Source organism: Lysinibacillus composti (assembly GCF_016908465.1).
Taxonomy (GTDB): domain Bacteria; phylum Bacillota; class Bacilli; order Bacillales_A; family Planococcaceae; genus Ureibacillus; species Ureibacillus composti_A.
Map to the genome: position 1 here is coordinate 1 of NZ_JAFBDY010000027.1, position 45,526 is coordinate 45,526.

Here is a 45,526-nt window from a genome sequence, read left to right on the forward strand (position 1 = left end):
CTTTTCTAATGTTTATCGTCGTTGAAAACATTGTATCCAAGAGGGCATAAAATGACTCTTTTCTTTTTACACAATTATATGGACTTAATCGTTAATCCCCTCAAAATAAGATGAAATCCAATGGTTTGGATGAGATAAGGGAAAAATTTTCCGCTATTGATAAAAAGGAAGCATCAAAAAGCCGAGATAAGGGAAAAATATTCCGTTAATCCCCTCAAAATAAGATGAAATCCAATGGTTTGGATGAGATAAGGGAAAAAACTTCCCTTATTTTAAAGAAATTAAGGGTATTTTCCAATTTAACGGAAATTTATTCCTTTATTTTTAAAGCCCCAAGGATATCAGCATTCAAAATCACTTAAAGAAAGCAGTTACACTAATCACACACTTTCATCAAACAGAGCTTTTACAAAAATGACCTCCAAATGACGATAATTGATGTATTAAGTAATAATAAGACGTTTGTTAAAAGTATACTTAGTATATATTAGTTTTAAATTATTTTAGATTCAGTGATTAATAACGCTATAGGTATTCATCCAATTTACTTTGCTCCAGATTTAACTTAGCTTCACCTGAGGATGATTCCACTTTCAACCTATAATACTCACTACAAAAGTAATGTCTGCATACAATATTTGATGTTCGGCTTTTTCGCCAGTTATGTTCAATAAAAGAGTTTTGTTCATAGCACCAAGTCGCAACACCTACCACAATTCCATTCACAGCCCAACCCCCACACTAACCAACAAATATTCCCACAAACTTAACCATCGCACTAGCTTACCACTATCAATACAAATAACCCACATCGTTCATTAATCCTGGATGTTTATGTTAAATAAAAATTAAGAGCTGCGGATCCGTAATGCAACGCTGCCCACTAGCATCACCACGTTTCACCCAAAAGTCTCAATTTACTTTGAGGAATTAAACTTTTGAAACATGATGGGCACCGATAATTATTGGGTTGCATATAGTATCAGTAAGCTCATGGAGGAGGGAAAATATGCTGCTGTCGGAGCTTGCAGAGAAAGAGTTAATTGAAATGGAAAATGGGGTTAGATACGGTTTTTTGGCTGAGACGGAATGTGTGTTTGATCCGAGAACGGGAAGAATTATCGGGTTTGAACTAGCGGATTTAGCTGCCAAAAAGCCATTCGCCAAAAAGAAATCTTCTACCCCACAGTTTGTGCCGTGGGAAGAGATTCAATTAATTGGGGAAGACCGTATTTTATTCCGCAAAACTACTGCGACAAGAAGGCATTTCGACTCATGAAAGAAGAAAAATGGTTAGTAGTTGGTACAGATGCTCGTCTAAAAATGCTCGCGAAAAAATTGAGCAAAGAAAACACACGTACGGTTTATTACAAAAATGAGAGCGTATGGGATGAAGATTTAAACAGAATGGTTTATGAATTTAAACCGAATTTTATTGTCCTTCCTATACATCCTCTGCCAGTAGAAGTTCCATTAGTGATGGGAGTTTCTGGAGCGAAAATATTTGCCGGGAAATTAAATGATGAATGGAAAAGTATTTTAAAAAACAACGAGATTTCTTACTACTTAGAAGATGAAGGATTTATTTGGCAAAATGCTGCGTTAACTGCAGAAGCATTTGTTTCAAGCTTCTATAATACAAAACAAGCAATTCAAGGGAAAAAATTTATTGTAACTGGTTTTGGCCGAGTTGCGAAAATGGTTGCCCATATATTGAGAAGCATTGGCGGGGATGTTTGTATCGCTGTTCGCTCCAATGTGCAATTAAGCGAAGCAAAGGCATTACGATATGAAGTGGTTCAATTAGATGATGTCGGATATGTGGATGGGGATGTCTTCATCAATACCATTCCAGCAAAATGGTTGGATCAAGAGTTCAATGAAAAAATAGCAATGCCAATTTATGATTTAGCCTCCTACCCTGGGTGTTTAAATGATGATGTAAGTCGCAAGGATTATGAATTATTACCAGCATTACCTGGAAAGTTTTTCCCAAACGATGCTGCTCATGTATTATATGAATCAATTGTTGGACAATTAAGGAGGTAAAAACGTGCTCGAGGGTAAACGAATAGGACTCGGGATCACAGCATCACACTGTACGTATGAAGATGTTGTTCCGAAGATTGAAAACTTTATTAAAGCTGGTGCATCGGTTGTACCGATTATTACACATTCCGTGTTAACAGCAGCAACGCGTTTTGGAACAGGTGAAGAATGGATTAAAAAAATTGAATCCATTACGGGTGAAAAAGTGGTTTCTTCGATCGCGGGAGCAGAACCATTTGGACCAAGTAATCCACTAGATTGTATGGTGATTGCGCCAATGACGGGGAACTCGATTAGTAAATTTGCCAATGCGTCTACAGATAGTCCAGTGTTAATGGCTGCAAAAGCGACATTACGTAATGGTTCACCTGTCGTTTTAGGTATTTCAACAAATGATGCGCTTGGCTTAAACGGCGTCAACATTATGAGATTATTAAACTCTAAAAATATTTACTTTATCCCATTCGGTCAAGATGATCCGTACAATAAACCGAATTCTCTTATTTCTGATTTCACAAAAATGGTCGAAACGGTTGAACATGCAATCAACCACAAAAAACAATTACAGCCATTATTTATACAATATTTGAAATAGTCGAATTTTCTAACACAACTATAGTTTTTTATGATACAATTTCTAACATTACTTAACTAGTATTATTTGAGGAGAGATGAATAGATGTCTAAGCAATTAACAGTTGCAATTGTTGGAGCAACAGGAGCAGTAGGTTCTAAAATGAAGGAACAACTTATTAAAAGAAATTTTCCTATTAAACATATAAAATTCCTAGCATCTGCTCGTTCAGCAGGAAAAGAGATCGAATTTAACGGTCAAACTTACACTATCGAAGAAGCGACGCCAGAAGCGTTTGAAGGTGTAGATGTTGCATTATTCTCAGCAGGTGGTTCGGTGTCTGCAAAATTAGCACCAGAAGCTGCAAAACGTGGCGCAGTGGTAATTGACAATACAAGTCATTTCCGTATGCACCCAGATGTACCTCTAGTAGTACCAGAAGTTAACCGTGAAGCTTTAGCAAAACATAACGGCATTATTGCCAACCCAAACTGCTCAACTATTCAAATGGTGGCAGCGTTACAACCAATTCGTGAAAAATTTGGTTTAACAAAAGTGATTGTTTCAACGTATCAAGCTGTTTCTGGTTCAGGTATTTCAGCGATTGAAGAATTACGCGAACAAAGCGCACAATGGGAAGCTGGAAAAAATGTAGAAGCAAACATTTTACCAGCAAAATCAGACAAAAGACATTTCCCAATCGCACGTAACGTCATTCCGCAAATTGACGTATTTACGGATAATGGCTTTACTTACGAAGAAATGAAAATGATCAACGAAACGAAAAAAATCCTGAGCATGCCTGAACTTTCAGTAGCAGCAACATGCGTACGTGTTCCAGTCGTTTCTGGACATTCTGAGTCTGTTTATATCGAAGTAGAACAAGATGCAAGTGTTCAAGATCTATTCGAAGTATTTAAAAATGCACCAGGTGTTGTGTTACAAGATGATATTTCAAATCAAGAGTACCCAATGCCAATTTACGTAGAAGGGGAAGACCCAGTATACGTAGGACGCATTCGACAAGACCTTTCAAACAAAAAAGGCTTCCACTTATGGGTTGTATCAGACAACTTATTAAAAGGAGCAGCATTAAACTCAATTCAGATTGCAGAAGCGATGTTAGAGGACAACTTACTTTAGGATTTCCTTAAGGGGTGTTTATATAGTGGATCTAGGTCGTGTTGCTACAGCGATGATTACTCCATTTAACGACGATGGATCAATTAATTATGAAGTAGCAGAGCGAGTAATTGAGCACTTAATCCAAAATGGTACAGATTCAATCGTAGTATGTGGTACTACAGGTGAAACCCCAACATTAACCGTACAAGAAAAAAGAGATTTTATCGATTTTACAATTAAAAAAGTAAATAAACGCATTCCTGTTATTGCAGGGGTTGGTTTAAATGACACTGCTTACACAATTGAGGCAACAAAAGTAGTAGAGGCTTTTGGGGCTGACGGCATCATGGTCGTTGCGCCTTTCTATAACAAGCCAAACCAACGCGGAATTTACGCACATTTCGAGGCTGTTGCAAAAGTGACCGATTTACCGGTTGTGATTTACAATGTCCCAGGGCGCACAGGTGTAAATATCACATCACAAACAACAATCGATTTATGTAAAATTCCCAATATACGAATTGTCAAAGAAGCAAGCGGAAGTCTGGATCAAATGACAGAAATCCTCGCCAATGTTTCGGACGACACGTATGTTTATAGTGGAGATGATGCCCTAACACTGCCCCTGGTGTCAGTCGGCGGCAGAGGCGTCATTTCGGTAGTCTCCCATGTATGTGGTAATGAAATGCAGGCCATGATTCGCGCATTCGATGAAGGTCGCCATGACGTGGCTGCAAAATATCACCAAGCGCTGTTACCGGTGATTAAAAAATTATTCGAAAATCCAAGTCCGGTCCCAATAAAATACGCACTAAGCAAATTCGGTTTCTCCGTTGAAAAAGTAAGACTCCCAATGGTTGAACTCACAACCGAAGAAAAAAACTTATTCGATCAAGTCTGGGAGCAATTCCAACAAAAAGTAAAATCCATCGAAACCAACTGAATACGATGAAAGATACGAAGCTGCGGCGTGATGCCGTAGCTTTTTTGTGTTTGGTTGTTTACGTGCGGGTTTCTTTATAATATGTGTGGGTTTGCCCAGTTTAAGTGCCACTTTCTTGAAAATATGTGTGGGTTTGCCCAGTTTAAGTGCCACTTTCCTTGAAAATATGTGCAGGTTTGTCCAGTTTATGTGCGACTTTACTGAAGTTATGTGTGAGTTTGCCCTTTACGTGCATCTTCAATTCTATCGTGCGAGTTCATCACATATTCGTGTGATATTATATTTAATGTGCAAGGCCCACTTTTTCTAACTCCCTTCATTCGCCACATTAACCACTATGTCAGCATCTACCAAACTATTTAAAATCGGACAATAAGAGCTAGGTTGTGACGCTATTCTACCGTGCCGTCGAATTATAAGGAAAAGATTTCTAATCATTTTCGAGAATAATATTGACTCTAAATAGAAAATTATTGTAAATTATTTCTAGTATAACTGTGTACAATTATACAATTAGAGGGGGTAATACGATGGTCTCTTCCACACAAGGTAGAATATCAACTAAGGACTATGTGTATTTGCAGTTAAAGAAGGAAATTGTGGGTGGGGAACTATTACCAGAAGCACAAATTAATGAGTTGGATCTATCCAAACGTTTTGACATTAGCCGAACACCATTACGTGAGGCATTGCAACGACTCGAAATTGAAGAATTAGTTGTTCGGTTGCCCAATGGAAGATTGAAGATTTCGCCTGTTTCCGTTGAAGATGCACGGAGTATCTTTAGTGTTCGTAGTGCACTAGAAGGCCTAGTCACCAAAGCAGCGACTCAAAATTCGAATGAACGAGATTTAGAGGAACTACGACTTCTTACAGAGCTGTTAGTCAAAGCAGCTAATCTAGGAAACAATGAGGATGTGATCTATTACGGAGATCAGATTCATCATCGTCTTTACGACATGAGTCAGCATAAGTTTGCGGTGAAAATACTGAACAATATGAATGATCATATTATGCGTTACAGAAGAATCGGGCCGAACACAAGTCACACTCGTAGTAAAGAAGCAGCCAAAGAACATCTCGAACTCTATGAAACGATTGCTGCTGGAAATGCGGAACAAGCCGAGAAATTAATGCAGAAACATATTAATAACAGTTTAGATGCAGCCATCCAATCTATCGAAGCACATTTACAAACACAAAATTGTAAGTAGGATTGCCGATATTACATCAATGCAAATCGGATGCTAGATTTTGAAACCGGTTTCAGTGAAGTCTAAGCACCGTAATACCAAGGCGTTTTGCAAGATTAATTGACTGAATTTTCTAGCATTAAATTTCGTAGGGGGGATTTTATGTCGAGTACTACAGTTCCAACGCAAGACGAAAAAATGGATAAGTCAAAATTGAAGGTATTTTTTGGTGCCTATATTGGGTGGATTTTTGATTATTATGAAGTGTTTTTATTAAGTTTCTTAGTGATTCCCATGGCTTCAGCACTTTCGCTTTCAACAGCACAGGTTGCATCTGTCTTTTCAGTTCAGCTGGCGTTTTTAGCTGTAGGTGGAGTTGTATTTGGATACTTAGGAGATAAAATCGGACGCAAAAAAATATTAATTCTAACTCTCGTAATCTTCTGTCTAGCGACGTTAATGAGAGGTTTTAGCTTTAATTACGAATGGTTAATCGTTTGGACGGCAGTTGCTGGTTTTGGACTAGGTGGGGAATATGGAGCCGCCCAAGCGTTAGTTAGTGAAACCGTTCCATCAAAGCAACGTGGTTTTTGGAGTAGTATGCTTTATGGTGGCGCTTATATCGGGATCTTTTTAGGTGCTTCTGTAGGAGGCTTTTTATTACCTGTTATCGGATGGCGCTGGACATTTATTTTATCTGCTTTCCCTATCTTATTTGCCCTTTATTTACGTAAGGACGTTGAAGAGTCACAAGTATGGGAAAAAGAGGTGCTAGAGAAAAAGGATGTTCAAAAAGTCAAACTGACGGAAAAGTATGGACTGCGTAGATTTTGGAAACCATTTGCAATTGCCTTAATCGCGGCGGTTCTGCAATATTTCGCATATTATGGGATTACAAACTTCTTACCTACGTATCTCGTAAAATATGAAGGATTCGAAATGGGTACTGCCGGTTGGTGGCTTTTCTTCACAGCATTTGCAGGTCTAGTAGGCTCGTTTATTGCAGGCTATACAACGGACAAATGGGGACGCCGAATTACACTTTGCTATCTGGGCGTTGTCGCAGCATTAGGAGGACTTATTCTTTATTTAACTTGGAGTAGCTTAATTAGTTCATTCTTAATTTTAATTCCAATGTTCTTATTATACTTTGGATCAAATGGTGCATCCGTCTTCGGGTCGTTATTTAGTGAGATCTTCCCAACGGATGTTCGAGCGACAGGGATTTCATGGGCACTGCAAATTGGACGAGGCCTTTCCGCAATCCCGCCGTTAATCACAGCGGCAGTCTTCCCGGTTTACGGCTACAAGCCAATCATCTTGGGAGGTGCAGCATTATTCCTACTTCTCGCAATCTGGGCTTGGGTATTCCCAGAAACGAAAAATAAAGATCTCTTTAAAGAAGATGAATCCAATGAAGGCGAAAAATCCGAAGTAGAACCAGAATTAACGCCAAACACATAATGAGCTTGAGGGGGAAACAGACTCTATGAAGGAGTCTGTTTCTTTTTATATTTTAATAGAAGGGGGAGGGCCACCTGGGATCATGATCTAGTTGATGAAGACCAAAATTGGGTGTGGGAGAAGTAAAAAGGTCATCATGCAGGAGATGAAGACCAAAATCGGATATGGTAGAAGTAAAACAGGTCTTCATTCATCTGATGAAGACCAGATTGGAATACTGGGGAAGCAAAAAGTGTCTTCATGCAGGAGATGAAGACCCAAACCAGATATGGAAGAAACAAAACAGGTCTTCATTCAGGAGATGAAGACCCAAACCAAATATGGAAGAAACAAAACAGGTCTTCATTCATTTGATGAAGACCAGATTGGAATACGGGGGGAAGTAAAAAAGGTCTTCATGCAGGAGATGGAGACCCAAACCGAATATAGAAGAAGCAAATTAGGTCTTCATTCTTCAAATGAAGACCTAAATTAGATACAAAATAAATCAAAAGTGTCTTCATCAACCCGATGAAAGCCAAAACCTAACAAAGTAGGAACTATACGAGTCTTCATCAAATAAACCTGCAGATACCCGGATCTCATTCAACACGTTATCCGAGCAAATCGAGTTGTTATCCGGTCAAAAAGGAAGTCTAACCGGGCGAAACAAGAAGTCATCCAGTCAAAATCAAATCCATCCGAGCAAAACCCCTGCCCATGCAGTCAAAAAACGCTTTTCCCAAGCAGGAATTCTCCCACAACTTTACTCACTCCTAACCAATGCTCCACACGCCATTGACCATAAGAAAAACCCCTGTCAAGAAGGGCTCACTAAAGCTCATCCCAAGCGCACCAAGATACGCACCACTTTTTTCTAATTTATTCGCTTTTTTATTTGTTATTCATTGCTACTCCCCGTATAATGATGGTAAGTGGTTGCTGTTCGGGATATTTTTAGGAGGAAATATTGTGTCAAAAACTAAAAATGAAGTAATCCGAGTAATCCCTCTTGGCGGAGTTGGAGAAATCGGAAAATCGATGTACGTGATCGAAATTGACGAAGAGCTTTTCGTTGTTGACAGCGGACTTATGTTCCCAGAAGATGACATGTTGGGGATCGACATCGTCATTCCTGATATTACATATTTGGTAGAGAATAAAGAACGCGTCAAAGGCATTTTCTTAACACATGGGCATGAAGATGCGATTGGATCAATTTCATATGTACTACAAAAAATTAAAGCGCCTGTTTACGGTTCAAAATTAACAATTGCGCTTGCGAAAGAACATTTAAAAAATACACCAGAATTACATCAAGTGAAATTCTTTGAAGTCACAAATAGAAGTCGTATGAATTTCCAGTCAACTTATGTAACGTTCTTCCATACAACTCATAGCATTCCTGATTCATTAGGGATTGTCTTCCATACGTCGGAAGGTGCGATTGTGCATACAGGTGAATTCAAATTTGACCAAGCGGCAAAAGGGAAATATAAACCAGATATTGCAAAAATGGCTCAAATTGGGGAAGATGGAGTGTTCATTCTTTTATCGGAATCAACAGAAGCTGAACGTCCTGGCCATACAACGAGCGAAAACGTGATTCAAGAAAAAATTGCAAAATATTTCTATTCTGCCCCTGCACGCATTATCGTAGCAGTATACGCTTCAAACTTTATTCGTATTCAACAAGTGTTTAACCATGCACAAGAGTCGAAACGAAAAGTGGCGGTTGTCGGAAAAAGTTTAGAAAAAGTGATCGATATTGGCGTGAATTTAGGGTATTTAACGATCGATGAAGAGACATTAATCCCTGTAAAAGAAATTCATAAATACCAAGACGATGAAATCATCATTATTGTTACTAGTAATCAAGGTGAACCACTTGAAGCGCTAGACAAAATTGTTCGCAAACAACACCGTGATGTGAGAATCAAAGATACTGATACAGTACTCATTACGTTTACGCCATCACCAGGCATGGAGATCCAAATGGCAAATGCCATGAACCAACTGGCAAAAGCGGGAGCTAATGTATTATCTGCTGATAAAAAGATTCATGTATCCGGTCATGGTAGTCAAGAAGATTTGAAATTCATGCTAAACTTAATGAAGCCAAAATATTTTATCCCGATGCAAGGCGAGTACCGTATGCTAATTGCACATTCGAAATTAGCACAATCATTAGGCATGCAAAAATCTCAAATCTTTATTGCCGATAAAGGCGATGTTGTCGAATACAAAAGTGGAAAAATGCGCATGAGCGGCCGTGTACAAGCGGGGAACGTTCTAATCGATGGAATCGGTGTGGGTGATGTAGGTAACATCGTATTACGCGATCGTAAATTGCTTTCACAAGATGGTATCTTTATCGTCGTAGTGACGCTAAACCGAGCACAAAAGAAAATAGCATCAGGACCAGAAATTTTATCGCGCGGATTTGTTTATGTACGTGAGTCAGAAGAGCTTATTGTTGAAGCAACTGAACTTGCGCGTACAGTCATTGAAAAGTATGTTAATAAAGAAACATTTGAATGGACAAACATTAAACAAGAAATCCGTGATACACTCAACGCTTATTTATTCCAAAAAACAAAGCGCCGCCCAATGATTATCCCAATTATCATGGAATACTAAGCAACAGTCATAAAGGATTTTCTTAAGAAAGCACTTAAGAAAATCCTTTTTTTGACTTTAAAGCGCCTCTCAATATGTGGAGATAGTAGGGAAATATGGCTTTTCCCCTTATTTCATGTGAAAATGATTAAAATGGGATTTGGCACTTTGGCATTTTAATAGCGTGAGTGAAATTATGTGAATTTTGGGCTTATGAAGGTCAAAAATAGTGTGGGAAATCATACAAATGAACTTCATCGGGGTAATGAAGTTCAATAAGTGAAAAAGCAGTGTTAGAAATGAACTTCATTCGGTTGATGAAGTTCAAAAATGATGGAAGTAACTCGGGAAATGAACTTCATTTGGGTAATGAAGTTCAATAAGTGAAAAAGCAGTGTTAGAAATGAACTTCATTCGGTTGATGAAGTTCAAAAATGATGGAAGTAACTCGGGAAATGAACTTCATTTGGGTGATGAAGTTCGAAAAGTGAAAAAGCAGTGTTAGAAATGAACTTCATTCGGGTAATGAAGTTCAAAAATGATGGAAGCAGCCCGAGAAATGAACTTCATTCGGTTAATGAAGTTCAAAAAAGATGAAGCATCCCGAAAAATGAACTTCATCCGGGTAATGAAGTTCAAAATGATGGAAGCAGCCCAAGAAACGAACTTCATTCCCACCCAAAGAAAAAATTAACATTAATTACAAACCAAAAAAGTTAGCAAAAGAAAAGTAGGTGATCATATGGCATCGATTAAACGAAAAAAATCAGCCACAAAAACGAAAGCAAAGTCTGGTATGCATCCACTCGCCTATGAAATTATTGGATTATTATTAATTGCCTTTGCCATTATGGTGTTTTTTGAATATGGCGTAGTAGGACGCACGATGCAAACTATGACGATGTTCTTATTTGGTAATTTACATATTCTCGTTCCTTTTTTTGCGGTGTTTATCGCATTAGTCATTATGATTCAAAGAAAAGGAATAACGCTAAAGGACCGAATTATTCAAGGAGCGCTTTTGATCCTTTGTAGTTTATCGATTTTTAGTCATGGGTTGTTCTTTGAAGAGCTTTATAAAAGCAATGACTTGTTAACGAATTCTGTGATTCGTGAGACGTGGAGAATACTTATTGATATGGAGGGGATTGTAACACGTAGCCATTCCCTTGGTGGAGGGATGGTAGGTGCCCTTCTGTATGCGATGTTCCATGTGTTGTTTGATGCAAAAGGGGCTCAAATCGCGGCATGGTTCCTTTTATTAATAGGGATTGTGTTAATTACAGGAAAAGCGCTTGTGCCCATTATTGCGGAAAAGGCGCCTAATATGAAATTCAAGCTTCCGAAGAGAAAACGTCGTGCAAGAACGGTCGTGAAAAAAGAGAAGGAACCGGAGCCAACACCAACACGTAAACGACGGGCAAAAACTGAGGATCGCACGGCCATTGAGACAGCAGCGACAACTGACGAAGAAGAAGTAACAGTTGTGCAAATGCGTTCCATGTTCGATGAGGATGATGATGACGATGAACCAATTATTTCGGCGTTTACACAGAATATTAACCATCAACCTCAGGAACCGGAGCCAAAACCGCAACCAAAACCAGCACCACCTCAACCAGAAATTGAGGCTGATCATGAAAATCTCGAACATACAATTACAAAAGCTGTAGAGAATAATGTTGAGAATGTGGATTATGTATTGCCAACGATGAATTTATTGCAATTGCCACCGCAGCATGATCAAAGTGGCGAGTATACGGTTATTCAAGGGAATGCGAAAAAGTTAGAACAAACTTTTGCAAGCTTCGGGGTAAAGGCAAAAGTGATGCAAGTTCATTTAGGACCTGCTGTTACGAAATACGAAGTGATGCCTGACGTCGGAGTGAAAGTAAGTAAAATTGTGAGCTTACAAGACGACTTAGCTTTAGCATTAGCGGCGAAAGATATACGAATGGAAGCGCCAATTCCGGGGAAATCGGCTATTGGGATTGAAGTACCGAATAGCGAAATTGCCATCGTAACATTGCGCGAAGTATTAGAATCAAAAGAAAATAACAAACCAGATGCGAAATTACTGATTGGATTTGGTCGCGATATTACAGGACAAGCCATTTTAGCCGAACTAAACAAAATGCCTCACTTACTTGTGGCAGGTTCTACTGGTAGTGGTAAATCTGTCTGTATTAACGGCATTATTGTATCGATCCTGATGCGTGCTGCTCCACATGAAGTAAAAATGATGTTAATTGACCCGAAAATGGTTGAGTTAAATATGTATAATGGGATTCCGCATTTATTAGCACCAGTTGTGACGGATGCGCGGAAAGCTTCTCAAGCGTTACAAAAGGTTGTTTCTGAAATGGAGCGCCGTTATGATCTATTTTCCCATACAGGAACGCGTAACATTAAAGGCTACAATGACCATATAGACCGATTCAACGAAGAAAATGATGAGAAACATCCGAAGTTACCTTACATCGTCGTCATTATCGATGAGTTAGCCGACTTAATGATGGTAGCCTCTCATGATGTAGAGGATTCGATTACACGACTTGCTCAAATGGCACGTGCAGCGGGGATTCATTTAATTATCGCTACACAACGTCCATCTGTAGATGTTATTACAGGGGTCATCAAAGCCAACATTCCGTCACGTATTGCTTTTGCCGTATCATCTGCTATTGATTCGCGCACAATACTAGATAGTGGAGGCGCTGAAAGACTTTTAGGGCGAGGTGATATGTTATTCTTACCAGCAGGCTCTTCAAAACCAATTCGTGTTCAAGGTGCATATCTTTCGGATGCAGAGGTTGAAGCAGTGGTAGATGCTGTTATCGAACAGCAAAAAGCACAATATGATGAAACCATGATTCCTACTGATGAACCTGAAACGACATTTGAAGAAGAAACAGATGAATTGTTCGATGAAGCTGTGAAGTTAGTTGTTGAGATGCAAACGGCTTCCGTATCCATGTTGCAACGTCGTTTTAGAATAGGGTATTCAAGAGCTGCACGTATTGTCGACCAAATGGAAATGCGCGGTGTCGTAGGACCTCCTGATGGAAGTCGTCCTCGTCAAGTGCTACAGAATAAGTCTAGTGTTGAATAGTATGTCATATTCATTGTAATAGTGTGACAATAAATGACAAAAGTATGACAATAAAATGACATAATTTAAATTACCAAAATCTATTACAGTACAGAATTTTATAAAACTATTTTCATAATTCAATAAAAATGTTATATTATGTTTCGAATTAGTAGGAATGTTCAACATCAGATGTCTGACTTGTGTGGTGATACTATGTCAATTAAATCAGATCAACGTCATCTATATCTTCAAGTCATTGATCGTTTGAAAGCAGACATTGAAAAAGGTATTTATAAAGAAAACGAAAAATTACCGTCTGAATTTGAACTTTCCAAGGAGCTTGGGGTAAGTCGAGCAACTCTGCGTGAGGCGCTACGACTATTAGAAGAAGAAAACATCATTGTGCGTCGTCATGGTGTAGGAACATTTGTTAATCCAAAGCCTGTATTTACGTCAGGGATCGAACATTTATCAAGCATTTCTTCAATGATTGAAAATGTTGGAATGACCCCTGGCACAGTGTTTATCAATGCAACGGAAAATTCGCCGACAGAACATGATCTGGAACGATTTCAGTGTAGTGCGGAAGATGCTGTACTCACAATTGAACGGGTTCGAACAGCGGACGGAGAGCCTGTTGTTTATTGCATAGATAAGGTTTTGTCAAAAAATCTACCATCTGACTACGTACAAAAAAAAGGCGTGTCCATTTTCTCATCACTTGAAGAATCCGGTGATATTCATGTCGCTTATGCTGTCACTTATATAGACCCAGTCGGCTATCATGAAAGCGTTTCACCGATATTAAATTGTGGTCAAGAAACGGCACTTCTCGTCTTAAAGCAGCTTCACTATGACGTAAATGATCGTGTTGTACTCTATTCAAAAAATTATTTCAGAGCTGATAAATTCAGCTTCCATGTTATTCGAAAACGGGTGTGAACATCCCAAATGCTAATCAACTAAATCCTGAGGGGGACTTTTCTAATGAAAAAAAGTAAATTTGGTTTTGCTCTTTCTTTACTAGCAGCCGGTTCAATTCTTGCAGCATGTGGTGCTGGAGATAAAGCTGAAGACTCAAACAAAGACGAAGGAAAAACAGCTTCTGAAGGTGGAGATTTCTCAGTTGCGATGGTAACTGACACTGGTTCGGTTGATGATAAATCATTTAACCAATCAGCATGGGAAGGAATCCAAGCATTTGGTAAAGACAATGGCTTAGAAAAAGGTAACGGTGGCTACGACTACCTAGAATCAACTTCTGATGCTGACTACAATCAAAACTTAAACAACTTACTTCGTCGTGACTTTGACTTAGTATTTGGGATCGGGTTCATGATGGGTGATGCAATGCTTGAAGTAGCAGAACAACAACCAGATGCACAACTGGCAATCGTTGACGCAGTTGCCGATGCACCAAACGTAACATCTATTCTTTTCAAAGAGCAAGAAGGTGCCTTCCTTGCAGGTGTAGTTGCAGCTGAAATGTCTAAAACTGGTAAAGTTGGTTTCGTTGGTGGTATGGAAAACGAAGTAATTAAACGTTTCGAAGCTGGTTTCCTTGCTGGTGTAGAAGCAGTTAACCCAGACATCAAAGTTGACGTTCAATATACAGGTGACTTCAACAAAGCAGAACTTGGTAAAACATCTGCAAACCGTATGTACTCTTCAGGCGTAGATATTATCTTCCACGCTGCAGGTGGTGCGGGTAACGGTGTATTCACTGAAGCAAAAGAACGTAAAGAAAAAGATCCAAATGCTGACGTTTGGGTAATCGGTGTTGACTCTGACCAATATGATGAAGGACAAGTTGATGCAGATACTAACGTAACACTTACTTCTATGTTAAAACGTGTTGACGTAGCTGTTAAAGACGTTGCAACTAAAACAAAAGAAGGTAACTTCCCAGGTGGTACTGTAGTTTACGGTTTAGCTGAAAACGGTGTAGACCTTGCAGATTCTCGTGGAGCAATTCCTCAAGAAGTATTAGACTCTGTTGAAGATTACAAAACAAAAATCATTAACGGTGAAGTAAAAATTCCTGAAACAGTTGAGTAATACATTTCGAATATAAAAATTCTTTCAAAAATCATCATAGGGGCCTAAAAGTAAAGCCTCTATGGTGGTTTTATAGTTTGTATAGATAATCTGACAATTACGATTATTTAAAATAACGGGAATATTTTTGAGTTGTAAACAAATAGTAAACATTAAGAGTAATCTATAAATTCATAAAATTTTGATGATGTCTTGAAAACCAATTCATGTTGAAATTAATAGATGAAAGGTTTTCGCTGAAGGCTTTCATGTGTTAATTTTGAACGAAAAATTTGAACAGTGTCTAGCTCAGGCGGCTAGGCTCTCGCGTCGCTTAGGCCGACAGGATGTCGGTCATGCAACCGTTCCCACAGGACGTGGGGCTCTTAGGTTGCCTTCCGATTTACCTACGCATGCAAGCATGCTTCTCGGAAGTCTCCAGCGCGTGTCGAGCCTAAACGAGCCGCCTTCGCATTTCAAAATAAGGGAGTGAGATTTTTGGAATATGTTATTGAAATGCTCGGCATCCGTAAAGAATTCGGAGGTTTCGTAGCAAATAACAACATTACCCTTCAACTGAAAAAAGGCGAAATTCATGCACTTCTTGGTGAAAACGGTGCAGGAAAGTCAACGTTGATGAACGTTCTATTCGGTCTTTATCAACCAGAAGCAGGGGAAATTAAAGTACGTGGAAAATCAGTGAAAATTACAGATCCAAATGTGGCGAACGATCTTGGAATCGGGATGGTTCATCAACATTTCATGCTTGTTGAAAATTTCACTGTGACAGAAAATATTATTTTAGGTGCTGAACCAACTAAGGGTGGCATTGTAAACATAAAAAAAGCAGCAAATGAAATCCAAGCACTCTCTGAAAAATACGGCTTAGATGTGGATGCAAATGCTAAAATTCAAGACATTTCCGTTGGGATGCAACAGCGTGTTGAAATTCTTAAAACTTTGTACCGTGGTGCCGAAATTTTAATTTTCGACGAACCGACTGCTTCACTGACTCCTCAAGAAATCACAGAGCTTATTCAAATTATGAAGCGCTTAATTCAAGAGGGGAAATCGATTATTATCATTACCCATAAGTTAAAAGAAATCATGGATGTATCGGATCGCGTAACGATCATCCGAAAAGGGGAAGGGATTGGCACAGTCGTTACGGCTGAAACCAATACGGATCAGTTAGCAGAAATGATGGTAGGACGTCAAGTAACGTTTAAAACGGAAAAAGGTCCTGCAAATCCTACAGAAGAAGTGCTAAATGTTCAAGATTTAGTCGTGCTCGATTACCGAGGCGTTGAAAGAATTAAGAAACTAAACTTAACTGTTCGCAAAGGTGAAATCGTTGGGATTGCCGGGATTGACGGTAATGGACAAACGGAGCTAATCGAAGCGATTACAGGTCTTCGTAAAATTAAAAGCGGTAAAGTGTTGATGAATGGTCAAGATGTAACGAATAAAAAACCTCGTCAAATTACAGAAACTGGTTTAGGACATATTCCGTCAGACCGTCATAAACACGGATTAGTCCTCGACTTTACAATTGGACATAACATTGCGTTACAAACATATTATCAAGAGCCATTTTCGAAAATGAGCATTATGAATTACAAAGAAGTTTCGAAAAAGGCAAAACAAATTATCGAAGAATTCGATGTTCGTTCAGGTCACGGTGAAGCAAGTTTGGCCCGTTCTTTATCTGGTGGTAACCAACAAAAAGCGATTATCGGACGCGAAATCGATCGAAACCCTGATTTATTAATTGCGGCCTTACCAACTCGTGGTCTTGACGTTGGGGCGATTGAATTTATTCACAAACGTTTAATTGAACAACGCGATAAAGGAAAAGCCGTCCTATTAATTTCGTTTGAATTAGATGAAGTGATGAACGTTTCGGATCGTATTGCCGTTATCCATGATGGAGAAATTTTAGACATAGTCGAACCTAAAGAAACAAACGAACAAGAACTAGGTTTATTAATGGCTGGAGAAAAGAGAAAATCAGCCGGCGCAGTAAAGGGGGACGAATAACATGTCAAATCGTGTAATTAATATACTCGTTCCTGTCATTTCCGTCATTATTGGATTAATTGTCGGTGCCATTGTAATGGCCGTTTCTGGCTATAATGCAGTCGATGGTTACATAGCTCTATGGAATGGTATTTTTGGAGATTCTTATACAATTGGTGAAACAATTCGCCAAATTACACCATATATCTTAGCTGGTCTTGCCGTTGCCTTTGCCTTCCGAACTGGATTATTCAACATCGGGGTTGAAGGTCAGTTAATTATGGGGTGGGCAGCAGCTGCTTATGTAGGATATGCAGTGGAAGGTCTTCCAAAATTCATCCATTTACCATTAGCGTTAATTGCAGCAGCTCTTGCAGGGGCTTTCTGGGCCTTTATTGCAGGGGTGTTAAAAGCGAGATTTAATGTACATGAAGTAATTGCAACAATCATGCTTAACTACATTGCCTTACATGTTTCAAATGCCTTAATTAAGGTTTGGGCTGATGGTGGCGATAAAACACAACGTATTCTTGAAACCGCTTCACTTCGTTCTCCATTTTTAGAATCAATTACGCAATATTCCCGTTTACACTGGGGAATCATTGTGGCGTTACTAATGGTTGTCGTGATGTGGTTCATATTAGATAAAACAACTCGTGGTTACGAATTAAAAGCAGTAGGATTTAACCATCATGCTGCTGAATATTCAGGTATGAGTGTTCGTCGAAATATTATATTAGCCATGACGATTTCTGGTATGTTCGCGGGTCTTGGTGGGGCAATGGAAGCCCTAGGAACGTTTGAATACGTTGGGATCAAAGGTGGATTTACGGGAATCGGATTTGACGGGATTGCCGTTGCGTTATTAGGTGCTAATACACCACTTGGGGTTATCTTCGGTGCAACATTATTCGGCTCCCTTCAAAACGGTGCCTTAAACATGCCAAACGAAGCAGGAATTCCTACGGAGATCGTTTCGATTATTATTGCCTTAATTATTTTCTTTGTTGCATCTGGATATGTCATCCGCGTGCTTCTGGAGAAATTCAATTCTAAAAAGGAGGGAAAATAATATGAGCTTTTTAGACGTATTATATTTCATCATCCCTTCTGCCATTTTCTATGCTGCACCATTGATTTTGGCTGCAATTGGTGCTGTTTTCTCTGAACGATCTGGTGTTGTCAACATCGGGGTTGAAGGAATTATGGTCATAGGTGCGTTTGTTGGGATTGTGTTTAATTTATTTACAGTTGATGTGTTCGGAGACTTTACTCCGTGGGCATCATTACTTGCAGCATTAGTCGTTGGGGCTGTATTCTCATTATTCCTAGCGATTCCAGCGATTTCATTACGTGCAGACCAAACTGTTACAGGGGTTGCGTTAAACTTACTAGGTGCAGCGGTTGCATTATTCTCAGTGAAATTGATTTTTGACAAAGGTCAAACAGAATTTATTACAGAGCGTTTTGCTCGATTTGATATTCCAGGGTTAGCAAGTATTCCAGTCCTTGGACCAATGTTCTTCCATAACGTATATGGTACGTCCATTTTAGCGATTGTTGTCGCAATCGTCGCTTGGTTTGTGATTTACAAAACTCCATTTGGTTTACGTCTACGTGCAGTAGGGGAACACCCAATGGCTGCAGACACAATGGGGATCAACGTAGCAAGAATGCGTTATATCGGTGTTATGATTTCTGGGGCTTTAGCTGGAGTCGGTGGTGCGGTTTACTCACTAACGATTACAAACAACTTTAGCCACGCAACGATTAGTGGACAAGGTTTCATGGCCATCGCCGCAATGATCTTCGGTAAATGGCATCCACTAGGCACGATGGGAGCTGCCCTATTCTTCGGGTTAGCCCAAGCCTTAAGTATCGTAGGTGGATCAATCCCTTACGTACAAGACATTCCAAACGTATTCTTATTAATTTTACCGTATGTCTTAACAATCATTGCCCTTGCTGGATTCATCGGCAAAGCCAACGCGCCAAAAGCAAGTGGTATCCCTTACATCAAGGGACAACGATAGTCGAGAAAAATATAGTTTAATTATGTGATGAAAAGTCGGGCCTCGTGCTCGGCTTTTTTTGTTGGGGTGGGGAGATGAATGAACGAGAAATCGTGAATGGACTTGGAAAGAAAAGTCGTTCATCAGGTAATTGCACAAGAGGCCATGCTTTCTCCACCAAGTTGTTTTATTTCAGGGAATAAAAAGATGCAGGTACAACCGTGCATTCTTACTCAAATAAAAACAAGTGGGGAAGAATATAAAATTCTCACCACTTGTTCTAATTTACAGGCTTCGGGGGAATGTTCACCGTGCATTTCTATTCAAACACACCGTTACGAAGGACTCTGATATCGGTTTTGATGTTCACTTTCATGTTTTTGAACTTTTCGCTCCATTCTTCTTCTGTTATATGCGGATTTCTTGTATGGGTGAAATAGTAATCGCCGAAACCAAAAACATCAGAACCAACTTCTTGACCGTATTTTATGACTCTTTCTAATTCCTTTTTTATTTCTTTATTTACGGCTTCTTCGATTTTTTTTAAATCTTCCATTTTGCTGATTTCAACACTTCTGTGAATTTCTAATAATCTGCAATCAGCTTTGATCGTTAAATCGAATTCTGGTGTGTCTGAATTTACTATTTTAATCGACCTTTTAGAATCAAGTGAATCGATTGCGATCGGGAGTTTATCGATTTGTAATTCCTGTTTTGAATCATCTATATCAAATCCATCTTTTGGTAACAAAAGTTCAAGTGTCCCTTGTTCAACATCCTTTCGCGCCAACAGGATATAGAATACGTCCTTTGAAGGTAGCTTCCCAACTAATTTCCCTTTGTGGAACAGTCCAACGTCCTTAATCATAATACTTTCTTCTTGTCTTTTTATAATTGGGATGACCGTATTTTTGTATGGTGAATATAGATCTCTAGACACTTCATGAACTGTTGAAGAGACGGTAAGTCGTTCATCTACATTTTGATCGATTAAACTAAAGATATGTTGACCAATATCTTTAATGCTTGGAAATTGATATTCAAGTAAATCCTTTGTATCTCCTTCCACAACGGCTAAATACACACTTGTACTGATTTCTGAATTCATCATGGTCGTATGAAGGGCGCCCTCTATTCCGTTTTTTGCTAAATTTTCGCTTAACAAAATTACTCTCAGTTGTCCGGCCATCAGTTTTCTTGATGTTTTTAAATTCGTATCAATTCGCGTTCCTTTACTAGTAGGGGCTGTTGCAGATTGTATTTCGATTCGACTTTCAAACTCTGGACTCACTTGCCGAATGACAGCGGTTGTAGTGATTTCCGTATTTTCTTCGTTTACATCATAACCAATCAGTGTTGGTAAACTAAGACGTTCAAGTATTCTTTCTTCTGAACATCCAACCAAAAGAACAGTACAACAAAAGATTAAAATGATTAAAGTTGGTTTTTTCAAGGTTGTTTCACCTGCTGCTTTGATTTAGTCATCTTCTTTTTTAACCAGGCCAGAAGAAATAATACAAAGGGGTAAATAAATACTAAATAAAATGCAAATTTGGAAAGAATATTATTCATCATATTAATTTCTGCTCTTGATCTAACAAATAAAGTGGCAATAATCACTAAAATAGAAAAGATCCAAGCATATTTTGTTGGGCTTATTTTCACCATTCTTAACAGCCCACGATAGGTAGCCCACATATATAAACAAAGATTTGGTAATATGATCATCATCCATGAACAAATAGTAAAAATCTCTATTCTTTCAAAAAAGGGTAGACGGACGATACTAAACATGGATAGTGTTGGCCAAATCGTTTTTGTTAACTGCTGACCGCTAAAAAAAGCTTGTGCTAAGAGCATTAAAAGGAGATACCCAGCCATGGTGCCGGCTAGTCCTAAATGGGCAAATTTTTGTACCTTCTTCTTTTCTTTTACATAAGGATACAGAGTATAAATAATTTCAAACCCGACAATCGTAAAGGTCATGGCATAAGTACCTTTTATGATGCCCATCAAATCATTTAACAAAGGTATTAAATGGTTATTATTTGCATATGGCAAAACAAAAAGCAGGGTAGGTAAAACCCATATCGAGAAGAAGAAACTGAAAAAAGAAACCCCGATAATAACTCTTAAGCCCCCAGTAAATGCATAAATCACAATAATGAAGAGCGTTGCATATAGGAACTGAGAGTTAATCTGAGGGAATACCCAAGTGACAATAACTTCAATATAGTTTTTGCATACTGCAAAAAAAGCAAAAGTACAATAAAACATATAGATAAGATTAAAAAAGTTCCCAATGTACTTTCCGTAAATATCTATGTGTATCCCATAAAAGTCATTGGTTCCACCGTACAATTCTAGTGTTTTTATCATAATAAACATAACAATATGCGCGAATATAAAACTGACAATGACAGCGATCCATGAATCTTGTTTGGCACTATCATAAACAACATTCTGAAAACCGTGGATCCCAACGCCAATTTGTGCACTTGTAATGACGAAAAAGAGAAGAGAAGCGTTGATCATTTGATTGTTTTTAATTTCAAGCCTATTATTCACTCTTTCACCTTCTCGTAGTTACAAATTTTACTTCTTTTTTAAGATTTAAAATGCTATTTTCCAATGCTCCTGCGGTTACTCGTCGCAGAAAAATCATGCTCATTTTTTCTTTTTCTTATTGGTAATTAGTCTTGAATTAATGGATTGTCTACTAATAAATGGCATTGGCAGTCGAACGATACTGTCTGGCCAATCTTTCAACCTTGCCGGATAGAATGGTGCTAAATATGGCCCACCTAATGAAGTTTGTCTCAATAGATGAACGAGCAAAATACATAAAGTAAACATAATCCCATAATAGCCCCAAAAACCTGCACAAATAATAATTGGGAATCGGATCACTCGGATTACATTACCCATCATATAATTGGGTGTTGTAAAGGAAGACAACGCACATAACGCGATGATAATAATCAGGATATTACTCGTAATCCCCGCTTGTACTGCAGCTGTTCCAAGGACAATCCCTCCAACGATCCCAATCGTTTGACCAACTTTTGTTGGTAAACGAGCGCCGGCTTCGCGAAGCAATTCAATAATTAATTCTAAAAAAATGGCCTCTAAAATCGGAGGGAACGGAACAATTGCCCTCGATTCACTTAAAGGGACTAAAAGTGGTTGTGGAATGACTTCATAGTGAAACGTCAGGGACGCAACATATAAAGGTGTAAAATAAATCGAAATAAAGATGGCTGCAAATCGTAATAACCTAACAAAAGTTGCAACAGGCCAACGTAAATTTGAGTCTTCCTTACTTTGGAAAAATTCAATAAATGAAATTGGAGCAAGAATCGCCATCGAACTTCCATCAACCACAATCCCAACTTTCCCTGATAATAACCCATCACAAAAACGGTCAGGTCGTTCCGTTAAAAGCATTTGAGGAAAGAGGGAAAGTGAGCTATCTTCAATCAACTCAACAAGCGATGCACTATCGATCAAATCGGCAATAGAGAGATTAGAGAGTCTTTGTCGTACCGTATTGACATGTTCATCAGCTGCAATCCCATCTATATAAAGAAGGGAAACGGAAGTATTCGTTTGTTTCCCAAGTCTGAATTTTTCATTCGAAAGATTAGGATTGACGATATATCTACGAATTAACGAAATATTAGTCGATAAATTCTCATTAAATCCAACTTGGGAGCCAATTACTTGTGATTCATTTTCAGGTGCGGATAATCCGCGAGATTCACGTGCTGGTATTTTCGCTAATACAATTTGGGAATGACCATTTAAGTGAATACAAACTACACCATTCAACATGGAGTTCACTGTTTTATTAATATCAGTGGCGAGTTCAACTCCAGGAATAGAAAGATTCCCTGAAATAGATTCCGGCTCATTATGATTCGTTTCTTGTAAATATTTAAGAATAAACTCGTTAAGGAAATTGCTTTCGATCAAATTCTCAAAATAGAGAATCGATATTTTCTCAGTAACAATACGCACAACTAAATCTGCTGGATAATGCGTTTTCTCTTGAATTGCATTTATAAAAGCTGCACTTTCAGATGGATTGCTAACTTCTTCTTGACCTGCTTGATTTGTATTACTTCCCGAAGACTGTGATTGTAGTGCTTCTCCTGCGCCTTTGTTCATTGCGCCTACTTGGGTATCGGTAATCTGATTATCTTGTTGCTGATCAGCAGGGACTTCTCGAAAGAACGAAACGGCATCATTCGCCTTATTTGAAGTCAATTCTTGCAAATGATCAGTATTATTTAACCGTTCGATTCCAGGTGTTTCCAATGGCGAAGTCTGGTTACTCGCATGATCCGATGAATCTTTCAAAATTTTAGGAGAATGTCCTTGTCCCTGCTCGTTTAACGTCGTTAAATTTGATTGATCGCTCTGACTAACTGGTTGACTTTGAGTAGATGAACCAGAATCATTTGATTGTTGTGATTCCTGTTGATTGCCTTGGTTTTGTTCTTGAGCCCCTTGTTGCATACCTTGTTGAGGGCTTTGGAATTGCCCTTGCATTCCTTGTTGCATGGCTTGTTGATTGCCTTGGTTTTGTCCTTGAGCCCCTTGTTGCATACTTTGTTGAGGGCTTTGGAATTGCCCTTGCATTCCTTGTTGCATGCCTTGTTGAGGGCTTTGGAATTGCCCTTGCATTCCTTGTTGCATGCCTTGTTGAGGGCTTTGGAATTGCCCTTGTATTCCTTGTTGCATGCCTTGTTGAGGGCTTTGGAATTGCCCTTGCATTTCTGGTTGCATGCCTTGTTGAGGGCTTTGGAATTGCCCTTGCATTCCTTGTTGCATGAATTGTTGAGGGCTTTGGTTTTGCGATTGAGCCCCTGGTTGCATGCCTTGTTGAGCGCCTTGATTTTGCCCTTGCGCACCAAATTGCATGCCTTGCTTAGCATTTTTCTTTAAAAATTTAGCGCCCGGTAGATTGTCTTGCTGCAAGTTTTGTGGATTTTTACTCTGTTCTCCATCTTCACTTGTTTGGGCGACAATCGGGTTTTTAAATATTGAAAATAAACCCCCTGACTCCATATTCTCCGGCTGGTTATATGGAGTATTCGAGCTGTTCGATTCATCCCAGTTTTTCGCTTGAAGGGGATCTTGATTCTGTGTCCCTATGTTAAGGTTTCCACCTGGTCCTTTATTTTGACTTTGTGTATTTGGTTGTTGTAATGATGCATGTTGAGAAGGAGAGGAAGGGATCTCATTGATATCATGGTGAAAAGGTTGACTCGGAATGCCGATGTCGTTGATTCCGGGAAACTTTGGAGCTTCTCTAATCACAATTTTTGAATTTGCTCCTATTTGTCCAGTCTGCTGCTGAACTGAATCTTTTCCCGCAACGTTTTCTCCTTGCTCAGGTGTAGTTGCATCATCATTTTGGTTAAGAGAAGTCGGATGTTCTGCTTCTTCGTGCCTTTTCTTCTGTGAATGTTTTCCTTTTTTCTTAAACCACATAATTATCTCCTCTTGTCTGCATCTTATGTATAGAATTGACGAGAGAATAATTAACTATACTACCTTTGTTTCACAAGAAAGGTTTTGTTGATGAAAAAAGGAGGGGAATTAAGAATTAAGGGATTTCTATAAAATGACGAATGAAATTTCCGTTCTGCCTTTAATCTTCTAATCCTACATAGAAAACAGTTTTTTTGTACATAATATACCTATTAAAAAGTTAAGAGAGGTTATCAAATGAATAATGAAAACATACGTTTAACATCCTCTGAAATTGCTGCACTTTGGACGACCTATATGAATGTGAGTATGATTAAGCAACTTATAGGTTATTTGTTAAAGCACATACAAGATTCAGACATCAAGCCATTAGTACAGACAGCATATGAAACAGCAGCCAAGCATTTAGAAGAATTAGAATTAATATTTGAAAAAGAACATTTCGCAAAACCAAATGGCTTTTCAGAAGAAGATGTCAACATGGATGCACCATGGCTGTATACTGATACTTTTAGTTTAAATTATGTAAGCCATATGGCGAGGGTAGCCATGGTAACTTACAGTGGGTTTCTAGGAATAAGTTATAAAAAAGAGGTTCGCGATTCTTTTACAGAAGCCTTAAGAGAAGTCACACAAATTTATAATCATGCTTTGGATATCGCCTTAGCAAAAGGAATTACCTCAAGACATCCATATATTGAAGTACCTTCAGAAACGGATTATGTTGATAGTAAAAAATATTTTAGTGGGTTAAATCCATTTAGTGAGAAACGTCCACTGAATGCCATTGAAATTACACATTTATATATGAATGTCGTAAATAATACACTTGGGGCAAAATTAAGCATTTCATTTGCACAAACATCCCCTACAAAAGAGGTTCAAGAATTTATGGTTCGTTCAAATGAAGTTGCACAGAAACATATTAAAGTGTTTGCTGATATTATGATGAAAGAAGAAATGATTCCACCAAATACGCCTGATGTGAGTCTAAGTAATTCAACTACTCAAACATTTTCGGATCGATTAATGATGTTCCAAATGGCTCTTCTAACAGCTACAGGAATTGGAAACTATGCGACGTCGGCTTCCGTAAGTCAGCGAAGTGATTTGGCAATGAATTATGAACGGTTGTCAGCAGAAATTTCAAAGCTCGCTAAAAGTGGGGCAGACCTAATGATTCAAAATGGATGGATGGAGCAACCGCCAGGAATTAAAGATCGTGGAAAGTTAATAAAGGATAAAGAAAAAGCTGATCAGTAAGGTCAGCTTTTTTGTATGTGTGAATTTAGATTTGACTATGTTGCTGTGAGTTTCTAAGAACAAGTTGTATTAAATAACCTATGAGAACACCTGGAACGATACTGAGTAACGGAAGCCAAATGGGTCCTAATAAAATCCCAAACAAAGTAAATTTACTTGAAAAAATAACGCCGACTGTCATAGAATAGGCCGCAAAAACAAAGGGCAACGAAGCGAACGACTTTTTGCCACCACCCGCATCTCTATAGGCATCCCACATGGCAAAAAAATATAAACAGGGGTAAAACATAATCCACTGATAATTCGCGGTTTTAATGGCCATGCCAATATCGCCTAAAAAACTGTACATAATGACTTCGTTAATAAGACCGCATACATTGATTAAAAATTCTAGAAGAATCAGCGTAATGCCTTTTACATATTTGCCATTTAATAATTGTCCAAAACCGGGTAATGCAATGCTCCACAATAAGATCTCTTTTGCATTTTTCACATTCTTTTACCTTCACCCTTTTTCAATTAAATTAATGAAAAAACGAGAATCCTAAAATTGGATTCCGAATGGTGGGTTACTAATTAAAAAGGAGCAAATTTTTTCGGTTTCAAAGAATTTATATACGTTAACTTCACTCTAACACCTTCTTACATATATCTTCTTTTTGTCATAGTGGAAATAGTATTCCCCAAAAAAGTGGGTACTATAAACCCAACAGATAAAATAGTTATTAAGTTCGATGATCCTAAATATTAATCGTGTTTGCATTGCATTATTTGATGTGGGATGAAGTGGATTTGATGAATTTCATTAGTAGGGTGAACGTTATTTTGAGCATGGGTGGGGTGAATTGAACTTCATAAGTGGGATGAATGTCATTTCGAGAGTGGAATGGGAGGAAATTGAACTTCATAAGTGGGATGAACGTCATTTCGAGCATGGGATGAGAGGGAATTGAACTTCATAAGTGGGATGAACATCATTTCGAGCGTGGAATGGGATGAAATTGAACTTCATAAGCCCGATGAAGATCATTTCGAGCATGGGGTGGGAAGAAATTGAACTTCATAACTGAAATGAACATCATTTCGTACATAGGATAGGAAAAAATTGAACTTCATAAGCCCGATGAACATCATTTTGAGTGTGGGATAGGAGGAAATTGAACTTCATAAGTGGGATGAAGATCATTTCGAGCATGGGATGGGAAAAAATTGAACTTCATAAGCCCGATGAAGGGTATTTCCAAAAGAAACTCGAACACAAATCATCTTCATAGCCCAATAAAGGGTGTTTCCACAAGAAAACCGAACAGAAAACCTCTTCATAACCCGGATGAAATAGTTTCCACAACAATAACCATCCGAAATCCCCTTCATCCTCCCGTTTTAAAGTATTTATTTTAGAATTTTTCAAAAACATACATATTAATTTTTGGATAATCCATAATAGGACATGAATTGTTTTCAAATTTAAATGGAGTAAGTGAATACTTTTTAGTTCCCACATAAAAACTATATAAAAATGAAAGTAAGGAGATTGTAATGGAAAAACTTAAACCATTCAATGAGAAACTAACTACAGCTGAAATGGGGAAACTTTGGGTTACTTATACGGGGAATACGATGGCTACGTGTGTGCTTAGTTATTATTTGAACAATGTTGAAGACCCAGAGATCAAAAAAGTCGTAGAGACTGCCTTGCAATTAGCTGACACGATTGTAAAAGATGTGAAGGAAATCCTTATAGCGGAAAACTTTCCGGTACCCATTGGCTATACCGACGAAGATGTAAACTTAGGGGCACCAAGGTTATTTTCGGATGAATTTTATCTTTGGTACTTGAAATATACTGGTAAGGCAGGAATGAGCATTTATACAATTGCCATTCCACTCATGACAAGAAAAGATATAAGAGAGTTATTTACCAAAATACTTAAGTCTACATTGGACTTAGAATCTATGGTGAATCAAACCTTAATGGACAAAGGACTATATATTGAGCCTCCACAAATTCCAACTCCAGAAAAAGTAGAAATGATTCAAAAACAAAGCTTTTTACACGGTTTTTTCGGAGATATTCGACCTCTTCATGCAATGGAGATTACACATCTTTACGATAATATCGAAAATAATATTGCCAGCAAAGCCTTACTGTTGGGTTTTAGCCAAGTAGCTAAAGAAGATAAGATTCGGAAATATTTTATACGAGGAAAAGAACTCACAAATAACCATATCGAAAAAAGTACTGAAAAATTGCATGAGTCAAACTTACCATCTCTCAAAATATTAGATCATTTAGTAAGTGATTCTACGATTCCTCCATTTTCTGATAAATTAATGTTGGCCCATAAGATTGAAATGTTCTCAATGAAAATAAGAACGGCTGGTAATGGAATTTCGTTGAACGGAAGAAGAGATATAGCAAAAATGTATGTTAGTATGCTAACGGATTTAGGGCTATATGTGGAAGACGGTTTCAACATTATGATTGAGCACGAATGGATGGAACAGCCCCCACTGGCAATTAATCGAGATGAATTAACTTCTAATTAGTAAATGAGCAGGTTCGTTTCCAATGATACTTATTTATAAAGGGTTTTAGTGGACGTAGAAATAATAGGACAGTATAGTAGTATTATTGAATAAAATTGTCAAAGATTGGCCATAGGACCTAGATTATCCAATGACCGATTTTGATGTTTTGGGTGATGTGGGAAAGAAGTACGAAATGAAACCGGAAGCATCGTTCGGTGTATCTTAAAGCCCACAAAAAAATCACACCAACTAATCTAAGTTTTTAATAAGCCAAGTCAGGGGGAGTTTTTTTGTTTTTAACAACAAAATTGGCGAATGGCGTTTCGTTGCATATTCGACAAACATCACAATTTAAAACGGTGAATTTTGCATTCAAATTTTCACGACCTTTAACAGTGCAAGATGCTGCAGAGCGTGCAGTTTTAGCGAATGTATTGCAACATAGTAATGCGAAGTTTCCTAAGTCTGCAGCGTTCCGAAGTTATTTAGATGACTTATACGGAACGGTTTTATATTTTGACTCAGCAAAACGCGGTGACTTGCTGAAAGTTCTATTAAATATCGAAACAGTCAATGATGAATACCTTTCAAAAGGCGATGTTTTAAATAAAGTCATTGACCTAATCAAAACGGTGATCTTTGAACCGAATTTTGAAAACGGCCAGTTCGTTTCAAGCATCGTGGAACGTGAAAAAGAAATGGTGAAACAACGTATTGAATCCGTTTTCGATGATAAAACAAGATACGCACACCAACGCTTATCTCAAATTTTACGTCCAAATCATCCTGCTTCAATTTCTGCCAACGGAACAATTGAAACGGTTGATCAAATCACGGCAGAGTCCTTAACAAAAGCGTATCAAACGATGATCGATGAAGATCAAATTGATATTTACGTGGTTGGGGATGTTGATGTAGAAGCTATAAAATCGCAGCTGCAATCGGCTCTTCAATTTAGCGATCGCGACGTAAAAAAGCCAGAAAATCCAACAACAGAATTAAAAGCCGAAAAGGAATATACAAAAGAAACGCAAGACATGAAACAAGGGAAACTGCATATCGGGTACAGTACGCCAATTTTCTTTGGTGATGAAGACTTCCCAAAAATGCAAGTATTCAATGGAATCTTTGGTGGCTATGCCCATTCCAAACTGTTCATGAACGTTCGTGAGCGTGAATCCCTTGCTTACTATGCGTCTAGCTCGTATTCTTCGCATTATGGGTTGATTTATGTGGTATCTGGTATTGAGCCTTCGAAAGAAAAGAAAGCGACCGAGGTTATTGCAGAACAACTCGAAGCAATGAAAAACGGTGAAATTTCTGACTTAGAATTAGCGCAAACAAGAGCGATGTTAAAAAACAACTTAAAAGAAGCGCTTGATTTAGCGCGTGGTCAAATTGATATCTTTGACCAATATAAAGATTTTAATGAGGCGTTCTCCATCGACACATGGACAAAACGTTGGGATGAAGTCACAAAAGAAGATATCCAAAAAGTGGCGTCGCAAGTTAAGTTAGAAGCCATTTACTTCTTATGTGGAAAGGAGGACTCACAGGATGCAAACAATTGAGTTTAACCAATTAGGGGAAACGTTATATTATAAAAAATTAAACAATGGGTTAGATGTGTACATTTTACCAAAAAAAGGATTCTCAAAAACATTCGTGACGTTCACAACAAAATATGGCTCGATTGACCGTACGTTTGTTCCAATTGGAGAGTCTGAAGCAATTACAGTACCAGACGGGATTGCCCACTTCCTTGAGCACAAAATGTTCGAAAAGGAAGAAGGCGACGTATTCCAAAAGTTCAGTGAATCAGGGGCATCTGCAAATGCGTTCACATCATTCACTAGAACTGCTTACCTATTTTCTGCCACAGACCATATCTACACAAGTACAGAAACTTTATTAAATTTCGTGCAAGAACCGTACTTCACGGAAAAAACGGTGGAAAAAGAAAAAGGAATTATTGGCCAGGAAATAACGATGTACGATGACCAACCAGATTGGCGTCTGTATTTCGGTGCGATTGAAAATATGTACCACACGCACCCGGTGAAAATCGACATCGCAGGTACAATCGAATCGATCGATAAAATCACAGCGGATCATTTATATACTTGCTACAATACGTTTTATCATCCGTCCAACATGCTTCTTTTCGTTGTAGGAAACGTGGACCAAACGGAAATGATGGCGTTTATCGAAGACAATCAAAACAAAAAAGAATTCCCAGAACCAACACCAATTGAGCGTCACTTCGAAGAGGAACCAACAGACGTGGCGATTAAAGATCGTGTACTAAATATGGACGTTCAAAAGCCAAAAGTGTATGTGGGATTGAAAGCAAAACGCGTTGACTTAAGTGGCGATGAAATGCTAAAACACGAACTTGCCGTTCAAATCGCGTTAGAATGCTTATTTGGCCGTGCCTCTAATTTCTATACTGAAGTGTATGAAGGCGGCTTAATTGATGAATCCTTCGCCTATGACTTCTCGTTAGAAAAAGGGTATGGATTTGCGTTAATCGGTTCGGATTCAAAAGATCCAGACAAACTTGTAGAAGCAATTAAAAATGAGTTGAAAAAAGCTGAAGATCCTTCTTATTTTGATGCAGAAGCTGTTGAGCGAATTAAACGCAAAAAAATCGGGTTCTTCTTACGTGCACTAAACTCAATGGAATTTATTGCCAACCAATTTACGCGTTATGAATTTAATGAGATGAACTTATTTGACGCAGTACCGACAATCGAAAAAATCACAGTAGAAGATATCGTGAAAGAATTCGATACTATTCAAGGTGAAACACAACAAACAGTGTTCAAAGTTTTACCAATGAGCGAGAAGAAGGCATAATGAAAAAATATGCCCTAGTAGTTGGCGCTTCCGGAGCTATCGGAAGTGCCATTTGTGCTGAACTAGCAAATAATGGCTGGTCTCTTTATCTTCATTATAATAGTACGGCGGAACGGGTCCACGAGCACACAGAGCAACTCCACGCCAAATACCCAGATCAGGAATTCATCCCAGTACAAGCGGATTTCTCTCAAGATGATGGCGCGGAACACCTAGCAAAACAACTGTTTACCTTACAAGCAGTTGTTTTCGCCGGTGGACATGCCTTTTTTGGTTTAATAGAAGATACGCCTGTCGAGGAAATGTCTAAGCTTTGGAAAGTGCACGTTCAAAATCCGATGAGGTTACTAGCACTAACGTCGAAAAAGCTTCGCGTGAATTTGGTGAGCTACGTGTTGTTCATCGGTTCGATTTGGGGTGAAGCAGGTGCTGCTGGTGAATCGGTTTACTCTGCAGTAAAAGGCGCTCAACATGCATTCGTAAAATCCTACGCCAAAGAAGTGGCCTTTAATCAAATCCGAGTCAATGCCATCGCGCCTGGTTTCATTGATACAATCATGAACCACCATTTAGATGAAGAAGAACGCGCATCCATTAATGATGAAATCCCATTAGGGTACGCCGGATCAACGGAAGACGTCGCCAAAATGGTTTCCTTCTATTTAAGTGGACAAGCCGATTACGTCACGGGACAAATCATTCGGTTGAATGGTGGATGGTATATTTAGTTTTTTTCTTGAAGTGGTGATGAAGGACTTGGGAAAGCGTGGGCGTGAGGGAAATGGTCGTCATTTTGGGGATGAAGACCAAAAAGAAGTTAGTTCACGAATGAAGTGGTCTTCATCGAGGTTATGAAGACCAAAATGAAGTCGGTCCACGAGGGAAAAGGTCTTCATCGAGGTTATGAAGACCAAAATGAAGTCGGTCCACGAGGGAAAAGGTCTTCATCGAGGTTATGAAGACCAAAATGAGGTCAGTTCACTAGAGAAAAGGTCTTCATCAAGGTTATGAAGTCCAAAATGAAATCTGTTCACGCGCGAAAAGGTCTTCATCAAGGTTATGAAGACCAAACCGAAACAGACACGCATTAAAATGTCTTTCATCCCAGACCAAACCCAAACACTAAGCCCAAATTTATCCCGTAAAACCACATATTATACCAAACTAGTTGGCTGAACAAAGCATTATAATTCTTTCTCTTTTGAACATACTAAATGTGCAAAGGAGGAGATGCAAAATGGCAATTTTAGAAAACTGGGAAAAGTGGACATCATTCTTAGGTGACCAAGTAAAAAACGCGCAAGAAATGGGTATGCCGAAACAAGTAATTGACACTACAGCGAAACAAATCGGTGACTACCTTGCGAAAAACGTTGACCCCAAAAATGAGCAAGAACGTGTACTTGCTGATCTTTGGAGCGTAGCCGCTGATGAAGAGAAGCATGCACTTGCAAACTGCGTTGTAAAACTAGTTCAATCTCGCAAATTACAATAACTAGTCGACGAAGCCTTGCCAAAAAGCTAGTCGCGACAATTTAAGTACGCCTCACGCGACCGGTTTCTAAACAAGGCTTCGTGTAGGCAAGCGGACGCGATATGATTTCTGCCCGCAAATGATAACGCGTAGAATTTTAACTTTGAAAAAGGGGGCTCGTCCTCCTTTTTTCTTTATACATATTGTCGTTGTGCTCATTATAAATTAGGAAGTGAGTTCAACTAACATCAAGAAAATAAAAATAAGTAGAGGGTGATAGATATGGAGAAATTACCGACATTCACATAAATAGTGTGAAATTTAATATTTTGGTAGAAAATTGTTGTATACAACTTTTCAACGCAAATAAAATCAGCTATGATGAAACTTAGGGAAAAAATATACGTTTCATAGTGAGGGGACAGCTTTATGGCTGAATGGTATTTTGAATATGAGATTCAAGTAAATCGCCCAGGTTTGTTGGGAGATATTGCATCACTCTTAGGTATGTTACGCGTAAATATTGTAACGATCAATGGGGTGGATGAAGGTAAGCGTGGATTGTTATTAAAAGCCAATAAAGATGAATCGATTGAGCGTTTCTATTCAATTGTATCCACGATGGATAATATTAAAGTAACGAAATTTCGACAGCCAAAATTACGTGACCGCTTAGCCGTGAGACACGGGCATTATATTGAAAAAGATGCTGACGAGAAAAACACATTCCGCTTTGTACGTGATGAACTTGGGGTCCTCGTTGATTTTATGGCAGAACTCTTTAAAAAAGAAGGCAATCGTTTGATTGGTATTCGAGGAATGCCTCGCGTAGGGAAAACCGAATCCATTGTGGCAGCAAGTGTTTGTGCCAACAAAAAGTGGATTTTCTTATCATCAACAATGATTAAACAAACGGTTCGTAATAGATTGCATGGAGATGAATTTAGCGATAATAACGTCTTTATTTTGGATGGCGTTGTGACGCGAAAATCAAATGACGAAGGGCATCAACAACTCGTACGAGAAATCATGAAGATGCCGACTGTGAAAGTTATAGAGCACCCAGATATGTTTGTTCAACATTCAGAATATAAAATTGAAGATTTCGATTATATCATTGAACTTCGTCATCATCCAGATGAAGAAATTACGTATGAAATTTTGGCTAAAAACGACATGATGTCTCAATCTGATCCATTTGGTGGCTTTGGAGGATTTAATTTTTAAGAAAAAGTAGGTGTTTTACGTGACAGAACTCGGCTCGCGCCTTAAAGAAGCGAGATTATCGAAAGGGTATAGTTTAGACGATCTTCAAGAAATTACGAAGATCCAAAAACGATATTTGATCGGAATCGAAGAAGGCAATTACTCCATTATGCCAGGCACATTTTATGTTCGTGCATTTATTAAACAATACGCAGATGCGGTTGGCTTAGATGCAGATGAAATCCTAGAGGAATTTAGGAAGGATCTGCCAGCACAACAAGCAACAGAAGAAGTAGCACAATCCTTTACACAAAGTCCAACACGACGTAAACTTCAACGATCTTCCTCAAGTAAAATGATGGAATCTGCTCCAAAATTTATTGTTGCACTTTTTATTATCGTCATTATCGTCGCAATTTGGTTCTTATATCAACAAAAAGTGTCCAATAACGTACCAGATGATGTAAAAGAAGGCGTTTCGGAAGTTGAAATCGAACAAAAAACACCGCCAACAGGTGAAGAAACAACTCCACCTGCTGATACAACAGAGCCTACTAAAGAAGAGACTCCTGTTGAAGAAGAGGAAGAAGAAGAGCCAGTTCAAGAATTATCAGCTGGGGCCATTCAACCAGACGGTGTCACAACCAACTATGAACTTTCAGGTACAGACAAAATGAATATCCGTGTAGAAGTGACTGGCGATACTTGGGTTGGAATCCGTAATGAAGCGGGTGCAGAACAAGTAACAGCACAAACTTACTCAGCTGGTGCGGTCGTTGAACACGATTCAACTGCAAACGGCTATGCACGTATTCGTTTAGGAAATGCCTTAAATGCAAAAGTGTTCGTAAACGATGTAGAACTTCCATACGCACAACAAATTACAACTCAAAATATCGTAATTATTTTACAAGAAGAGGAACAATAGTCATAATAAGGATAGCTAGGCGCGGTTCCCATGGCGAACTGTTGCCTGGCTGTCAAGATGACGCTTTGGTGTTCTCATCAAGAAGCGGGATCTTCAGTCATCTATCTTAATCTCTAGTTCAGAACGCCAGCTCCGAGGGCGACTTCGAAAACCCCTTCGAGGACAAAAATTGTGTAGTTTCCATGAAACACACGATTTTCTGCGCCGAAAGTGAAACGACAGGCGCAAAAATCCTCTCGTGGTTTCCTCCAGTTGTTGGGGCTCACACGATGTGAGTCATGACGGCAATGCGACACGATGTCGCGTTTTTGCCGTTGCGGAGCTTAACGGGCGTTCTTCACTTTTATTAGATGGCTATTTTTCTTTATGAAAGGTGTTAGCAAGACATGAATTTACCAAACAAAATAACCGTCTCCCGGATTCTATTAATTCCTATTTTCGTCATCGTGATGGTCATCGATTTTGGATGGGGCAATATGACGTTTTTAGGTGCCGAAATGCCTGTTGAACATTTCGTAGGTGCACTCATTTTCATCATCGCTTCCACAACAGACTGGATCGATGGGCACTTTGCGCGGAAATACAACCTCGTCACAACATTAGGGAAATTTTTAGATCCTTTAGCAGATAAATTACTAACAGCAGCTGCGTTTATCATCTTAGTTGAACTAGGAATGGCACCAGCTTGGGTCATTATTGCGATCTTAAGCCGTGAATTCGCCGTAACCGGATTACGTTCAATTTTAGCCGATAAAGGAACGGTTGTCGCAGCAAGTAATTTAGGAAAAATTAAAACATGGACTCAAATCGTAGCCATTTCAGCACTTTTACTACACAACATTATTTTTATTAACTTCGGCTTACCTTTTGATGACATCATGCTTTATATCGCATTATTCTTTACAATGTGGTCTGGATGGGATTATTTCTATCTAAATCGTCATGCATTATTAGAATCAAAATAACAAGTTTATGTAATCAACGATGAGGGTATTTTCATAAAATAACTCATCTTTGATTTTTTTTTCGTTAAAAAAGAGAGTTTTTATTCTAAAAAAGTGAGGTTAGAGGATGAACGCAGAGATTATCGCGGTAGGTTCAGAATTATTACTAGGGCAAATTGCCAACACCAATGCAAAATTTATGTCAAATCAATTATCAGAGCTTGGCATCAACGTGTATTACCATACAGTAGTAGGAGACAATGCAGGTCGCTTAAAAGACGCGATTGAAATTGCCGAATCACGTGCTGATTTAATCATTTTTAGCGGAGGCCTAGGCCCAACAAAAGACGATTTAACAAAAGAAACGATTGCCAAACACCTTGGCGTGAACTTAGCATTCGACGATGAAGCACTCGTTTATATAGAAGAATTTTTCACACGACAAGGCCGTACGATGACGGAGAACAATAAAAAGCAAGCACTGATTTTAGAAGGTAGCGAAGTGCTGAAAAACCATCACGGGATGGCGCCTGGTATGCTATTTGAAAAGGACAACCGTACATACATTTTACTACCAGGTCCGCCAAAAGAAATTGAGCCGATGTTCCAATTCGAAGTAAAACCAAAGCTCGCAGCCCGTTTAAATGACGGCGGTGTAATCGTGTCTCACGTTCTACGTTTCTATGGAATCGGCGAGGCAGAACTAGAAGTCAAAGTGCAAGATATATTGGATCAACAAACAAACCCAACTGTGGCGCCATTAGCATCTGATGGGGAAGTAACGTTACGCATCACGGCAAAAGCAGAATCAGAAGAGGAAGCTTGGAAGTTAATTAATGCGAAAAAGTTAGAAATCCAAGCGATCGTCGGCGAGTTCCAATATGGCGTAGATGATGATTCTCTTGCATCGAAAACAGTGGAAATGTTGCTTCACCACGGGCTGACTATTTCTGCTACAGAAAGTTTAACAGCAGGATTATTCCAATCTGAATTAGCAGAAATTCCGGGTGTGAGCGGTACATTAGTCGGCGGATTCGTAACTTATACTCCGGAAGCGAAAATCGCACAATTAGGGATCGACAAAGCTTTATTAGATGAATTCGGGATCGTTAGTAGCGAATGCGCGGCTGCTATGTCCAAAAACGTTCGCGAAAAAATGGGTACAGATATTGGCGTCGGCTTAACTGGCGCGGCAGGCCCCGAACCTCACGATGGCCAACCAGCCGGAACGATTTGGATTGGGATCTGCATCGGCGATTCCGAACCCTACACACGCAAACTCCAACTAACAGGCATGCGCAACACAAACCGATTACGCGCGGTGAAATTAGCGTGCAGCCATTTGGTACGCTTGTTGGCGGAGAAGGGGTATGAGAGGGTTTAGATTGAGCTTGAGGTTCGATGGGTGGCGATATCAGTCGTAATTGTGAAGTTATCGGCCTAAATTATGAAGTTATCTACCCAAAATGTGAAGATATCGCCCCAAATTGTGAAAATATCTACCCTATTTGTGAACTTATCGCCCTAAATTGAAAATGACGACTAATTTTGAGCTTTATCGCCAGAGAATAAAGTAGCAAAATCACTCGCCAAATCTAGCGTTGGGATATACCCCAAAAGCTTCCGATTACATTAAGGTCGATTTTGAACTATAATTAGTAACTGCGACACATTTAGAAATCTCTTAAACAACTGCATCAGTTAAAGTTAGAATTTGGGCTATTTTTAGTAGCCCAAATTTTTATTTACGAAAATATGTTCGCTTTTTTCTTGAAACTTATCTCAAAAACAAGTATAGTAGAAACATAAAGAAAAAGAGAAATCGTGGATTGATATAAGGAGGAAATATAGTGAGTGATCGTAAAGCTGCCTTAGATATGGCGTTAAAGCAAATTGAAAAACAATTCGGTAAAGGTTCTATCATGAAACTTGGTGAACAATCAGACCGTCAAATCTCAACAACTTCAAGTGGTTCGATTGCAATCGATGCAGCTCTTGGGGTAGGTGGATACCCACGTGGACGTATCGTTGAAATCTATGGTCCAGAATCATCAGGTAAAACAACAGTTGCTCTACACGCCATCGCAGAAATTCAAAAAAATGGCGGACAAGCAGCTTTCATCGATGCTGAGCATGGTGCGTCTTGTTTCTAATCCAAATATAGTGGAAACGCTATATGAAAAATTAGAGGAATCGAGACCACGAAGATAACAATTCTTCAAATTCTTTAGGTGGTTAGATTCTAACTGCACTACTAAGTTGAACGGTGAAAATCCGTTTCAAGAACGTTGGTTGGGTTCTTGCTCTAATACCCCGACGTGCGGTGATATAGCACTATATCACGGTGCGAAGCTCGGAGAGGACGGCGAAAATCAGACCTGTGAAGTGGTTAGAGAAGTAGTCGGGAGTCCAAAAAGTTCCTATGACTAAAGAATGCAAATGCATTGGATTGAACCTGCGGAAGTACGGCTCGTAAAGCGTGGAGTAATCAAATAAGAAGTTACTCACCTCCAAAGTGAGGTTCAGTCTCGGATACAGTATTCGTGTTTGCTGTTATCTGAACTTATCCCCAAGAGGATAAGAGTTCTTAGCCGACCAACCAATTGGCAAAAGAATGGCTGACGGGTCAGAGTAGGAGTCTAAGGGAACTATGTAAGGATAGGTAGTGTGGAACAAGAGAACCCCATCCGTGAATGCTAAAGCGAGTGCAAGCTGATGTCACGCAATAGTAGGAAATGACTATTAAAGATGGGGGACAGCAGCCCGTAGTAGTGAAGAAGCAGGGTAATGCCTGTGGAGCGAAGGGGCATAGACAAAGTAGGTAAAGCAATACCAATCAAATACAGACGAATATGGTTAAGGAAGCCGTGAGAAAAGTTAATCGTCAACTTTTGGTGAGCATAACTGACTAAAGACCATTCAATTCTCCCTATATTACAATTGTAAGAAGGTGAGAAAGTGTCTCAAAAACTTAATCAACCCGAAAATGAAAATGAATTGAGAATAATCCTAGACTCCCTTTATAGTCAAACTAAAGAGTTAATAAATCAAGGTGATATTCCAAGATTTAAGGGATTATTTGAAGTGGCAAGCAGTAAAACGGCTATAATATCGGCAATTCATAAAGTAAAAGCGAATAAAGGTAGTAAAACAGCAGGATCAGATAATATAGTGATTGAAGATATACTAACCAAAGATTTAGAGGAAGTTGTTCGATTAGTCCAACTTACAATGAACAACTATCAACCTAAAGAAGTAAGAAGAATCTATATTCCTAAACATGGCAAAAAGGAAATGCGACCGTTGGGGATTCCAACGATATTAGATCGAATCATACAGGAATGTATTCGATTAACTATCGATCCAATCATGGAAGCACAATTCTTCAAGCATTCTTACGGATTTCGGCCCATGAGAGATGCTAAGCAAGCTATTGAAAGGGTAGTGTTCCTCTGTAATCGTACAAATAACAATTGGGTAGTAGAAGGGGATATTAAAGGTTTCTTCGATTATGTGAATCACAATATTCTTCTAAAGCAACTATGGCACATGGGAATTCGAGATAGAAGAATCTTAATGATTATTAAAGAGATGCTAAAAGCGGGTATTTTGAATGAAATAAAAAGGAATGAGTTAGGGACACCGCAAGGAGGAATTATTTCCCCATTACTATCAAACGTTTACCTACACAAACTTGACCAATGGGTTGCAAGAGAGTGGGAAGAGAAAACGCTACGTAATGGAACGACCTCAAGCATATCTCGATTTAGTTCCTTAAGAAACTATTCAACGATTTCAAAACCAGCATTTTTCATTCGATATGCAGATGATTGGATTCTATTCACAAACTCTAAAGAGAATGCTGAAAAGTGGAAGTACAAAATTAGTAAATATCTCAAAGAAAATTTAAAGCTTGAGTTATCAGAAGAAAAAACTTTAATTACCAATATTAAAAAGAGACCTATTCACTTTTTAGGATTTAAGGTCAAAAAGATTCCAAAAGGAAAAGGTTTTATTGGTTATTCATATCCAGATGAGAACAAACTTAAGTTAAAATTCTCTGAATTAACAAAAGAGATCAGAAAACTAAAATACTGTACAGACACAGGATGGTTACTTAATGATATTAATCTGCTAAACAGTAAGATCAGAGGTATCATTAACTACTATAATTCAGCAACTGGGATTAACCTAGTCATGAGAAAATTTAGAGAGAATCTAAAATACTCATCTTATAAAGCTTTAAAAAAATATGGAGGGAAATGGATTCCAGCTAATCAATGCCAAAATCTAAAATCCTTCTATCCCGAACGAATGGAACAAGTACCTGCTATTCAGTATAAGAATGAATGGATTGGAATCATTTCTTTAGGATTTGCAACTTGGCTTAAATACCCTAAGAAAAATCAAGAAGAAACCCCATATACCATTATCGGTAGAGAACTATATTATAAAAGATCTAAAAAGAAACCTTTATTAGTAAGATGTGAAGCGTTACTTAACGAAAATCATCTTGCTCTCATACTCGGAGGCTTTAAACCCAAGCTTTACAATTTTGAATACTTTATGAACCGATGTTATGCGTTTAACAGAGATAAAGGGAAATGTACTATATGTAGAATAGAGCTAACTGGTTATGGTGACACTCATACACATCATATAGATAATACACTACCTTTAAATCAAGCTAACAAAGTCAGTAATTTATCGACAATTTGTATTAATTGCCATAAATTAATTCATTCGAAAGAACTTAAAACCGATGATATTTTATTTTTAAACAAAGTGTCGTTGGTTAAATTAAAGAAATTTCGTGAAACGATAAGGGAAAAATAAGTCTTGTATTTGATAATACTTTGTTGGAACGCCGTATGCGGGGAAACTCGCACGTACGGTGTGAAGCGGGGGAAAACAGCTCCTACAAGTAATGTTGAGGATGTCTGTTACCTATCGCTATCTCTAGACCCAGTTTACGCACAAAAACTAGGTGTAAACATTGACGAATTATTACTTTCTCAACCAGACACTGGTGAGCAAGCATTAGAAATCGCTGAAGCATTAGTACGTAGTGGTGCCATCGATATCATCGTAATTGACTCTGTTGCGGCTTTAGTTCCAAAAGCAGAAATCGAGGGCGAGATGGGTGACTCTCACATGGGTCTACAAGCTCGTTTAATGTCTCAAGCATTACGTAAATTATCTGGTATCATCAACAAATCAAATACATTAGCAATCTTCATCAACCAAGTACGTGAAAAAATCGGTGTTATGTTTGGTAACCCTGAAACAACTACTGGTGGACGCGCACTTAAATTCTACGCTTCAATTCGTCTTGAAGTACGTCGTGCAGAAACAATCAAACAAGGTACTGAAATGGTCGGGAACAAAACGAAAATTAAAGTCGTGAAAAACAAAGTAGCACCACCATTCCGTACTGCTGAAGTTGACATTATGTACGGTGAAGGGATTTCGAAAGTTGGGGAAATTGTCGATATCGGTGCAGATCTAGATATCATTCAAAAGAGTGGTTCATGGTACGCATACGGTGACGAACGTATCGGCCAAGGTCGCGAAAACGCAAAACAATTCCTACGTGAAAACCCAGAAATCTCAAACGAAATCGAAAGCAAAATCCGTGAATCTTACGGCTTCGGTGCTTCTTACACAATCGGAGGACACGAAGAAGAAGAAGAGGAAATGGACAAAGAACTAGCATTATTATTAGATGAAGAATAAAATCCAAAACAGCCCTCGCCATTGAATGGTAGGGCTGCTTTTTTACGGAAACTATTAGATTTATGGCAATCCGCATAAGAGAGGACAGCAGAGGGGGAGCTGTGTCATCAAACTTGGATAGCAAGCTATATTGGTAAAGAAATAACTTTGGCGGGATAAAAAAACTAAACGCCGTATACTAAAGTCTATGAATTCATTTCAAAACACGTACGATTACTCTAGTTCAGGAGCAGAACGAGATACCCAAAAATCTTCAATTAACAATACAATAAACGTTCCCAAATAAATTAAGCAAAACCAAAGCACTAATCCAAAAACATAGGGCAGAGAAATTAAAGAAAAGATAAATGCACCTTGATCTAAATTCTCCCAAAAGTATTGCAACCCTTGCATTTTTACTCCCACGTATAAAATAGCAGGGAAGAGGGGTAACGCCAAACATGAGAAAACTCGTAAAATCCTATTATTTGTTTTCTTAAGTAGCACATAATGAAGTCCAAATAAAAAAATGATAAGAAACACAAAAATCACTTCCATATAAAACACCTCAAGTTCAATTATTCTTACAAACAGTCATTACCAAAAATTGCTTACTATATACATAACTAGTGAAAAAAATTAGTTTTAGAAAATCTAAGTGTATGGAATTAACTAGAGTGTCTAGATTAATTGAAAAACTGTCTAGATTATTGGAGTTTTTGGCTAGATTAATTGAAATTTTGTCTAGATTATTAGGGATTTTGTCTAGATTATTTGAAGTTTTGGCTAGATTCAAAAAAGCCCGGGGAGAACAAGTAAAGTGAGAGTGAGATTTTACTATAAAAATCAAATTATTAACATTGTAGAAGTGTGGAGAAATTGAATTGTCGGGATTATCGAGAAAAAAGTCGGGATTATCGAGAAAAAAGTCGGGATTATCCGAAATTTTGACGGAATTAATTAAAAAAATGTCGGGATTTTCACCGAAAGTGTCGGGATTATTCCAAGATCCGCTTGTTCAAAGGTATGTCAGCATTTCTCGAAATATTAATGCTAAGTTAAAGCCTCTGTCGATTGTTAATATTCGTTTCATCCCGAACACTATTCGACTCACGACTTTTCCACCAATTCAAAACCTCAAACCAACTAACCCCGTTCCTGATTTCGGACGGGGTTTAAATTATTGGGTCTACTTCACACTCAACCAAGCTTTCAAATAATCAATAAACTTGTTCGTGGCAGGGGCCAGGGATTTTAATGAAGGAGCTGCAATGCCAAGGGTGCGATAGTGATCGCCCTCTAGTTTCAGCTTTCGAACGTTGTTTGGCACCCGATGGATAACCATTTCAGGAAGTATACTAATCCCCATCCCGTTTTCCACCATCGAAATAATCGCCTGGTCATCGGTAAGTTCAAATTTAATATTTGGTGTGATTTTATTTTCTTTCAAAATTCTTTTTAAATCGTTGTCGCTCCCTTTTTTCGACTTGATGAGGGGCTCGTCTTTGATCATATCAAAACGAATTTCACTTTGTTCGGCAAGGGGATGTTCATCTGAAAGGATACAAAGCATCCTATCTTTTTTTAATGACAACACTTCAAAAGGATGCGAAGTCGGTAGTGAGAGAAAGCCGAAATCAACTAAACCCATTGAAATCCATTGTTCGATATCGTCATAATCACCTTCCATTAGTTTGATTTCGATGGAAGGATAGTGTTCATTAAATTTTTTCATGATTTCAGGTAACCAGTGAATCGACACACTCGAAATCGTTCCAATCCGAACGGTCCCGACTTCCAAACCATTGATATTGGCTATTTCTTGATTCATTTCTTCATTCCACATTAGAATTTCGCGTATGTACTTTAAGATGCGCTCTCCGTTACTCGTCAATTGGATTCCCGAACGACCTCGATTGAGTATCGAAAATCCCCATTCTGACTCAAGGCTGGAAATGGCATGACTCACTGCAGATTGAGTTAAACCTAAAGTGTCACCGGCTTTTGTAAGGCTCCCTAATTCGACAACGGTACTAAAGATTTCATATTTTGCAAGAGACAGCTTAACCACTCCTTTTACATTAATTTATTTCATGTAAACCTTCAAAAACATTCATTTTTCTAATCCTAATTTTACAATTATACTAAGTTATAATCAAATCGGTAGAAAATAGGTGAAGAAAAAATGGTTCAGAAAAAATCGTTCGAGATCGGTAATGGGAAAAAAGTTGACTTACAATTAAAAGCAGATTTCATGATGCTTATTGTGACGTTATTGTGGGGATCATCGTATCTGTTTATGAAGATGGGGCTCGATTCTCTTCAAGAGTTTAACCTAATTGCATTACGTTTTGGTATCGCTTTTATTTTAGCTGGAGCCGTTTTTTACAAACGATTAGTTCGTATTGACATGAAAACATTATTTTACGGATTTATATTAGGGTCGCTTTTATTTATATTAATGACGGTTGTCACAATCGGATTAAAATTCACAACCATTTCAAATGCAGGGTTTTTATTTAGTCTTTCCGTTGTATTTGTACCAATTCTCTTAGCAATCATTTTCAAAATAAAGCCCGAGAAGAAAGTTGTTTTTGGTATAGGTGTCGCGATCATTGGGATTGCTCTTTTAACATTAGATAACGGGTTAAAAGTCAATTCTGGAGATTTCCTCATCATATTGGGAGCAGTATTTTATGCTTTCCAGATCATTTTGACAGATAAGTTTACAAAAAATGCGGATTCCATCACTTTGGGGATTTTACAACTCGGGGTTGCCGGGGCATGGGGGCTATTATTTTCATTCATTTTTGAAAAGCCACATCTTCCAAACACACCTGAATCATGGGGTTCTATCATGGCATTAAGTATCCTGTGTAGTGCAATTGGATTTATCGGCCAGGCCGTAGCACAAAAACATACGACGCCAACGCACACAGGCCTGATCTTTTCTTTGGAGCCGGTATTCGCAGCTATGTTTGCCTTCATGTTCGTAGGGGAAACACTCCCAGCAAAAGGATACGTAGGGGCAATCTTAATTTTAATCGGTGTCATCGCCGCTGAAATTAAATTTAAAAAGACCTTTGTGAGAAAAAGATTCAACAAAACGGTTGAAGGTACAGAAGCATAGCAAACGAATAGGGGATGCACTGGAGTAAACTTCATTGCATTCCCTATTTTTTAAGTGAATTGTCTAGATTAATTTAAATTTTGTCTAGATTATTTGACTTTTTGACTAGATTAATTGAGATTTTGTCTAGATTATTTGAATTTTTGTCTAGATTAATTGAAAATCTGTCTAGATTATCTCAATTTTCAACTAGATTAATAAAAAGTTTGGAAGTACAAGAGAAAAAAGTGAGGTTGAGATTTTACTATAAAAATCAAAATGTTAATGTAATTAAATGGGGGATTTTGAAATGTCGGGATTATCGAAAAAAGTGTCGGGATTATTTTAAAATTTGTCGGAAATAATTGAAAAAATGTCGGGATTTTCTTCGCTTTTGTCGGGATTATCACCAAGCCCCGCTACTCTCACCAAGCCAAAACTCAAACTTACACTTCCCCCATCCATTCGCCCAAACACAGCCGCAATCCAACCTCCCAATCCAAACTTTCCCAAAAACTTCCCAAAAAGTACTTTTAAATCCGAACCAACTTGTCTAAAATAGGAAATATATGGTTCAGCCATACCATATGTGTAAAAAGTCTCATAAATCTATTTCCACTTCATGAAATCTGTTATACAATAAAGCCCATGATACTAGTGGGAATCCTTGACAGAGCTAGTGTGGAATTATACAATTAAGTATGTATAATTTTTTGAATTATGACATGAAATAGGCAGTATGTTGAAGTGTCAATGTATGAGCCGACTGAAACTGAAAATGAAATATAGCAAGAGGAGGTGTTCGAATGATGGAATACATTATCTCCGCTTTGCTTGGAATCATCGTCGGTGGCGCTGTTATCTATTTCTATATGAAAAAAGTGAATGA

Annotated in this window: 36 protein-coding genes and 1 pseudogene; 30 read left to right on the plus strand and 7 right to left on the minus strand. The window is 38.4% G+C overall.

The annotated features are described in order from the left end of the window. Positions 1-1,009 precede the first annotated feature (1,009 nt). From JOD29_RS17750 to JOD29_RS17825, 16 genes are all read left to right on the plus strand, one after another. Positions 1,010-1,279 carry a YlmC/YmxH family sporulation protein gene (locus JOD29_RS17750; RefSeq protein ID WP_124765956.1) on the plus strand — a complete coding sequence of 90 codons (270 nt, stop codon included), beginning with the start codon at positions 1,010-1,012 and terminating at the stop codon, positions 1,277-1,279. Continuing rightward, a complete protein-coding gene (locus JOD29_RS17755) occupies positions 1,276-2,049 on the plus strand; it encodes a dipicolinate synthase subunit A (protein WP_124765958.1) in 774 nt (257 codons plus the stop codon). The genes JOD29_RS17750 and JOD29_RS17755 overlap by 4 nt, the downstream gene beginning before the upstream one ends. Before the next feature lie 4 nt (positions 2,050-2,053). Next, a complete protein-coding gene (locus tag JOD29_RS17760; RefSeq protein ID WP_124765960.1) occupies positions 2,054-2,644 on the plus strand; it encodes a dipicolinate synthase subunit B in 591 nt (196 codons plus the stop codon). A gap of 84 nt (positions 2,645-2,728) precedes the next feature. Then, a complete protein-coding gene (locus JOD29_RS17765) occupies positions 2,729-3,766 on the plus strand; it encodes an aspartate-semialdehyde dehydrogenase (RefSeq protein WP_124765962.1) in 1,038 nt (345 codons plus the stop codon). A gap of 25 nt (positions 3,767-3,791) precedes the next feature. Further along, the gene (dapA, locus tag JOD29_RS17770) at positions 3,792-4,691 is read left to right on the plus strand and encodes a 4-hydroxy-tetrahydrodipicolinate synthase (RefSeq protein ID WP_124765964.1); all 900 of its coding nucleotides are present in this window, start codon (positions 3,792-3,794) and stop codon (positions 4,689-4,691) included. Positions 4,692-5,221: 530 nt separating this feature from the next. Continuing rightward, positions 5,222-5,905 (plus strand): GntR family transcriptional regulator, encoded by a 684-nt coding sequence (locus JOD29_RS17775; RefSeq protein WP_124765966.1) that lies wholly within the window; start codon positions 5,222-5,224, stop codon positions 5,903-5,905. A 141-nt stretch (positions 5,906-6,046) separates the two neighbouring features. Further along, complete coding sequence (locus JOD29_RS17780; RefSeq protein WP_124765968.1) at positions 6,047-7,348, plus strand: MFS transporter; 1,302 nt, start codon at positions 6,047-6,049, stop codon at positions 7,346-7,348. 268 nt (positions 7,349-7,616) lie between these two features. After that, positions 7,617-7,823, plus strand: coding sequence for a hypothetical protein (locus tag JOD29_RS17785; RefSeq protein ID WP_124765970.1), 207 nt, complete (start codon positions 7,617-7,619; stop codon positions 7,821-7,823). A 476-nt stretch (positions 7,824-8,299) separates the two neighbouring features. Then, positions 8,300-9,967 carry a ribonuclease J gene (locus tag JOD29_RS17790; protein WP_124765972.1) on the plus strand — a complete coding sequence of 556 codons (1,668 nt, stop codon included), beginning with the start codon at positions 8,300-8,302 and terminating at the stop codon, positions 9,965-9,967. 517 nt (positions 9,968-10,484) lie between these two features. Then, a complete protein-coding gene (locus tag JOD29_RS17795; RefSeq protein ID WP_158610577.1) occupies positions 10,485-10,640 on the plus strand; it encodes a hypothetical protein in 156 nt (51 codons plus the stop codon). Positions 10,641-10,688: 48 nt separating this feature from the next. After that, complete coding sequence (locus tag JOD29_RS17800) at positions 10,689-13,058, plus strand: FtsK/SpoIIIE family DNA translocase (RefSeq protein WP_124765974.1); 2,370 nt, start codon at positions 10,689-10,691, stop codon at positions 13,056-13,058. Between the two features lie 195 nt (positions 13,059-13,253). Next, on the plus strand, positions 13,254-13,982 hold the full coding sequence (locus tag JOD29_RS17805; protein ID WP_124765976.1) for a GntR family transcriptional regulator: 729 nt from the start codon (positions 13,254-13,256) through the stop codon (positions 13,980-13,982). 45 nt (positions 13,983-14,027) lie between these two features. Next, positions 14,028-15,098, plus strand: coding sequence for a BMP family lipoprotein (locus tag JOD29_RS17810; protein ID WP_124765978.1), 1,071 nt, complete (start codon positions 14,028-14,030; stop codon positions 15,096-15,098). Positions 15,099-15,575: 477 nt separating this feature from the next. Further along, complete coding sequence (locus JOD29_RS17815; RefSeq protein WP_124765980.1) at positions 15,576-17,117, plus strand: ABC transporter ATP-binding protein; 1,542 nt, start codon at positions 15,576-15,578, stop codon at positions 17,115-17,117. A 1-nt stretch (position 17,118) separates the two neighbouring features. After that, positions 17,119-18,168 carry an ABC transporter permease gene (locus JOD29_RS17820; protein WP_124765982.1) on the plus strand — a complete coding sequence of 350 codons (1,050 nt, stop codon included), beginning with the start codon at positions 17,119-17,121 and terminating at the stop codon, positions 18,166-18,168. 1 nt (position 18,169) lies between these two features. Then, positions 18,170-19,129, plus strand: a complete 960-nt coding sequence (locus JOD29_RS17825) for an ABC transporter permease (protein WP_124765984.1) — start codon at positions 18,170-18,172, stop codon at positions 19,127-19,129. Between the two features lie 298 nt (positions 19,130-19,427). On the opposite strand, the gene JOD29_RS17830 is transcribed toward JOD29_RS17825, so the two are convergent. From JOD29_RS17830 to JOD29_RS20505, 3 genes are all read right to left on the minus strand, one after another. Then, entirely contained in the window at positions 19,428-20,561 is a 1,134-nt protein-coding gene (locus tag JOD29_RS17830) for a Ger(x)C family spore germination protein (protein ID WP_158610578.1), read from the minus strand. Further along, a complete protein-coding gene (locus tag JOD29_RS17835) occupies positions 20,558-21,676 on the minus strand; it encodes a GerAB/ArcD/ProY family transporter (protein ID WP_240033620.1) in 1,119 nt (372 codons plus the stop codon). The genes JOD29_RS17830 and JOD29_RS17835 overlap by 4 nt, the downstream gene beginning before the upstream one ends. Before the next feature lie 99 nt (positions 21,677-21,775). Next, positions 21,776-24,607, minus strand: coding sequence for a spore germination protein (locus tag JOD29_RS20505; protein WP_239585786.1), 2,832 nt, complete (start codon positions 24,605-24,607; stop codon positions 21,776-21,778). A 237-nt stretch (positions 24,608-24,844) separates the two neighbouring features. On the opposite strand from JOD29_RS20505, the gene JOD29_RS17845 reads away from it, so the two are divergent. Then, complete coding sequence (locus JOD29_RS17845) at positions 24,845-25,870, plus strand: DUF3231 family protein (RefSeq protein WP_124765988.1); 1,026 nt, start codon at positions 24,845-24,847, stop codon at positions 25,868-25,870. Between the two features lie 25 nt (positions 25,871-25,895). Here the strand turns inward: JOD29_RS17845 and JOD29_RS17850 are convergent, their stop codons facing one another. Then, positions 25,896-26,363, minus strand: coding sequence for a hypothetical protein (locus JOD29_RS17850; RefSeq protein WP_124765990.1), 468 nt, complete (start codon positions 26,361-26,363; stop codon positions 25,896-25,898). A gap of 1,046 nt (positions 26,364-27,409) precedes the next feature. Between JOD29_RS17850 and JOD29_RS17855 the strand changes: the two genes are divergently transcribed. From JOD29_RS17855 to recA, 12 genes and pseudogenes are all read left to right on the plus strand, one after another. Then, entirely contained in the window at positions 27,410-28,420 is a 1,011-nt protein-coding gene (locus JOD29_RS17855) for a DUF3231 family protein (RefSeq protein WP_124765992.1), read from the plus strand. Positions 28,421-28,692: 272 nt separating this feature from the next. Next, positions 28,693-29,973 (plus strand): EF-P 5-aminopentanol modification-associated protein YfmF, encoded by a 1,281-nt coding sequence (gene yfmF / locus JOD29_RS17860; RefSeq protein WP_124765994.1) that lies wholly within the window; start codon positions 28,693-28,695, stop codon positions 29,971-29,973. Further along, the gene (yfmH, locus tag JOD29_RS17865) at positions 29,960-31,261 is read left to right on the plus strand and encodes an EF-P 5-aminopentanol modification-associated protein YfmH (RefSeq protein ID WP_124765996.1); all 1,302 of its coding nucleotides are present in this window, start codon (positions 29,960-29,962) and stop codon (positions 31,259-31,261) included. The genes yfmF and yfmH overlap by 14 nt, the downstream gene beginning before the upstream one ends. Next, entirely contained in the window at positions 31,261-31,989 is a 729-nt protein-coding gene (ymfI, locus tag JOD29_RS17870; protein WP_124765998.1) for an elongation factor P 5-aminopentanone reductase, read from the plus strand. The genes yfmH and ymfI overlap by 1 nt, the downstream gene beginning before the upstream one ends. 509 nt (positions 31,990-32,498) lie before the next feature. After that, on the plus strand, positions 32,499-32,756 hold the full coding sequence (locus tag JOD29_RS17875) for a DUF3243 domain-containing protein (RefSeq protein ID WP_124766000.1): 258 nt from the start codon (positions 32,499-32,501) through the stop codon (positions 32,754-32,756). A 408-nt stretch (positions 32,757-33,164) separates the two neighbouring features. Continuing rightward, the gene (locus tag JOD29_RS17880) at positions 33,165-33,962 is read left to right on the plus strand and encodes a DUF3388 domain-containing protein (protein ID WP_124766002.1); all 798 of its coding nucleotides are present in this window, start codon (positions 33,165-33,167) and stop codon (positions 33,960-33,962) included. Positions 33,963-33,981: 19 nt separating this feature from the next. Beyond that, positions 33,982-34,869 carry a helix-turn-helix domain-containing protein gene (locus tag JOD29_RS17885; protein ID WP_124766004.1) on the plus strand — a complete coding sequence of 296 codons (888 nt, stop codon included), beginning with the start codon at positions 33,982-33,984 and terminating at the stop codon, positions 34,867-34,869. 386 nt (positions 34,870-35,255) lie between these two features. Then, a complete protein-coding gene (gene pgsA / locus JOD29_RS17890; RefSeq protein ID WP_124766006.1) occupies positions 35,256-35,834 on the plus strand; it encodes a CDP-diacylglycerol--glycerol-3-phosphate 3-phosphatidyltransferase in 579 nt (192 codons plus the stop codon). 106 nt (positions 35,835-35,940) lie between these two features. Continuing rightward, on the plus strand, positions 35,941-37,197 hold the full coding sequence (locus JOD29_RS17895) for a competence/damage-inducible protein A (protein ID WP_124766008.1): 1,257 nt from the start codon (positions 35,941-35,943) through the stop codon (positions 37,195-37,197). A gap of 466 nt (positions 37,198-37,663) precedes the next feature. Further along, positions 37,664-37,948: pseudogene (locus JOD29_RS17900) on the plus strand (recombinase RecA); the annotation flags it as partial. Between the two features lie 823 nt (positions 37,949-38,771). Then, positions 38,772-40,649 carry a group II intron reverse transcriptase/maturase gene (gene ltrA, locus JOD29_RS17905; RefSeq protein ID WP_124766012.1) on the plus strand — a complete coding sequence of 626 codons (1,878 nt, stop codon included), beginning with the start codon at positions 38,772-38,774 and terminating at the stop codon, positions 40,647-40,649. Between the two features lie 60 nt (positions 40,650-40,709). After that, positions 40,710-41,549, plus strand: a complete 840-nt coding sequence (recA, locus tag JOD29_RS17910; RefSeq protein ID WP_240033622.1) for a recombinase RecA — start codon at positions 40,710-40,712, stop codon at positions 41,547-41,549. Between the two features lie 213 nt (positions 41,550-41,762). Here the strand turns inward: recA and JOD29_RS17915 are convergent, their stop codons facing one another. Beyond that, positions 41,763-42,086 carry a hypothetical protein gene (locus tag JOD29_RS17915; RefSeq protein ID WP_124766014.1) on the minus strand — a complete coding sequence of 108 codons (324 nt, stop codon included), beginning with the start codon at positions 42,084-42,086 and terminating at the stop codon, positions 41,763-41,765. Positions 42,087-42,717: 631 nt separating this feature from the next. Beyond that, complete coding sequence (locus tag JOD29_RS17920; protein WP_124766104.1) at positions 42,718-43,590, minus strand: LysR family transcriptional regulator; 873 nt, start codon at positions 43,588-43,590, stop codon at positions 42,718-42,720. A gap of 123 nt (positions 43,591-43,713) precedes the next feature. On the opposite strand from JOD29_RS17920, the gene JOD29_RS17925 reads away from it, so the two are divergent. Beyond that, positions 43,714-44,658 carry a DMT family transporter gene (locus JOD29_RS17925; protein WP_124766016.1) on the plus strand — a complete coding sequence of 315 codons (945 nt, stop codon included), beginning with the start codon at positions 43,714-43,716 and terminating at the stop codon, positions 44,656-44,658. 324 nt (positions 44,659-44,982) lie between these two features. Here JOD29_RS17925 and JOD29_RS17930 read toward each other — a convergent pair whose 3' ends face one another. Then, the gene (locus tag JOD29_RS17930) at positions 44,983-45,219 is read right to left on the minus strand and encodes a hypothetical protein (protein ID WP_124766018.1); all 237 of its coding nucleotides are present in this window, start codon (positions 45,217-45,219) and stop codon (positions 44,983-44,985) included. Positions 45,220-45,526 lie beyond the last annotated feature (307 nt).

Excerpts from the sequence above, each read along its gene's own strand:
- JOD29_RS17875 (WP_124766000.1), top strand. The coding sequence starts at position 32,499 with ATGGCAATTTTAGAAAACTGGGAAAAGTGGACATCATTCTTAGGTGAC.
- JOD29_RS17925 (WP_124766016.1), top strand. The coding sequence starts at position 43,714 with ATGGTTCAGAAAAAATCGTTCGAGATCGGTAATGGGAAAAAAGTTGAC.
- JOD29_RS20505 (WP_239585786.1), bottom strand. The coding sequence starts at position 24,607 with ATGTGGTTTAAGAAAAAAGGAAAACATTCACAGAAGAAAAGGCACGAA.
- JOD29_RS17825 (WP_124765984.1), top strand. The coding sequence starts at position 18,170 with ATGAGCTTTTTAGACGTATTATATTTCATCATCCCTTCTGCCATTTTC.
- JOD29_RS17775 (WP_124765966.1), top strand. The coding sequence starts at position 5,222 with ATGGTCTCTTCCACACAAGGTAGAATATCAACTAAGGACTATGTGTAT.
- JOD29_RS17780 (WP_124765968.1), top strand. The coding sequence starts at position 6,047 with ATGTCGAGTACTACAGTTCCAACGCAAGACGAAAAAATGGATAAGTCA.
- ymfI (WP_124765998.1), top strand. The coding sequence starts at position 31,261 with ATGAAAAAATATGCCCTAGTAGTTGGCGCTTCCGGAGCTATCGGAAGT.
- JOD29_RS17755 (WP_124765958.1), top strand. The coding sequence starts at position 1,276 with ATGAAAGAAGAAAAATGGTTAGTAGTTGGTACAGATGCTCGTCTAAAA.
- JOD29_RS17750 (WP_124765956.1), top strand. The coding sequence starts at position 1,010 with ATGCTGCTGTCGGAGCTTGCAGAGAAAGAGTTAATTGAAATGGAAAAT.
- yfmH (WP_124765996.1), top strand. The coding sequence starts at position 29,960 with ATGCAAACAATTGAGTTTAACCAATTAGGGGAAACGTTATATTATAAA.
- JOD29_RS17820 (WP_124765982.1), top strand. The coding sequence starts at position 17,119 with ATGTCAAATCGTGTAATTAATATACTCGTTCCTGTCATTTCCGTCATT.
- JOD29_RS17915 (WP_124766014.1), bottom strand. The coding sequence starts at position 42,086 with ATGGAAGTGATTTTTGTGTTTCTTATCATTTTTTTATTTGGACTTCAT.
- JOD29_RS17845 (WP_124765988.1), top strand. The coding sequence starts at position 24,845 with ATGAATAATGAAAACATACGTTTAACATCCTCTGAAATTGCTGCACTT.
- JOD29_RS17895 (WP_124766008.1), top strand. The coding sequence starts at position 35,941 with ATGAACGCAGAGATTATCGCGGTAGGTTCAGAATTATTACTAGGGCAA.
- JOD29_RS17810 (WP_124765978.1), top strand. The coding sequence starts at position 14,028 with ATGAAAAAAAGTAAATTTGGTTTTGCTCTTTCTTTACTAGCAGCCGGT.
- JOD29_RS17800 (WP_124765974.1), top strand. The coding sequence starts at position 10,689 with ATGGCATCGATTAAACGAAAAAAATCAGCCACAAAAACGAAAGCAAAG.
- JOD29_RS17930 (WP_124766018.1), bottom strand. The coding sequence starts at position 45,219 with ATGGCTGAACCATATATTTCCTATTTTAGACAAGTTGGTTCGGATTTA.
- JOD29_RS17855 (WP_124765992.1), top strand. The coding sequence starts at position 27,410 with ATGGAAAAACTTAAACCATTCAATGAGAAACTAACTACAGCTGAAATG.
- pgsA (WP_124766006.1), top strand. The coding sequence starts at position 35,256 with ATGAATTTACCAAACAAAATAACCGTCTCCCGGATTCTATTAATTCCT.
- JOD29_RS17880 (WP_124766002.1), top strand. The coding sequence starts at position 33,165 with ATGGCTGAATGGTATTTTGAATATGAGATTCAAGTAAATCGCCCAGGT.
- JOD29_RS17785 (WP_124765970.1), top strand. The coding sequence starts at position 7,617 with ATGGAAGAAACAAAACAGGTCTTCATTCAGGAGATGAAGACCCAAACC.
- JOD29_RS17795 (WP_158610577.1), top strand. The coding sequence starts at position 10,485 with ATGATGGAAGCAGCCCGAGAAATGAACTTCATTCGGTTAATGAAGTTC.
- JOD29_RS17805 (WP_124765976.1), top strand. The coding sequence starts at position 13,254 with ATGTCAATTAAATCAGATCAACGTCATCTATATCTTCAAGTCATTGAT.
- JOD29_RS17765 (WP_124765962.1), top strand. The coding sequence starts at position 2,729 with ATGTCTAAGCAATTAACAGTTGCAATTGTTGGAGCAACAGGAGCAGTA.